The 57366-nt window shown below is 65.0% G+C and carries 48 protein-coding genes and 2 tRNA genes (2 of these 50 only partly in view); 21 read left to right on the top strand and 29 right to left on the bottom strand.

The window, feature by feature from the left end:
* Positions 1-1025, bottom strand: partial view of a galactokinase family protein gene (locus B5F74_RS04115; RefSeq protein ID WP_087200240.1) — the 5' portion only. It extends 160 nt beyond the left edge of the window; 1025 of the gene's 1185 nt are visible here — the first part of the coding sequence; the start codon lies at positions 1023-1025; its stop codon lies off the left edge, out of view.
* Positions 1026-1419: 394 nt separating this feature from the next.
* On the opposite strand from B5F74_RS04115, the gene B5F74_RS04110 reads away from it, so the two are divergent.
* Positions 1420-2205, top strand: a complete 786-nt coding sequence (locus tag B5F74_RS04110) for a DeoR/GlpR family DNA-binding transcription regulator (protein ID WP_087200238.1) — start codon at positions 1420-1422, stop codon at positions 2203-2205.
* A gap of 14 nt (positions 2206-2219) precedes the next feature.
* Here B5F74_RS04110 and B5F74_RS04105 read toward each other — a convergent pair whose 3' ends face one another.
* The 3 genes from B5F74_RS04105 to brnQ form a co-directional block, all read right to left on the bottom strand.
* Positions 2220-2861: a metallophosphoesterase family protein gene (locus B5F74_RS04105; RefSeq protein WP_066828775.1), complete on the bottom strand. Its 642-nt coding sequence runs from the start codon at positions 2859-2861 to the stop codon at positions 2220-2222.
* The gene (locus B5F74_RS04100) at positions 2858-4822 is read right to left on the bottom strand and encodes a BMP family ABC transporter substrate-binding protein (RefSeq protein ID WP_087200236.1); all 1965 of its coding nucleotides are present in this window, start codon (positions 4820-4822) and stop codon (positions 2858-2860) included. Before B5F74_RS04100 ends, B5F74_RS04105 begins: the two co-directional genes overlap by 4 nt.
* Positions 4823-5186: 364 nt before the next feature.
* Positions 5187-6488 carry a branched-chain amino acid transport system II carrier protein gene (gene brnQ, locus B5F74_RS04095; RefSeq protein ID WP_343217545.1) on the bottom strand — a complete coding sequence of 434 codons (1302 nt, stop codon included), beginning with the start codon at positions 6486-6488 and terminating at the stop codon, positions 5187-5189.
* A gap of 391 nt (positions 6489-6879) precedes the next feature.
* Between brnQ and B5F74_RS12185 the strand changes: the two genes are divergently transcribed.
* Both B5F74_RS12185 and B5F74_RS04085 read left to right on the top strand, forming a co-directional pair.
* Positions 6880-7839: an FHA domain-containing protein gene (locus B5F74_RS12185; protein WP_143753773.1), complete on the top strand. Its 960-nt coding sequence runs from the start codon at positions 6880-6882 to the stop codon at positions 7837-7839.
* Positions 7840-7940: 101 nt separating this feature from the next.
* The gene (locus B5F74_RS04085; RefSeq protein ID WP_143753771.1) at positions 7941-10052 is read left to right on the top strand and encodes a DUF6273 domain-containing protein; all 2112 of its coding nucleotides are present in this window, start codon (positions 7941-7943) and stop codon (positions 10050-10052) included.
* A 149-nt stretch (positions 10053-10201) separates the two neighbouring features.
* On the opposite strand, the gene B5F74_RS04080 is transcribed toward B5F74_RS04085, so the two are convergent.
* The 5 genes from B5F74_RS04080 to B5F74_RS12710 form a co-directional block, all read right to left on the bottom strand.
* Entirely contained in the window at positions 10202-11188 is a 987-nt protein-coding gene (locus B5F74_RS04080; RefSeq protein ID WP_066828781.1) for a dipeptide ABC transporter ATP-binding protein, read from the bottom strand.
* Between the two features lie 3 nt (positions 11189-11191).
* Entirely contained in the window at positions 11192-12181 is a 990-nt protein-coding gene (locus tag B5F74_RS04075) for an ABC transporter ATP-binding protein (RefSeq protein WP_066828784.1), read from the bottom strand.
* 12 nt (positions 12182-12193) lie between these two features.
* Entirely contained in the window at positions 12194-13090 is an 897-nt protein-coding gene (locus B5F74_RS04070; protein ID WP_087200231.1) for an ABC transporter permease subunit, read from the bottom strand.
* A gap of 11 nt (positions 13091-13101) precedes the next feature.
* Positions 13102-14022, bottom strand: coding sequence for an ABC transporter permease (locus B5F74_RS04065; RefSeq protein ID WP_066828788.1), 921 nt, complete (start codon positions 14020-14022; stop codon positions 13102-13104).
* Between the two features lie 113 nt (positions 14023-14135).
* The gene (locus B5F74_RS12710; protein ID WP_087200229.1) at positions 14136-15857 is read right to left on the bottom strand and encodes an ABC transporter substrate-binding protein; all 1722 of its coding nucleotides are present in this window, start codon (positions 15855-15857) and stop codon (positions 14136-14138) included.
* A gap of 265 nt (positions 15858-16122) precedes the next feature.
* Between B5F74_RS12710 and B5F74_RS04055 the strand changes: the two genes are divergently transcribed.
* Positions 16123-17457, top strand: a complete 1335-nt coding sequence (locus B5F74_RS04055; protein WP_087200227.1) for an alpha-L-fucosidase — start codon at positions 16123-16125, stop codon at positions 17455-17457.
* 3 nt (positions 17458-17460) lie between these two features.
* Positions 17461-20112, top strand: coding sequence for a transglutaminase domain-containing protein (locus B5F74_RS04050; protein WP_087200226.1), 2652 nt, complete (start codon positions 17461-17463; stop codon positions 20110-20112).
* A gap of 301 nt (positions 20113-20413) precedes the next feature.
* Here B5F74_RS04050 and B5F74_RS04045 read toward each other — a convergent pair whose 3' ends face one another.
* The gene (locus B5F74_RS04045; protein ID WP_087200224.1) at positions 20414-21355 is read right to left on the bottom strand and encodes an ROK family protein; all 942 of its coding nucleotides are present in this window, start codon (positions 21353-21355) and stop codon (positions 20414-20416) included.
* A 388-nt stretch (positions 21356-21743) separates the two neighbouring features.
* On the bottom strand, positions 21744-22508 hold the full coding sequence (locus tag B5F74_RS04040) for an ABC transporter permease (protein WP_239283343.1): 765 nt from the start codon (positions 22506-22508) through the stop codon (positions 21744-21746).
* Positions 22509-22562: 54 nt separating this feature from the next.
* Between B5F74_RS04040 and B5F74_RS04035 the strand changes: the two genes are divergently transcribed.
* The 5 genes from B5F74_RS04035 to B5F74_RS04020 all read left to right on the top strand — a co-directional run bounded on the left by B5F74_RS04035 (position 22563) and on the right by B5F74_RS04020 (position 26307).
* Positions 22563-23495: a LytTR family transcriptional regulator DNA-binding domain-containing protein gene (locus tag B5F74_RS04035; RefSeq protein WP_087200218.1), complete on the top strand. Its 933-nt coding sequence runs from the start codon at positions 22563-22565 to the stop codon at positions 23493-23495.
* 601 nt (positions 23496-24096) lie between these two features.
* The gene (locus B5F74_RS04030) at positions 24097-24552 is read left to right on the top strand and encodes a hypothetical protein (RefSeq protein ID WP_087200216.1); all 456 of its coding nucleotides are present in this window, start codon (positions 24097-24099) and stop codon (positions 24550-24552) included.
* A 1-nt stretch (position 24553) separates the two neighbouring features.
* On the top strand, positions 24554-24706 hold the full coding sequence (locus B5F74_RS12360; protein ID WP_158095689.1) for a hypothetical protein: 153 nt from the start codon (positions 24554-24556) through the stop codon (positions 24704-24706).
* Positions 24690-25544 carry an ABC transporter ATP-binding protein gene (locus B5F74_RS04025; RefSeq protein WP_087200214.1) on the top strand — a complete coding sequence of 285 codons (855 nt, stop codon included), beginning with the start codon at positions 24690-24692 and terminating at the stop codon, positions 25542-25544. Before B5F74_RS12360 ends, B5F74_RS04025 begins: the two co-directional genes overlap by 17 nt.
* A gap of 1 nt (position 25545) precedes the next feature.
* Positions 25546-26307 (top strand): ABC transporter permease, encoded by a 762-nt coding sequence (locus B5F74_RS04020; protein WP_087200213.1) that lies wholly within the window; start codon positions 25546-25548, stop codon positions 26305-26307.
* Positions 26308-26511: 204 nt separating this feature from the next.
* On the opposite strand, the gene B5F74_RS04015 is transcribed toward B5F74_RS04020, so the two are convergent.
* The 3 genes from B5F74_RS04015 to B5F74_RS04005 all read right to left on the bottom strand — a co-directional run bounded on the left by B5F74_RS04015 (position 26512) and on the right by B5F74_RS04005 (position 30793).
* A complete protein-coding gene (locus B5F74_RS04015; protein ID WP_087200211.1) occupies positions 26512-27336 on the bottom strand; it encodes a helix-turn-helix transcriptional regulator in 825 nt (274 codons plus the stop codon).
* Between the two features lie 191 nt (positions 27337-27527).
* Positions 27528-28016, bottom strand: a complete 489-nt coding sequence (locus B5F74_RS04010) for a hypothetical protein (protein WP_087200210.1) — start codon at positions 28014-28016, stop codon at positions 27528-27530.
* Positions 28017-28030: 14 nt separating this feature from the next.
* A complete protein-coding gene (locus B5F74_RS04005) occupies positions 28031-30793 on the bottom strand; it encodes a UvrD-helicase domain-containing protein (RefSeq protein ID WP_087200208.1) in 2763 nt (920 codons plus the stop codon).
* Between the two features lie 175 nt (positions 30794-30968).
* On the opposite strand from B5F74_RS04005, the gene B5F74_RS04000 reads away from it, so the two are divergent.
* The gene (locus tag B5F74_RS04000) at positions 30969-31871 is read left to right on the top strand and encodes a PPK2 family polyphosphate kinase (protein WP_087200206.1); all 903 of its coding nucleotides are present in this window, start codon (positions 30969-30971) and stop codon (positions 31869-31871) included.
* 94 nt (positions 31872-31965) lie between these two features.
* Here the strand turns inward: B5F74_RS04000 and B5F74_RS03995 are convergent, their stop codons facing one another.
* Positions 31966-32919 (bottom strand): undecaprenyl-diphosphate phosphatase, encoded by a 954-nt coding sequence (locus B5F74_RS03995; protein WP_087200204.1) that lies wholly within the window; start codon positions 32917-32919, stop codon positions 31966-31968.
* A 207-nt stretch (positions 32920-33126) separates the two neighbouring features.
* Here B5F74_RS03995 and B5F74_RS03990 point away from each other — a divergent pair, with 207 nt between their 5' ends.
* Complete coding sequence (locus B5F74_RS03990; RefSeq protein ID WP_066828818.1) at positions 33127-33564, top strand: universal stress protein; 438 nt, start codon at positions 33127-33129, stop codon at positions 33562-33564.
* Between the two features lie 91 nt (positions 33565-33655).
* Here B5F74_RS03990 and B5F74_RS03985 read toward each other — a convergent pair whose 3' ends face one another.
* The 4 genes from B5F74_RS03985 to purH form a co-directional block, all read right to left on the bottom strand.
* Positions 33656-34723 (bottom strand): sensor histidine kinase, encoded by a 1068-nt coding sequence (locus B5F74_RS03985; protein WP_087200202.1) that lies wholly within the window; start codon positions 34721-34723, stop codon positions 33656-33658.
* Positions 34724-34731: 8 nt separating this feature from the next.
* A complete protein-coding gene (locus B5F74_RS03980; protein WP_087200200.1) occupies positions 34732-35397 on the bottom strand; it encodes a response regulator transcription factor in 666 nt (221 codons plus the stop codon).
* 100 nt (positions 35398-35497) lie between these two features.
* A complete protein-coding gene (locus B5F74_RS03975; RefSeq protein WP_087200198.1) occupies positions 35498-36193 on the bottom strand; it encodes a hypothetical protein in 696 nt (231 codons plus the stop codon).
* Between the two features lie 82 nt (positions 36194-36275).
* The gene (gene purH, locus B5F74_RS03970; RefSeq protein ID WP_087200196.1) at positions 36276-37892 is read right to left on the bottom strand and encodes a bifunctional phosphoribosylaminoimidazolecarboxamide formyltransferase/IMP cyclohydrolase; all 1617 of its coding nucleotides are present in this window, start codon (positions 37890-37892) and stop codon (positions 36276-36278) included.
* A 250-nt stretch (positions 37893-38142) separates the two neighbouring features.
* Between purH and B5F74_RS03965 the strand changes: the two genes are divergently transcribed.
* Positions 38143-38778 carry a GNAT family N-acetyltransferase gene (locus tag B5F74_RS03965; RefSeq protein ID WP_087200194.1) on the top strand — a complete coding sequence of 212 codons (636 nt, stop codon included), beginning with the start codon at positions 38143-38145 and terminating at the stop codon, positions 38776-38778.
* Between the two features lie 69 nt (positions 38779-38847).
* Here the strand turns inward: B5F74_RS03965 and B5F74_RS03960 are convergent, their stop codons facing one another.
* Positions 38848-40761 (bottom strand): DUF2207 domain-containing protein, encoded by a 1914-nt coding sequence (locus B5F74_RS03960; protein ID WP_239283342.1) that lies wholly within the window; start codon positions 40759-40761, stop codon positions 38848-38850.
* A gap of 165 nt (positions 40762-40926) precedes the next feature.
* Between B5F74_RS03960 and B5F74_RS03955 the strand changes: the two genes are divergently transcribed.
* Positions 40927-41445 (top strand): ferritin, encoded by a 519-nt coding sequence (locus B5F74_RS03955; protein WP_066828831.1) that lies wholly within the window; start codon positions 40927-40929, stop codon positions 41443-41445.
* Between the two features lie 817 nt (positions 41446-42262).
* Complete coding sequence (locus B5F74_RS03950; RefSeq protein WP_143753769.1) at positions 42263-43273, top strand: zinc ribbon domain-containing protein; 1011 nt, start codon at positions 42263-42265, stop codon at positions 43271-43273.
* Positions 43274-43369: 96 nt separating this feature from the next.
* On the opposite strand, the gene B5F74_RS03945 is transcribed toward B5F74_RS03950, so the two are convergent.
* Together B5F74_RS03945 and B5F74_RS03940 are read right to left on the bottom strand one after the other, a co-directional pair.
* On the bottom strand, positions 43370-44185 hold the full coding sequence (locus B5F74_RS03945; RefSeq protein WP_087200190.1) for an S-layer homology domain-containing protein: 816 nt from the start codon (positions 44183-44185) through the stop codon (positions 43370-43372).
* Positions 44186-44213: 28 nt separating this feature from the next.
* A complete protein-coding gene (locus B5F74_RS03940; protein WP_087200188.1) occupies positions 44214-44753 on the bottom strand; it encodes a Crp/Fnr family transcriptional regulator in 540 nt (179 codons plus the stop codon).
* 192 nt (positions 44754-44945) lie between these two features.
* Between B5F74_RS03940 and gluQRS the strand changes: the two genes are divergently transcribed.
* Together gluQRS and B5F74_RS03930 are read left to right on the top strand one after the other, a co-directional pair.
* Entirely contained in the window at positions 44946-45896 is a 951-nt protein-coding gene (gluQRS, locus tag B5F74_RS03935) for a tRNA glutamyl-Q(34) synthetase GluQRS (protein WP_255375104.1), read from the top strand.
* Positions 45897-46018: 122 nt separating this feature from the next.
* Positions 46019-46109 (top strand) — tRNA-Ser (locus B5F74_RS03930).
* A gap of 434 nt (positions 46110-46543) precedes the next feature.
* Here the strand turns inward: B5F74_RS03930 and B5F74_RS03925 are convergent.
* The 3 genes from B5F74_RS03925 to B5F74_RS03915 form a co-directional block, all read right to left on the bottom strand.
* On the bottom strand, positions 46544-48961 hold the full coding sequence (locus tag B5F74_RS03925; RefSeq protein WP_087200184.1) for a hypothetical protein: 2418 nt from the start codon (positions 48959-48961) through the stop codon (positions 46544-46546).
* A 255-nt stretch (positions 48962-49216) separates the two neighbouring features.
* Positions 49217-49293: transfer RNA gene (locus tag B5F74_RS03920), tRNA-Arg, on the bottom strand.
* Between the two features lie 216 nt (positions 49294-49509).
* A complete protein-coding gene (locus B5F74_RS03915) occupies positions 49510-49860 on the bottom strand; it encodes a hypothetical protein (RefSeq protein ID WP_087200182.1) in 351 nt (116 codons plus the stop codon).
* Positions 49861-50007: 147 nt separating this feature from the next.
* Between B5F74_RS03915 and B5F74_RS03910 the strand changes: the two genes are divergently transcribed.
* On the top strand, positions 50008-51018 hold the full coding sequence (locus tag B5F74_RS03910) for a membrane dipeptidase (protein ID WP_087200180.1): 1011 nt from the start codon (positions 50008-50010) through the stop codon (positions 51016-51018).
* 122 nt (positions 51019-51140) lie between these two features.
* Here B5F74_RS03910 and serS read toward each other — a convergent pair whose 3' ends face one another.
* The gene (gene serS / locus B5F74_RS03905; protein WP_087200178.1) at positions 51141-52433 is read right to left on the bottom strand and encodes a serine--tRNA ligase; all 1293 of its coding nucleotides are present in this window, start codon (positions 52431-52433) and stop codon (positions 51141-51143) included.
* 132 nt (positions 52434-52565) lie between these two features.
* Between serS and B5F74_RS12520 the strand changes: the two genes are divergently transcribed.
* The gene (locus tag B5F74_RS12520) at positions 52566-52736 is read left to right on the top strand and encodes a DUF6724 family protein (protein WP_187119094.1); all 171 of its coding nucleotides are present in this window, start codon (positions 52566-52568) and stop codon (positions 52734-52736) included.
* A 100-nt stretch (positions 52737-52836) separates the two neighbouring features.
* On the opposite strand, the gene glyA is transcribed toward B5F74_RS12520, so the two are convergent.
* Positions 52837-54087 carry a serine hydroxymethyltransferase gene (gene glyA / locus B5F74_RS03900; protein WP_087200175.1) on the bottom strand — a complete coding sequence of 417 codons (1251 nt, stop codon included), beginning with the start codon at positions 54085-54087 and terminating at the stop codon, positions 52837-52839.
* Positions 54088-54464: 377 nt separating this feature from the next.
* On the opposite strand from glyA, the gene B5F74_RS03895 reads away from it, so the two are divergent.
* Both B5F74_RS03895 and B5F74_RS03890 read left to right on the top strand, forming a co-directional pair.
* Positions 54465-55406 carry a hypothetical protein gene (locus tag B5F74_RS03895; RefSeq protein ID WP_087200173.1) on the top strand — a complete coding sequence of 314 codons (942 nt, stop codon included), beginning with the start codon at positions 54465-54467 and terminating at the stop codon, positions 55404-55406.
* 273 nt (positions 55407-55679) lie between these two features.
* A complete protein-coding gene (locus B5F74_RS03890; RefSeq protein WP_066828851.1) occupies positions 55680-56219 on the top strand; it encodes a hypothetical protein in 540 nt (179 codons plus the stop codon).
* A 125-nt stretch (positions 56220-56344) separates the two neighbouring features.
* Here B5F74_RS03890 and B5F74_RS03885 read toward each other — a convergent pair whose 3' ends face one another.
* Entirely contained in the window at positions 56345-57205 is an 861-nt protein-coding gene (locus B5F74_RS03885; protein WP_087200171.1) for a PRD domain-containing protein, read from the bottom strand.
* 130 nt (positions 57206-57335) lie between these two features.
* On the bottom strand, positions 57336-57366 hold the final stretch of the coding sequence (locus B5F74_RS03880; protein ID WP_087200170.1) for a PTS transporter subunit IIABC. The gene runs 2120 nt beyond the window's last position; the window shows 31 of its 2151 coding nt (coding positions 2121-2151); its start codon lies off the right edge, out of view; its stop codon occupies positions 57336-57338.

The raw sequence follows: 57366 nt of genomic DNA, 5'->3' as shown, positions 1-57366 counted from the left end.
GCGCCGGCATCGCCCAGCAGGTGCTCGGCAAGCGCGAGCGCGACCATGGCGGGCTGATCGTTGCCGCCGCACGAGACGTTCTGCAGGTACATGCCCGAGCTCGCGCCCGAGCGGCGCGTCAGGTCGAGGAACGTGTCGATGTCGCCTGTGCGCAGCGCTTCGAAGCGCTCGACCACCAGGCGGTTCTCGATGTAGTAGTGCAGCGCGCGCAGCACCGGGCGGTCTCCCAGCTTGGCGCGCAGCTCGGACACGCGCTCGTCGAAGCGCTCCGCGGGAACCTCGCACAGGCGGGTGCAGCCGAACTCGGCGGCAACAGCCTGCATCTCGCCGGGAACGGCGGCGTAGTCTGCCGTGGACACGGAGTGGTCGGTGCCCATGTAGGCCAGGCACAGCGCGTAGCCCTTGTCGGCGAAGTCGAAATCGAGCTTTTCGGACACCGGGTTCGCCGGGTCGGCGAAGTCGATGTGGGCGATGCCCCCGAGCGCCTCGGACAGCTGGTCCATGAGGCCGCAGGGCTTGCCGAAATAGAAGTTCTCGGAACGCTGGGCCGATTGCGCCATGGCGGTCGGCGTCACCGGGGAGCCCGGCCACAGCGTCTCCATGACGCGGCCGACCGCGAGCTCGAGGGCCGCAGAGGACGAAAGCCCCGAGCCGCCGGGAATGTCACTCGTCATGACCAGGTCGAAGCCCTGGACCTCGCGCCCGGTCGCTGCGAGCTCGGCCGCCATGCCGCGCACCAGGCCCGCCGTGCTGACCTTCTCGTCCTCGCGCGGGGCAAGATCGGACAGGTCGAGCTCGAACGGCTCGTAGCCCGCGCTCGCCACGCGCGCCGTCATGGTGCCGTTCAGCGCGGCGACGCCCTCGATGGAGACGTCGAGCGCGCCTGCCACCACATGGCCTCCCTCGTGGTCGGTGTGGTTGCCCGCGATCTCGCTGCGCGCGGGCGCGTGGACGTGCGCCAGCGTGCGGCCCTCCCCGAACTGATCGGAGAAGCGATCGATGAGCTCAGATACGACGGTACTCATGGAACGGCCCCTTTCATCTGTCGGCGCGCGGTCCGTACAGGGGAATCCGCGCTGCTACCTTTCGTCCCTATCGACGGCATAGATCGATAGTGTTCATACCTGTAAGAGTTTGTTCATCTACACCGACTGTACCACAAGGGAGCCCCTGCGCGTCCGCGATGTCGGCCAACGCCGTCCCCACGATGCGGCACGGTGGTATATGGACTCAATTTCGCTTCGTTTACCTGCGAGGTTCGCGCTTCCATCGGAACGGGCGCAAAAAGAGGTCGCATGATGTATACATGCGCGCGCCGTCCGCCCGCTGTCGCTCGCGCTCACGGAGTCTTTGGCACCATTCGCAAAAATCTTGCGCGACTTTGTTCGTTTGTGTTCAAATGAATCAAAGGAGGCATCCATGCTCAAAGCGGAACGACAAGAACAGATCATCGCGCGCCTGGCGGGAGGCGGCACGGAATCCGTATCCGCCATCGCGCAGGCCCTCGACGTATCGGACATGACCGTCCGGCGCGATCTCGAGGAGCTCGCCGAGCGCGGCGTCATCGAGCGCGTCTACGGCGGCGCGCGCATGCCCGCCGCCGTCAGGGAATCGTTCTCCGCGGCGGGCATCCCGCTTCTGCGCGAGTACTCGCACACCGAGAAGCGGCGTCTGCGCAGCGAGGAGAAGCAGCGCATTGCCCAGCGGGCGATCGAGCTGATCGAGCCATCCGACACCGTCTTTCTCGGCGCGGGCACGACCGTAGAGCATATGGCGCGCTTTCTGCCCGATATCCGCCTGCGCGTCATCACGAACAGCCTTTCGGCCTTCAAGCTGCTCGAGCACCGCGAGCACTGCGAGCTGTACCTGGTGGGCGGCCTCTACCGGCAGCAGACCGGATGCTTCGTGGGCGCGATGGCCGAAGACGCCGTCTCCCCGCTCGGCATCGACAAGGCCTTCATCGGAACCAACGGGATATCGGGCGGATCGCTGTTCTGTGCCGACATGGACGAGGGCCGCATCCAGCGCCTCGTGCTGACGAAGGCGCGCGAGCGCTACGCCGTGAGCGATGCCAGCAAGCTGGGGCGCCGCGACTTCTACGCCTTCTTCGGGCTGTCCGACCTGACCGCGCTGATCTGCGACAACGTGCTCTCGGACGCCCAGCGAAGCGAGATCGAGGAGCAGGTCCACCTCATCTGCGCCTAGCTGAATTGCATCGGCTAGGCGATCGACATGACCGGGAAGGGGTCGCGCGCGCGGATCCTGTCATCGGGGAAGTCGAAGATATAGGAGCCGCACGCGTTGATAACCTGCGTGCCGCACGGATGCTCGAGCGCGCGCTCGACGCGGCCGTAGTTCAGATGCACGTGCCCGTGCAGCATGAAGGCGGGGCGCAGCTTGTCGACGTAGTAGCCAAACGACTCGAATCCCCGATGGGGCATGTCCTCCATATCGCCGAGACCGCGGATGGGCGCGTGCGTGACGAGGATGTCGACCCCGCCCGTCGCGCGCGCCATGAGGGCCAGGCGCCCGATCCGCCTGCGCATCTCAGCCTCGGTAAAGCCGAACACCCGCTCGTTGTACCTGAGCGAGCCGCCGACGCCCATGATGCGGATGCCATGGAAATCGCGCAGGTGCCCCTCGATCGAGATGCACCCCTGCGGCGGATGCTCGACATAGCCCATATCGTGGTTGCCCCATACGTACACGAGCGGAACGTTGGCGAGCGTCACCACGTGCTCGAGATAGCGCGCCGGCAGGTCGCCGCACGAGATGATGAGCTCGACGCCCTGCAGGCGCTCCTTGTCGAAATGGTCGGTCAGCCACGCCTCCTCGACATCGGAGATGGCGAGGATCTTCATCGCTTGGCCTCGCGCCGGGCGGCCAAGGTGGGGTTGACCGGGATCACGCCGCCGGCGACCACCTCGTCGAGGCCGCGGTCCGACAGCTCGCGCACCTCGGGAAGGCGCCCGACGATGTTTTGGTTCAGCCATGCCATGCGCGCGATCTGCATGCTCGAAAGGCGCCCCGCGCCGGACGGCTGCACGAGCCCCGTCTGGCTTTTGAGCTCCCCGGCGAACGGATGAGTCTGGCCGCTCAGCATACTCTGCTTGAAGATCTCGACCAGGCTGCGCTGGCGGGCGGGCACGCAATCGCAGACGTGCACGTCCATGACGCCGGACGACAGGCCCCACCAGTAGTTCAGTGCGCGGTCGTGCAACTCGTCGCGCTCGCGCTGCCACGAGTCATCGCGGATGGACTGGACGATGCGCTCGTAGTAGCGCCCCCACTCCCAGACCGGTTCGCCGAGGTGCACCTCGGTGCCGTCGTGCTCGACCAGATACAGGCCCCACGACTCATCCGGGTTGCCCGGGTTGGGCACATCGCGCGCGCAGACGATGCGCACGTCGCTCTCGGCAAGCTCGCGGCGCCAATCGTAGTCTTTGGCCGAATACCACTTGAGATACACCGTCGCGTGCGGGTCGACCGTCTGCACGCCGATAGCGAAGGCGTTGATACCCGCCACCGTTCCATAGACCGGGGAATCCGCCACGTACCCCACGCGATGGTTGTCCGACAGGCTTGCCGCGAGCGCGCCCAGCAGGAACTTGACCTCGTAGGTCTTGGTGCTGAACGTGCGCACGGCGCCATACGACAGGCTGACCGAGCAGTTGAGCACCTTGAGCTGCGGATACATGACCGCCGCGCGCAGGGCCTGCGTGGCCTGCGTGGGCACGTTGGTCACGATGAGGTCGTCTTGCTCCGCCACCGCCCGCTCCACCGCGCGATCGAACGCCTCGTCGGACGCGCAGTCGGTGAACACCGTGGTCTCCACCGTGCCGCCCGACGCGCGCTCGAGCTCGATACGGCCGCGGTCGTGCGCGGCCGCCCATCCGGACGTCTGCGGGCTGCGCTCGTAGATGAACGCGATCCGCAGCGGTTTGGGGAAGAACCTGTTTTTGTAGAGCCCCTTCAAATCCGAGATGATGCCGCCCCGGGACGCAGGCTCCGTCGGCGCCTCGAGATAGGCGATGGCGTCCTGGTTGGTCGTGACGCGCAGCTCGCCCCAGATGCGGCCAAGCCTATCGGCGATCTCGACCGGCGAGCCGCAGACCGCGAGCTCGAACCCGTAGAGCTTGAGGTAGATCAGGTACGCGTCGCCCGAGGTGATACCGAGCGACTCGCCGTGCCGCTTGGAGAACGCCTCAGCGAAGCTGCCGAAGGAGGCGCGCAGGTCTGCCACGCGCTCATCGGGCCACGGGTGGTCGAGATCCTGCCCGGCGAAGATCGCCAGGCGCTCGTAGGAGCCCTCCTCCGAGAAGGTGATGCCATAGATGGGGCACACGCGGTAGAAGCGCAGGAACTCCTGGTAGATGCGGGACTCTTTGGAGTCCGACGGCATGGGCAGCATGCGCGTGACGCTCGCCGTGATCGTCGGCATCTCGAGGAAGCGCATCACCGATACACGCTTGTTGCCCTCCTGCACGTAGAACCGCTGCATGTACTCGTAGACGATGATGGGCTCGCGCAGACCCTCCTCGCGCTGGGAGTCGATCAGCGCGCTCCATTTGGCAGCAAACTCTGAATCCTCTTCGAGCAGAGGCATGAAGCCGCGGGAGAACGAGTTTTGGCGACCCTGGGTGCGCGTTCCCGCGATAAGCGACATATCGATCTCGACGACGCCGACGGGCACCTCGCCTTGGTACCCATGGTCCTTGATGATGTCGCTTAAGGCGGGCGGATAGGGGTACCTGCCCGCCGAGACATCCTGCTGGACCTGCCGCAGCCCCGCTTTGCGCGCCTTGCGGTAATCTTCGATCATGAAGCCCTCGCCCTCTCACCCGCCGTAGCCCTTATTTCGCATCCATTATCCAACGTCAGGCGCTGTCCTGCGGCTAGCTGAGAGAATCAGTCGAACCCTGTATGCATGACATGGCAAAATGAGTCTCTTCCGTGCCGCAGGGGCGTTTATTCATGAACGTAGAAGGGCCAATCCGGCGTTTCCCCAGGATTGGAAAGAATGACCCCTGTACTTATTCATGAACGAACGCTCCCCCCTGCGCTGGCCGGCGCAGAGGGGAGCGGCCTCAGGGGGTTGATTGGGGACGGGTTCGTTCCAACCCATGTCCGATGCCGAAAATGGGCTGAAACGAACCCGTCCCCAATCAACCCATCCCGTGGCGTCGTCAGCGCCGAGACAGCTTTGAGCACAGGACCCCGATCAGCGCCGCCGCAAGCGCCGGCGCGATCCAACCGAGCCCCATGCCGGCAAAGGGCAGCAGGTCGATCGGAAGCCATGTGCCGGCCGCAAACGCATCGCGCAGCGCGCCCGTCACGCTCACGACCGCGGTCACGCCCACCACCCACGGCCACACCAGCGGCACGCGGTCGCACAGCGTGTGCAGCATGCCCATGGCGACCAGCATGATGGCGATGGGATACAGCGCGCCGAGAAGCGGCACCGAGAACGCAAGGATGGCGTCGAGACCGAAGTTCGACACGATGCACGAGAACGCGGCGAACACGAGCGCGCAGACGCGATACGAGACCCGCGGCAGCTCCTCGGAGAAATACGTGCCGCAGCAGCTGATAAGACCGATGCAGACGTTCAGGCACGCAAGCAGGAAGATGGCGGCGACCACCACCGTTCCCACGGCACCGAAATGCAACGTCGCCGAGGCGGTGAGCACCGCCGCGCCGTTGGTGGCGTCGGGGATCTGCTGCGCCATGCCGGCGCCCACATAGGCGAGCCCGCAGTAGATGAGCGCCATGAGCGTGCCCGCGAACACGCCGGCACGGGAGATGGCGCCCATGAGCGAGCGGGGCTCGGTCACCCCCATCTCGCGGATGTTCGTGGCGATCACGATGCCGAACGTCAACGACGCGAGCAGGTCCATGGTCTGGTACCCCACCAGAAAGCCCTGCACAGGAGCGCCGGCGTCATACGGAGCGACCGGGGCCGGAGCCTGGGGCATCGGCGACACCAGCGCAGCGGTCGTCACCGCCACGATCAGCAAGATGAGCGCGGGCCCGGTCACGCGGCCGAGCAGACGGGTCAGGCGGCCGGGGTGCATGGCGAGCAGGTAGGCCGCCACGAAGAACAGCACCGAGAAGGCGAGCTGGGCAGCCTCAACGGGCACCTCTGCGGGCAGCAGGGGGCTCAGCATCTCGAACGCCGTCGAGGACGTGCGCGGGATGGCGAGGCACGGCCCGATCGCCAGATACACCGCCGCCACGAAGATGCGGGCGAAGACCGGATGGACGCGCCCGGCGAGCTCGCGCGCGGTGCCGGCCAGCGCCACCGCGACGATGCCCAGCACCGGCAGGCCGATCGCGGCGACAAGGAATCCGATCATGGCGGGAACGGCCTCGGCACCCGCCTGCAGGGCAAGCAGGGGCGGCAGGATAAGGTTTCCCGCCCCGAAGAACATTGAAAACAGCGTCACGCCGACCAGCACCGACTGACGCATCGACAGGTTTTGGTTCACGATTGCTTCTCCCCCATAGCCGCAGGCATTGTCTTGCGTGCAGTCTATGGTAGCGCGAGCAGAGAGCCGCGCCCCGGGACACGGGAGTAAAACGCCATCGCACAAGGTTTCCATCGGCACGGGTCCCGGGGCCGCCTCGATACCAGTGTGAAGGCTTTTTCGCCCGCGTTGTTGCGCAACATGGCGTTTTTCGCACAATCTGGAACCGGTGCGAGTATTTCAAGGGGGCATGACGCAGATGCGGGCACCCCGCACGGAGCGGATCGATCGTCGGCTCCCCTGGAAAACCCGACCCTCCACCCGCTGCTACCAGTCCGTTTCCGCATTTGCCGCGCTCTGTGCATTCGTGCTATGTTGACTGTATTTCGTTCGAATTCGAGGAGGTCAGGACATGGCGACAGACACTCCAAGCTCAGTCATGTACACCGACCTGCGCCAATTCGGTGGCATCGCGCACCGCGACACCGCGACCGTCCTGTTCGACGGGTCGGTCTCCATCGGCGGAAAAACCCTTTCGGCACGCATCGACGACCGCACGTTCCTGTCGCGCGAGATCGTCCACGCCAAGCCCGGTTCCCTGCATCCCGAGCTCTTCTCCGACTTTCCCGTCGCCGCCAAGAAGATCACCTCGCGCCTGATCGCGGCGCGCGGCGGAGGGCAGGCGGGCTGCTCCGAGGTCATCGCCCACTACCGCGGCGCCGCCGCGACCTGCATGTGCGACGCGCTGACCTCCAACGACATCGATGCCATCCCGTACGGCAACGTCGTGCGCAAGATCATGTCCCTTCATCTTGAGCTCGAAAGCGACCGAGCCCTGCTGCTCGTCATGCTCTTCGTCATCGTCGGGTGCCTGGCGGACCCGCGCGCGGCAATCGACGCCATCGACGCCTTCGCGGCAAGCGAGCTTGCCACCTCGCTCGACACCCTGGTCGGGGACGAGGCCCCACGACCGCAGGCCGCCTCGGCCGCCCATGAGACTCGCCTGGGCCTGGTCCGCCTGGTCAACGGCGCCTTTCGTCCGCCCATCCACGAGCTGTCGTGCGACCCGGCGGGCACCATCATCGGTTGCCTGCCCAACGGGCCGCACTCCATCGCCGACGTCGACGCCGACGTCTCGCGGCAGCACGTGCGCATCTGGCGCGAAGACGGCCGCTGGCTCGTTACCGACCTGAACTCGACCAACGGCACCCGCGTGATCTCCGGTGCCGACAAGTCCGTGCACATCATCGCCAACGCCCAGGCCGAATCGCGCGAGCCCTCCGCAAGCGAGCCGTTCGAGCTGCGCAACAGCGACATCCTCTGCCTGGGCTCCACCACGCGCTTCCTGGTCATGAAGCTCAGCGTCGGCTGATCTTAACGGACCCCCTGTTGTTGCGCAACAGGAGCACGGTCGCATCGCCGTACAATCGATGCGAGACCCTGCACGTCATCTTCTCGGTTAGGCAGCACATCATGGCACCTCATCCCCTACAGCCCCATCAGCTCATCGAGTTCTCCTCGTTCGACACCGCGTTCGCCGTGGCGCCCGACGAGGAGGAGGCTACGCGCAGGCGCTATATGACGCTGCTTGTCGACAGCCAGTATGCGCCTCGCAAGGGCGCGTCGAGCACCGTGTACCGCGTGAACAACACTGAGTGCTCCCCGTTCGCCCTCAAGGTGCTCAAAGCCGACGACCTCGAAGGCGAGGAGCGCGAGCGCCTGCTGCCGGTCCGCGTCCGCAAGTTCGCCGAGGAGTACCGCGCGCAGACCGTCGTGTCGCATCTCAGCGGATTTCCCAAGCTGTACGGCTACGGCGTCATCGAAGACGTGCCCGCGATCTTGATGGAGTGGGTCGAGGGCTTCACGCTGAACGAGGCCACGCCGCAGTTCCCCGCCGACATCTACGGGCGCATCAAGGGCCGCACGGTCGCCGGGATCGGCATGTCCGTCCTGAACGTGCTCATCTCCGCCAAGGCGCTCGACGAGCGCTTTGTCCATCGCGACCTGTCCCCGCGCAACATCATGCTGCGCACGAGCCAGGTGCCCCTGGAGGAGCAGACCGCGAGCAACGCCTTCGATATCTGCCTGGTCGACCTGGGCAGCGCCACCATCGTCACCGGCGACACCTCGCTCACCTTGGTCGAGAACATCTGGCGCAACGGCACGCCCGACTACGCTCCGCCCGAGATGCTGGCGCGCGACGTGCCGGCGCTCGCCGCGCTGCGCTCGTCGGCCTCCATCGACACGTACGCCCTCTGCAGCATCCTGTACGAGCTCTACGCGCAGACCACCCCGTACGGCCGCGGCATGCTGCTCGCCGCCTCCCCCTATCGCGTCAAGGTCGACAACGATCCCATGCCGCTCGTGCCGCGCAGTCCCCGCGACGAGGAGCTGTGCGCGGCCATCATGGCGGGCCTCGCGCGCGAGCAGGACCAGCGCATCTCCGCCGAAGACCTTCTGTCCCGGCTGAGCGCGTGGGCGGGTGCCCCGGCCTCAGAGGACTCCGAGCACCACGCGCCCGCTGCGAACGCGCCCGCCGCATCGGGCAACCCTCTCGAAGCGGGCTCCCACCTCACCATGAACGGCGCGGGCATCGAGGCCTCGCTCGGCCAGCAGGATACGGCGCCCGTCGACGATCGGCTCGCCTCAGACGGCGCCGGCACGTCGGATGCGCCTGCAGCGAGCACCCGCGGCATCTCCCGCCGCAGTTTCGTGATCGGCGCGCTCAGCGGCATCGGCATCACCGCGCTCTCGGGCGCCGCCGTCATCACGCGCGGGTTCGGCCTCCTTGAGCCCAAATCGCTCGACACCTACACCTGGGCCGAGCTGTCCGACATCTCGAAGCAGATCGCCCAGGCAGAAACGCCCTCCGACGCCATCGAGGTGGCACGAAGCTATGGACTGGTCGACCAGGACGGCAGACTCATCTCCACGCAGCGCAAATCGGTCGAATGCGACGGCATGCCCCATGAGGTGCAGATCGTGGGCATCAACCACGATGAGCTGGCCGACGGCTCGGGTTACGCGGGCCTCACGTTCATGTTCTGCGAGATCTTGAGCACGAGGCCCATGAACGACACCGCATACGACGATGGGGGCTGGGAGGCCTCCGACATGCGCGCATACCTCAACACGGGCGTCATGGACAAGCTTCCCGCCGAGCTGCGTGAGCGCATCGTCCCGGTGCGCAAGTACACCAACAACGTCGGCGGCACCGAGGACCCCTCCTGCGTGACGGCAACCGAGGAGTCCCTATGGCTGTTCAGCTACTGCGAGCTCGCAGGCGAGCGGGCCCGTCTCTCTTTCAACGAAGGGTATCGCTTCCTCGCCGACATCCTGAACTCCGAGGGCTCGCAGTACGAATACTTCGAGCAGCAAAACGTCATGCCGCAGTCCAATGCGGACTGCCTGATTCGCCAGCTCGAAGACGAGGCGGACTACTGGTGGCTGCGCAGCGCGAGCCCGGACGTGTCGCTCGCCGACGGTATCGTGACCTTCAACCGCGTGGGCCCGAACGGAGATCCGTTCCATTTCGCCGCCGCCTGCACCGACACCGCGGGCATCCTGCCGGGCTTCTGCATCTAGCGTGCCGATGGGTCGTTTGGGGACGGGTTCGTTCCAACCCATCGGCGGCGGCGTAAGCCGCCGATGGGTTGGAACGAACCCGTCCCCAAACGACCCATCGGCACGCACAAAAAAGCGCCCGCCGAATACGGCGGGCGCCTTGGTCCGATTTACAGCTCGCGGCCCGGATAGTGGCAGTTCACGAAGTGACCCGGTTTGACCTCGATGGTCGGCGGGACCTCGGCGGAGCACTTTTCCGTCGCATGTGGGCAGCGCGTGTGGAACGGGCAGCCGCTCGGGATGTTGGTGGGACTCGGCAGGTCGCCCTCGATGAGCACGTGCTTTTTCTCGATCGTGGGGTCGGGAATGGGCACTGCGGACAGAAGGGCCTGCGTGTAGGGGTGCTGCGGGTTGCTGTAGAGCTCCTCGTTGGGCGCAACCTCCATCATGGTACCCAGATACATGACGCCGATGCGGTCCGAGATCATCTCCACGACGGCGAGGTCGTGGGAGATGAACAGGTAGGTCAGGTTGTACTGCTCCTGCACGTCGCGCAGCAGGTTCAAAACCTGCGCCTGAATGGACACGTCGAGGGCGGAAACCGGCTCGTCGGCCATGATGAGCTTGGGGTTGACCGAGAGCGCGCGGGCGATGCCGATACGCTGACGCTGACCGCCAGAGAACTCATGCGGATAGCGCTCGCCGTGCGTGGGCGGCAGGCCGACGACCTCGAGCAGCTCGTGGACGCGCTTCAGGCGCTCGCCGGGGCTCATCTTAGTGTGCACGAGCAGCGGCTCGGCGATGATGTCCTGAACCCTCATGCGCGGGTTCAGCGAGCCATACGGGTCCTGGAACACCATCTGCATCTTGGAGCGCAGCGGACGCATCTCCTTGGCAGAGATCTTCGCGATGTCCTGCCCGTCGAAGATGATCTCGCCGGAGTCGGGGGTGATCAGGCGGTTGATGAGGCGGCTCGTGGTGGACTTGCCGCAGCCGGACTCGCCGACCAGCGAAAACGTCTCGCCCGGCATGATGTCAAAGCTGACGTTGTTGACCGCGTGGACCCACTTGTTCGCTTTGCCGAAGAAGTTCTTGCCCACGGGGAAGCGCTTGCTCAGGTTCTTGACCGACAGCAAGGGTTCGGTTGCTTGTGCCATCGCTTACGCCTCCTTTCGTGCATTGGTGTGGAACGGGCAAGCTGCGTAGTGGTTCTCAGCGACCTTGACGAGCTTGGGCAGCGCCTCGGAGCACGAAGCCTGCGCGTACTTGCAGCGCGGGGCAAAGCGGCAGCCCGAGGGCATGGCAGCCAGATCGGGCACGGAGCCGGGAATAGACGGCAGACGGTGCACACGGCGGCCGAGCTTGGGCACGGACTCGATAAGGCCCTGCGTGTAGGGATGCTGCGGGTTGGAGAACAGCTCCTTGACCGGGGCCTCCTCCACGATGTTGCCGGCGTACATGACGATGACGCGGCTGCAGGTCTCGGCGACGACACCCAGGTCATGGGTGATCATCAGGATACCCGTGTTGCGCTTGTTGCGGATGTCCTCCATGAGCGCCAAGATCTGCGCCTGAATGGTCACGTCGAGAGCGGTGGTGGGCTCGTCGGCGATGAGCAGCTTGGGCTCGCAGGACATAGCCATAGCGATCATGACGCGCTGGCACATGCCGCCCGACAGCTCGTGCGGATAGTTGCGCAGCGTCATCTCGGGCTCGGGAATACCCACGAGCTTCAGCGCGGAAACGCAGCGCTTATGCAGCTCGTCTTTGGAAAGCTCCTTGTTGTGCAGGGAGATCGCCTCGATGAGCTGGTTCTCGATGCGCATGATGGGGTCGAGCGCGCTCATGGGCTCCTGGAAGATCATCGAGATCTCGTTGCCGCGAATGCTCTGCATCTCGGCCTCGGAAAGCTCGAGGATGTGCTTGCCGCCGAAGACGATGTCACCGGAGATACGCGTCGACAGCTTGTTGTGCAGACGCATGACCGACATCGAGGTGACGGACTTGCCGCAGCCCGACTCGCCTACCAGACCGACGATCTCGCCGGCGTTGACCGAAAACGACACGCCGTTGACGGCGGTGATCCAGTCTTTCTTGCCGCGCTTGAATTCTGTTCTGAGGTCCTTGACCTCAAGCAAGGGTTCAGCCATGAGGACCTCCGACTAGTTGAGCTTGGGATCGAGCGTGTCGCGCAGGCCGTCGCCGAACAGGTTGAAGGCCAACACGGTCAGGAAGATCACCAAACCGGGGAACAGGACGAGGTGCGGGGCAATCGCCAGATAGTTGCGGCCCTGGGACAGAATAGCGCCCCACTCCGCCTGCGTGACGTTCGCGCCGAAGCCGAGGAACGACAGCGAGGAGGCCGAAAGGATGGCGCCACCCACGTTCATGGTGAAGTTGACGATGAGCGCCTGCATGGTGCCCGGGAAGATGTGCACGAACATCGTGCGCGCCGGCGAGCAGCCGATGGACTGGGCGACCTCGACGTAGAGCTCGCCGCGGACCTCGAGCACCGCGCCGCGGATGATGCGCGCAAAGGACGGCACCGTGAAGACGGCCAGGCCGATCATGATGTTCGTGATGCCCGGGCCGATGATGGCCACGATGGCGATGGCGAGCAGGATCGAGGGGAACGCGAACATGACGTCGCAGATGCGCATGATGATCGAGTCGACGATGCCGCCGAAGAAGCCCGCGATCAGGCCGAGGACGACGCCGCCCGCCGTACCGAGAATCGAAGCGGTGAGCGCCGTGCCGAGCGACAGCTGCGTGCCCGCAAGGATACGGCTGAAGACGTCGCGGCCAAACTCGTCGGTGCCCCAGATGTGCGTGGCCGACGGGCCGGCCAGAATCGCGCCGTAGTCGTACGCGTTGGGATCATAGGGAACGATCGACGGGCCGATGACAGCCATGATCAAAATGAACACGATGAACAGGAAGCCGAGCACCGCGGTCTTACGGCGCAGGAACTTCTTAATGAACTGCACGGTAGGATTTTGCGCCTTGGGCAGCTCCTCAGCAGACAGGGTCTGAGCGGTGGTTGCGTTGGTATCAGCCATGGTATCGCCTCCTATTCGTATCTCACGCGCGGGTTGATGACGGCGTACAAGATGTCGGCAAGCAAGTTGATCACCATGTACTCGAACGAGAAGAACAAGATGAGCGCCTGCACGACCTCGTAGTCACGGAAGCCGATGGAGTCAACCAGCAGACGGCCCATGCCCGGGATCGAGAACACGCTCTCGACCACGACGGAACCGGCGATCAGGGCGCCGATCTGCAGCGCGGTCACGGTGATGATGTCGATCGAGGAGTTCTTGAAGGCGTGCACCATGATGACGCGCGGCTCGGGCAGGCCCTTGGCGCGCGCGGTGCGGATGTAGTCCTTGCCGAGGTTCTCGATCATGGACGAACGGGTCACACGCGCGAGGATCGCCATGATGCCCGCGCCCATGGCGATCGAGGGCAGCACGTAGCCGCGCCAGTCCTCGAGGCCGCCCGTGGGGAAGATGCCCAGGTTGACCGAGAAGATCTGCATGAGCTGCAGGCCGAGCCAGAAGTTCGGCAGCGAGATGCCGGCGATGGCGATGAGCATGCCGAGCAGGTCGAGCGCACGGCCGCGGTTGATGGCCGCGATGACACCGATGATGATGCCGATGATGACCGACCAGGTGATCGAGCAGATCGTCAGGTAGATGGTGATGGGCAGACGCGGGGCGAGCAGCTCGGCCACGGACGTGTTGTTCGTGAACGAATGGCCCAGGTCGCCCTGGAAGATGCCGGTGATCCACTGGAGATACTGCGGAACGAGCGGCTGGTCGAGGCCGAGCTCGCGACGGATGTTCTCGATCTCGCCGATCGTCGCCGTGGGGCCGCCGATCTGACGCGCAGGGTCGCCAGGAATGAGGCGGACGAACATGAAGATGATGATGGAAATGACGATCAAGAGCGGAATCATGCTCAGGACGCGTTTAACAGCGTATTTCCCCATGTAGTTCCCTCCCTTTGTGTCGTATCGGGGAGACACGGGGACTGCCAGCCCCTGAAATCAGAGGCTGGCAGCCACCCAACACCCTCGATGTGAAACTCAGGACGTAATCAACACTAGACGTTCAGGGTCGCGTGAATGACGTCGATACCCTGGGCGACGTACTTGATGCCGTTGAGGTACGCCTTGTAGGACAGGAGGGTGTTGTCGCTGGCGAGGAACAGCCACGGGCACTCCTCCCAAGCGATGTCCTGGCACTTGCCGTAGTGCTCGTTCTGCTCCTCCTCGGTCGGGGCGGCGTTGCCGGCCTCGAGCTCGGAGTCGAACTCGTCGTTCTTCCAGAAGGCGGTGTTGTAGCCGGTCGGCGGGACCATGGCGCTGGAGAGCAGCGAGCGCAGGAAGCCGTCGGGGTCGGACTGGGACCAGTTGACGTACCACATCTGCAGCGTGGTGGTGTCCTCGGGCTCGGCGGCGAGCTCGGCGTTGGTAGCGGCCTCGTTGGGCTGGACGTTCACGGTGATGCCGGCCTGCTGCAGCTGCTGCATGACGAAGGTCATGCCCTTGGTCTCCTGGGTGGAGTTGTCGCCGATGATGTTAACTTCGAAGCCGTCGGCGTAGCCGGCCTCCTCGAGCAGGCTCTTGGCCTTGTCGAGATCGTACTCATAGGGCGTCTGGGCCTTGTAGCCGGGCACCATCTCGGGCAGAACCGAGGTGGCGGGGGTAGCGGCGCCGGAGTACATGACCTGGACATACTCGTCCTGGTTCAGCGCGTAGTTCAGGGCCTGACGGACGCGAACGTCGGACAGCGGCTCGTAGTTGGTGTTGAGGGTGACATAGCGCATGGTCGTCGACGGGATCGAGATCATGTTGATGTCGCCGGCGGAGCGCACCGTGGCAACCTGGTCGGTCGGCATCGGGTAGATAGCCGTGGCCTCACCGGTCTGCAGGGCGGCGATACGGGAGCCGGCCTCGGGCACGACGCGGAAGTCGATGCGGTCGATGGACGGAGCCTCGCCCCAGTAATCCTCGTTGCGGATGATGGAGACGTGATCGCCCTGCGCATACTCCTCGAGGATGTAGGGACCGGAACCTGCGGACTGCTTGGAGTAATCCCAGCTGGAGTCGGCAAGCGCAGTCGGGGAGATGAGGTAGAACTGCGTCATGGAGTTCATGAACGGAGCATAGGGCTCGGGCAGGTGGAACTGAACGGTGAGCTCATCCACGGCGGTGCAGGAATCGACGCGGGTGTTCTCGGTGTTCTCGTCGATGGTCTCGATGAACGTACGACGACGACGCCAGTTGTTCTCGGGGTCGATCGCTGCCTCGTAGTTGGCGACGACGGCCTCGGCGTTCAGCGGGGCGCCGTCGGTGAAGGTGATGCCCTCGTTCAGATGGAACGTGTAGGTGCACGCGTCGTCGGAGACCTCGTAGCTCGCGGCGGCGCGGGGAGCGTACTCATAGTTCTCATCCAGGTCATAGAGCGAGTCGTAGATGTAGTAGACGACGTTGCCCGAGTTGCCGTCGGACCAGTCCATGGGGTGCATCTCCTGGAACTCGCCCTCGAAGGCCAGGATGCACTCGTTCTTGGGAGCCTTGCCGTCGGTCTTGGTGGCGCGAACGACGAAGCCCTCCTCGTCGGCCTCGATCGTCTCGACGTTGGATCCGCCGTCGCCGGAAGCCGAGCCGGTGTCAGTGCCGGTCGAGGTGTCGCCACCGCCGCCGCAGCCGGCGAGGCCGAGGCCCGCGACGGTCGCGGCACCGGCAGCCACGGCACCCACGAACCCGCGACGAGTCACACCGGAGTCCGACCACGTCATGTTCTTGTTCTCTTTGTCCATTACAGACTCCTTTCGCACCGAGAACACTCCACGCATTGGCGCATTTGATGTAGTGCAGCCAAAATCCTCCTCGCGGCACAGACAGCAAATGAACAATCGCTATACTGTGCCCGCCCCAACACTATAACGCTTTAACGCGTTAGAGCGGAGGCAAGCTGTAAACGGCCATACCGTTCAGGGACCGGAAACAGACCGTTCACCGCCAGGAAATACCATTATTGCTTATTTCGGACAAAACGGACACATTTTGTGAGGGATGGAGGAAATGTTGGCCTACCAGTTCGACCGGGAGCGCTACAACCGACGCATGAAGTGGTACCTGCACGACCGCTTCGGCATGTTCATCCACTTCGGAATCTACAGCATCCCCGCACGGGGCGAATGGCTGCGCAGCACCGAGGAGATGCCCGAGGAGCTCTACCTGCCCTATTTCGAGGAGTTCAACCCGTATGCGCTCGACGCCCGCGCCTGGGCCCGCGCCGCCAAACGGGCAGGCATGCGCTATGCCGTGCTCACCTCCAAGCACCATGACGGCTTCTGCCTGTTCGACACCAAGACCACCGACTTCAAGTCCACGAACACCCCCTACGGTCGCGACATCGTGGCCGACTTCCTGGACGCGTTTCGCGCCGAGGGCATCCGCGTGGGCCTGTATTACTCGGTGATCGACTGGCACCATCCCGACTTCCCGCAATACGGCGACCGTCAGGCCCCGCTGCGCAACGATCCCGTAGCCGGCTCCAACGAGCACCGCGTGTTCGACCGCTACCTCGACTACATGCACGAGCAGGTGCGCGAGATCTGCACCAACTACGGCAAGCTCGACCTTTTGTGGTTCGACTTCTCCTATGACGACATGCGCGGCGAGAAGTGGCGCGCCACCGAGCTCATGAACATGGTGCGCGAGCTGCAGCCCGACGTCATCACGAACAACCGCCTCGAGGTCTCCGGCGAGGGATTCGGCTCGCTGGCCCAGTGCGACCCCACACCGTATCACGGCGACTTCGTGACGCCCGAGCGCATCATCCCGCCCAACGGCCTGTTCGACGTCGAGGGCAATCCGCTCGCCTGGGAAGCCTGCATCACGATGAACGACAACTGGGGCTACTTCTCCCACGACACCAACTTCAAGCCCGCGCCGATGCTCATCCACAAGCTCGTCGAGTGCGTCTCCAAGGGCGGCAACCTGATCTTGAATGTAGGCCCGGACGCGACCGGCCGCATCCCCGACCAGTCGCTTGCCATCCTCGATGAGATCGGTCGCTGGATGGAGCGCAACTCCGCGAGCATCTACGGCTGCGGCCCCGCCGCCGACGGTCCGCTCGAGGTCGAGCGCCCCGAGTACGGCCGCATCACCCGCAACGGCGACACCTACTACTTCCACCTGTACGAGAACGCGCTCGGCCCCATGCCGCTGCTCGGCGTGCCCAAGGAGCGCATCGCCTCGATACGCCTTCTGCGCGACGGCACCGAGGTCCAGCTCTCGAACAGCTGGACGCACAGCGACTACCCCAACATCGCCTTCGCGGATCTGGGCCCCTCGCCCGTACTCCCCGATCCCGTGGACACCGTGCTCGCCGTCAAGATCAAGGAGGCCTAAAAGATGGCCGTGCTTTCCGATTCGTTTGCCGCCCATGCGGACGAGCGCTTCGACGCCCGCCGCGAGGTGCTCTCCCCCATCGCACAGGCCATCGAGGCGGGCCTCGCCGCCATCGACGATGCGGACGTCCGCACGCTCATCAAGAGCTACTACGGCACCATGCCGCTGACCGACGTGTTCGACGCCGAGTTCGAGCTGTTCGCCTCGTTTGCCCGCCAGGCCTGCGAGCTGCGCCGCACCAGCCCGTGGTGCGCCGACATCCCCGAGGACATCTTCGTCCAGTACGTCGCGAGCCCGCGCGTCAACAACGAGCCGCTCACCGACGCCTGGCCCACCTTCCGCGCCGCGCTCGCCGACCGCTTGCGCGGGCTGGACGCCTACCACGCCATCGTGGAGACCAACTACTGGTGCTGCGAGACGGCCACCTACCAGTCCTCCGACGGACGCACGCTGGGACCCCTCGGCGTGCTCGCCTCGGGTGACGGTCGCTGCGGCGAGGAGTCGACCTACCTCGTGACCGCCCTGCGCGCCAACGGCATCCCCGCGCGCCAGCTCTACACGCCCTGGTGGGCGCACTGCGACGACAACCACGCCTGGGTCGAGGCGTACGCCGACGGTTCGTGGCACTACCTGGGCGCCTGTGAGCCGGAAGAGGAGCTCGACCGCGGCTGGTTCACCGCGGCGTCCGGTCGCGCCATGCTCGTCCACACGCGCCTGTTCGACGACTTCGGCTGCGACTTCGAGCGCGACGCGCACCTGCTCGCCCGCGAGGGCAGCCAAGTGATCGTGAACCTCACCGAGTCCTACGCCCCCTGCGTGCTGCTGTCGGTGCGCGTCCTTAACGCCGCCGGCGCCCCCGTCGAGGGCGCCTCGGTGCGCCTTCGCCTGGTGAACGAAGCCGCATGGCACGACATCGCCCACCTCACCAGCGATGAGGCGGGCATGGCCCGTATCGTGGTCGGCGAGGGCACCGTGCGCGTGGTCGCCACCACGGGCGACGGCATGGCCGAGACCATCATCGACACCGCGGACTGCCATGACCTTGAGCTCACGCTGGGCGAGACCGTGCACGGCGACACCGATTGGGTCGACTTCGACGTGCACGCGCCGGCAGATCATCCCGCGCCCTCCCACCCGCTCACGCCCGAGCAGGTCGAGCGCGGCCGTGCCCGCAAGCGCGAGGCCGACCGCATGCGTACCGAACGCGTCGCCCGCAACGTGGAGCGCGCCCGCGAAATCGCCCGCGCCTGCGGGCACGACGCGGACGGTTGCCTGCCCTACTTCGAGCAGGCCTTCGCCAACGCGCCCGAGGTCGAGCGCTTCCTGACCGTCGACGACGGGGCCGACCGCGCCGCCCTGCTCGCCACGCTCACGTCCAAGGACTTCCGCGACCTGTCGGCCGACATCCTGGAGGACCACATCCAGGGCGGTCGTGCGGTCCGCGAGGATGCCCTCGCCTACCTCGCGCGCGAAGGCGTCGACGACCAGGCAAAGGCGCAGGAGCTCTACGAGCGCTACGTCCTGTGCCCGCGCGCCCACTTCGAGCACCTCTCCGCATACCGCGCCTTCATCCGCAGCCGCTTCGACGCTGAGACGGTCGCAGGCTTCATCGCCGACCCGCTGCGCGTGTGGGACTACATCTGCGAGCACACCGCGTTCACCTCCCGCGAGCACACCAAGCGCTACGTGGGCACCCCGCGCGGCGCGCTCGTGTCCGGCCAGGCGAGCGCCGTCACCCGCCGCTCGCTGTTCGTGGCCATCTGCCGCAGCTTCGGCATCGCCGCCCGCATCAACCCCGTCGATGCGGGCATCGAGTACTTCGCCCACGGCTCGTTCGTGCCCGTCGAGCACGCCGAGGAGGGCTTCGAGGTCCTGTTCGCCAGCGACGCCGACCCGGCGCCCGGCTACTTCCAGACGTGGAGCATCGCCCGCTACCTGCACTTCACCGCGGTGAGCGGCAAGGCGGCCCAGGGCTTCAAGGTGCTCGACCTGTGGGGCAAGGCACCGTTCGAGGACGGTGTCTGCCGCGTGAAGATGCCGCTCGGCGAGTATCGCCTCACCACTGCGGTTCGCCTTCCCAACGGCGACGTGCACGCCGCCGAGCGCGCGTTCGAGGTGACCTCCGACTACGACGGCACCCCCATCGAGCTCAAGCTGCGCGAGCCGGACGTCTCCGAGATGCTGCAGAGCATCAAGCTCGACGCCTTCGCGCTCGCCGATGCCGAAGGCGCCGCGGTCGATTGCGGCCGTATCGCCGCGGCAGGCGATACGGCTGCCAAGCCCGTTATCGTGGCGTTCCTCGAGCCGGGCATGGAGCCCACCGAGCACCTGCTCAACGAGATGCGCGAGCAGGCCGGACGCCTGGACGCCGTGGGCGTGCCCATCGTGCTCGCCGTGCGCGATGCCGAGGAGCTCGCCGACCCCACGCTCGCCCGCACGCTGCCCGTGCTTCCCCGCACGACGGTCGCCTACGACGACTTCTCCGAGCTGCCGGAGCGCCTGGCGCGCCGCATGTTCACCAATCCCGAGAAGCTGCCGCTGATCATCCTCGCCGTCGCCGACGACGCCGGCAACCTGACGGGTCGCTACGCCGCGGCGGGCTACAACGTGGGCACCGTCGATCTGGTGCTCAAGCTCATCTCGCTCATCGACTAGGTGGCGGAGCCCAGGGGCGAACGCCGCAGACGAAGGGGGCGCGGTTCACGATGCGAACCGCGCCCCCTTTTTGCCGACGCACTTATATAGATGCGCCCTTGGGAAGCGCTGGTCGTTCCGCCATTCGGCATCCTCGCGCCTATCTGAAGGGGGAGCACGGTCGACGGACCCACGCACATAAAGGCCCGCCGCTCATTCATGAATGAGCGGCGGGCCGTTTTGACGTTTCCGCAGGATTCAATTGTTTAACACCCCTGTTCATTCATGAATGAACAGGCCGGTGTCAGGCCAGATTCCTCTCTTACGCCTCCATCAGTCCGGCGTAGGCGGCACCGATCAGGCCGGCATCGTTGCCGAGCGACGCGACCTCGATCGGAGTGTCGGCGCACACCGACAGGGTGTAGTGCTTGAAACGCTCCACGAGCTTGCCCAGGAACAGGTCGCCCGCGGCGGACAGGCCGCCGCCGAGCACGATGGCCTCGGGATCGACCGTGCATGCGAGGTTGGCGAGCGCCAGGCCGAGATACTCGACCATGGTGTCGACCGCCGCCGCAGCCGCCTCGTCGCCCGCCTGATAGGCTTCGAACACGCTCTTGGAGTCGGAGGGACCGGCGAGCTCGACGGGCTGGGTCCCGCGCTTCTCGCATTCCATCTTGTAGGTGTTCACGACGCCGGTCGCAGACGCATACTGCTCGAGGCAGCCATGGCGTCCGCAGCCGCACACGCGCTCTTCAGCCGGGTTCACGCAGGTGTGGCCGACCTCGCCGCCCGCACCGTTGGCGCCACCGATGACCTTGCCGTCGACGACGACGCCGGCGCCGATGCCCGTGCCGAGCGTCACAAGCGCCATGCTGCGATGGCCGAACGCCGAACCGCGCCACATCTCGCCGAGCGCCGCCGCATTGGCGTCGTTCACGAACGCGACGGCGGCACCGCCGAACGCATCCTTGAGCGCCGCGCCGAGCCCCTGGAGGTCGATCGAGGCGTTGGCGATCAGCTTGACGTTGCCGTCATCGGGAACCGGGGCCGGAACCGCAAGGCCGATACCCTTGAGGACGACGTCGCCATCCTGGGCGTCAAGCAGGCTCTTGATGCCGTCGATGACCGCCGCATAGCCGGCCTCGTCCACCAGCGGCGGCGTGGGCACGCTCAGCTTGGACAGAATCTTGCCCTCGCGGTTGACCAGGCCCTCCTTGACGGTCGTGCCTCCCACGTCGATACCAACAAATAGCTCCTCGGCCATCCTTGGCCCCCTTTCTCGGATATACCACGTGCAGCACATGATACCGCGCATCCCAGCCGTTTTGTCCCATATCCCGGCAGACGGCAGACAGGTGAATTTTTAGGGACAGTCCCTAAAAATTCATCACGGTACGCTCGATATCTCCTCGAGAATGTCGATGAGCTCGTCGCTTTGAAAGTACTCTCCGCGACGTCGTGAGCCCATCGGGCGCAGCATGCCGTATTCGCACGCCCGCCCGACCAACGTCGACGCCTTACCGGAAGTACCATCCGTTCACTTCCGTTACCTCAAATTAACGGAAGTGAATCGCGTTTCGCTTCCGTTAGCGGCAGCGCATCGGAAGTAGGTTCCCTGCGCCCGCCCCATATGACCTGAGAAAGAAACCCCGCTACACGAGCCGGTTGCGCTCGGCGGCAAGGTCGCGGGCGAAGCGACGGCAGCTCCGTGCCGCAAGCGCGGACATGGCCGCCGTCCACACGACGGCAAGCCCTGCAAGCACCGACACGGGAGCTATCGCGTCCATGCCGCTCGCGGTGCACAGGATCTCGGCCACGGGGCCCAACGGCCAAAACCATGTGATCGCGCGGACGGTGCCGGACATGAACGCGAGGATGGGCGCCAGCGCAACCACCGTGAGCGGCACGGCGAGCAGGCTCGAAGACATCTGCTCCCGCGCGGAAAGGCCGGCGACAAGCCCCGCGAACAGAAGCGGCTGGACCCCGACGGCAGAAAGCCCGAGCAGCAGTGCCGCCCTCGCGGGCGCAAGACCCAGCAGCAGGCATGAGACGGCCTGCGTGGCAAGCGTCACGAGCACCGCCGAAAGCCATTTGGAGACGGCGATCTCGCCCGCCGTCACACCCGCCTCGACAAGGGTGACGTAGGCGCCGCGCTCGCGCTCCTCGGCCATGACGTAGAGCTCGATCACGCATCCGGCGAACGCGGGGGCGATGCAGAGCACAGCGACCTGGGCGAACGCGTCGGCCTCGCCCGGCATGAGCCTGGATGAGGTCGCCACCACGCTGCCGATGAACGCCGTGAACAGCGCGCCCGCGCCGCACGACATGAGCGTCGTCGGGTTGCGGACGGCGTCAAGCAGGTCGCGCGCCACCAGCGCGCGTATGTTTCCAAAAGCCCCGTTTGCCATGTGAGACATGATACCCGATATACTTGACGTCGTTTTCCATCCTGAGAAGCCGAGGAGGAGCCCGTGGCGGATACCGCATCCTACGATACCGTCGAAGATCTGCTCGCCGCCCGTGAGGGCGAGAGCGTCCACCTCGAATGCTGCCGCGAGACCGTGGACCGGGCCGTTCGCTTCGTCCACGAACGCTATGGCCGCCGGCGCTGCGCGTTCTACGTCACCACCGACCGTGGATTCGACCGCGAGACGGTGCGCTCGTACCTCAAGCTCTTCTCGCGCCTCGCGGGAGGCTCCGTGACTCCCCAAGACGCCATGGCGCATTTCGGGCTCGCCTCGGCGGCGCGATCTCAGGTGAAGACCTTGACCGCCGAGCAGCGCGCGCTGCTCAACTTTGCCCGCATGAGCCTTTTTGAGCCCGAGGTCGTCTTCTGCGAGCGACCGCTTGCGGACGTGACGCCCGCCACGCGCGGGCTCGTGACCGCATGGATGGGCCAGGTCGCCGAGGCCGGAGGCGCGCTCATCACCGCCGGCGAGCCCCTGCGCGAGGCGCTCCTCATGCCCGGCACCGCCTTCTTCGAAGAGGACGGGCGCCTCCACGAGGCCAAGACCGCGGTCGGCGACGATGAGACGCAAGACGTAGAGTTCGCCGGCGACGAGGTCCGCGTCTTCAAGGTCCCGGCGAAATCCGATGGGGCGACCCTGCTGTTCGATCCGCGCGAAGTCGATTTCGTGGAGAGCGTGAACCGCGCCAACTTCGCCTCCGTGCGCGGCGAGCTCTACCCGGTGAGCATGACGCTCGACGAGCTGGAGGCGGAGCTCGAGCGATTCGGCTTCTTCCGGTGCCATCGCTCCTACATCGTGAACGTCCAGAAGGTGGCGAAAGTCGAGCGCTTCACGCGCAACAGCTTCAACCTCACGCTCGCCGACGCGCATCAGACGCAGATCCCGCTCGCCAAGGGACGCGCCGAGGCCATGCGCGAACGCTACGGCTGGCGCTAGGGAAACGCTGATTGGTAATTACTTGTGTGGCGGTCGGCTCCATGGCAGGTGCGTAGATGTTCGGCGGCAGGGGCGACCCCAGCCGCGCCCCTCCCTGACGATCGGGCTCCTGGGGCACACGAGGAGGCCGTCGTATCCGCCCGCGCGCGAAACCGCACCCTGATAAAAGGTTTTACCAGGGTGCGCGGACACCTAGTTTTGAATTTGGTATCAAATCTTGGGCAAAAAGGGCCTCGGAAGGGCGGATCGGAAGCCTCTCCCGGGGCCTCCGGGATCAGCCAATCAAAGAACCCGCAGGTCACAGGCTTGTCAGATATGGCCGCTTCCAATCATTACTTCCCGGTTTGATACCATATTCATTTTCAGAATATAACAACCCCCTCTTTCCTGCAGTTTTGCGGTGCGGTTTCCCCACTGCGCGCATACGGGACCCCGGGATCCGCCCGTATCGGCCGGCAAACCGGGGTCTCCTCGGCTGCTCCTCTCGTACCCGCCTATGCTCCTCTCGTCGTTTCCGCAGCTCCTGACGGTCGGAACCCCTTGTCCGCCCCACCGGCGCGGGCGAGTATGGCCTCAGCAGCCAGCAACCGAAAGGAGCGCCATGAAAGAGCAAAAGATCTACGACCGCGTCCGCTCACTCGGCCACGAGCCCATCGAAGGGACCGCGATCATCGTCACCCGTACGCCCGAGAGCATCCTGCAGGGCGTCGTCGAGTTCGCCATGCAGACCGACCGCTTCGAGCTCATGGTCTGCGCCGAGGACGCCGTCCTCCTCTTCAAGCTCAACAACCTCACCAACGACATCCGCACATCTGCGAGCTACCGCTGCATCTCTCGCGAGGACATCCTCTCCGCCAACACAGAGCTCGCCGACGCCGGCATGACGCGGCGCATCCGCATCACCACCGACGAGGGCGACGTGCTCCTCAACGCCCAGCACGAATCCACGAGCGGTCTTCGCACAAGCGGCCTGTGGGGCAGCTGGCACGCGGCGAACCTGCCGCGTGCGTGCGACGAGATCTGCCGCATGGGCTCTGGCGCCAAGGAGGAGATGTAGCATGGATCCCGCGCTCATGGGTGCGATCATCATCGCGTGCTGCTTTGCCGCCGGCGTGTTCGAGACGGGCAGGCGAAAGAAGAACCGTAAGGACGAGGGCGAGCATGCGCCCGATATGCGGAAGGAGAAAACACGCGATGAACGGGACGCATAGCGCCGTGCTCTCCATGGAGGGCGTCTGCCTCTCATTTGGAGCCAAGCGCGTCCTCGACGGACTCACCTTCGACGTTGCCCGCGGCGAGTGCTTCGGCTTCCTCGGCCCGTCGGGCGCCGGCAAGACCACCACGATCAAGCTCCTCACCCGCCAGCTCGCCGCCGACACCGGGCGCATCACCCTGTTCGGCCGTCCCATCGAGAACGCGAGCGGCGCCGACTACAATCGCATCGGCATCCTGTCGGACACGAGCGCCCTCTACGAGCGGCTCACCATCGAGGAGAACCTGCGACTCTACGCTCAGGTCCGCGGGCGCGGCGGATACGGCATACCCGCCCTGCTCGAACGCGTGGGCCTCGACCGCGACCGCAAGACGCTCATCAAGAACTGCTCGAAGGGAATGCGGCAGCGAGCCGCCCTCCTGGCGACGCTCGTCCACAGCCCGGAGCTCGTCTTTCTGGACGAGCCGACAAGCGGGCTCGATCCTGCAGCGCGCGCCGAGGTGCACAAGATGCTCGCCGAGCTGCGTCGCGCCGGAACCACGGTGTTTCTCACCACGCACGACATGGCTGAGGCCGAGTCCTGCTGCGACCGGCTGGCGATCCTGAACGAGGGCCGCATCGTGACGATGGGGACCCCGCAATCGCTTACCATGGAGCATGCGCGCAACCGCCTGGTCGTGACGACGCGCACGCACGGCGTCGTCGAGCTCACCAAGGACGCCGCCAGCGCCGACACCGTGCGCGACCTCCTCGCCGCCGGCGAGGCCCTATCGCTGCATTCCGACGAACCGAACCTCGAAGAGGTCTTCCTCGAGCTCACCGGAAAGGAGTTCTAGCATGAACGCGACGTTGCGCCGAGTGGGCGCGCTGGTCGACAAGGACCTCATGGACCTCATCAAGAACCCCACGATGCTCGTGGTGCTGCTCATGCCCATCGGGTTCATGCTGCTGTTCCGCTTCGTCATAGGGGACACCGCCGCCGACGCGGGGCTCACCGGGGCTGACCTCGCAAGCGTTGGCGGCGAGATCGACAAGTTCCTCCTCGGCTCGGGCCTGTGCATGAGTATCGGCATGGTCGCCTCGATGGTGCTGATCTACGGCATCGCGGAGGAGAAGGAGAAGCACACCCTGCGCACGCTTATGCTCGCCAATGTGGGCGCAGGCGAGGTCGCGGCGTCCAAGGGCGGCGTGGCGCTCCTCGCCGTCGTGGCCGTGAGCGCGGCGTGCTTTTTCCTCGCGGGCGGCGAGCCCGGGCTGCTGCCCGTCTACCTTGCGCTCACCGCGCTGGGGGCCGTCCCCGTGGTGCTCATCTCGCTCGTGCTCGGCCTCGCCTCGCGCGACCAGATGACGGCGGGATTCTACAGCGTGCCGGTGCTGCTGCTGGCGCTCGTGCCCACGTTCGGCATGACGAGCGAAACCATCAAGACCGCCGCATCGTTCACGCCGCTCGGCGGGGTCTACGACCTGCTCGGACTCGCCTACGGCGGGCATCTGCTCAGCACAGACGCGCTCATGCCCCTCGCCGTGACGCTCGCATGGGCGATCGCGGGCGCAGCGGTCTTCGCCGCGCTCTACCGCAGGCTCGCACGGGACAACTAACACATCAGGACTGAGCTGAGCAAGTCGATGGCGGGCCACACTCGATCCTGCCGCCCGCCATCGACCACTTTTTCATGAACGAAGATGGGTTGAATCGACATTTCCGCAGGATTCGCACTCCCGACCCGACACTTTTTCATGAAACAGGACCGCCGGAACGATGCCGACGGCCCTGGCTTGCAGCCATCCGCGAAAAAGGGTCGCCTACCCTGTGCGCCTTCTTGCTATCACCCAGAACACGAGCAACACGACTGCGCCGCCTGCGATGACAAGCCAGTCGCGGGGAAAGTCGAGGCCGCCCGTCACAACTCCGAGGGCGGCAGCACTCATGACCCAAAGCGCCGGCAGGATGGCCGCCGTCCATACCGGACGCGTAAAGCGCCCCAAGACGAAAGACGCCGTAAGCGCGACAGCAACGCCGAGAATGACCACCAGCTTGCGGAACGCCTGCGCATCAAGCAGGACGTCTCCCACCACAAGCACCCCAATACCGACAGCAAGACCCGCGAACACCTGAAGCACGAGCCGCATCCCAAAAGCGGCACCGCTCTCACGTGCCGCCTCGACCGGATCACCCGTCGCGGCGCCAAGGAGCTCGGCGGCGCTTCTCGCGTCCTCGCTGCCATTCTTTCGGCGCGCAACAAGCATCACGACCGAAAACACCAAGACGAGCACGGCGAGCAGCAGGCGCAGCACGGGTTCCAGATAGTCGCGCCCCGCCACCGCCGTCACGACGAGCGCCGTGATCACGACGACCTCAACCGCCGCCAGCGCCACCGCGAAGACCTTCGTCCTCTGCTCGCTTTTCTTCACCATCTCGCGCATCTCGTCCACGTCCCCTCTCACCAGCTCGTCGATCGTGGTGTCGAAGAGGTTCGCGAGGAGCAGCATGCTCTGGACGTCCGGCAGGGTCTTGCCCGTTTCCCAGTGGCTGATCGTGACGCGGCTCACGTACAGTTTGCGCGCAAGCTCGTCTTGCGAGAGCCCGAGCCGTGAACGACGCTCTCGAATCTGGTTGCCGATGTCCATCTGCTTCCCCGTCCCTCGCGGCCTATCCGACAACCACAACGTAGCCGACAAGATTGCAAGACGCAGTAAAAAGTGGTTTACAAGCACTCTGACCAGCTGTTTTACTAAGCCAGCCGATCAGAAGGACCGATTGGCGCATCCCCACCCCACATGGCGTGAAGCAAACATGGCACCGCCAAAAACGTGCCGGGTTAACGTGGGGAGCTGAACCCACACGCGAGCTCGCGCTCGATCGCCTCGCGCAGCGTGTCGTCGTCCACGTCGAGATCGACCTCGAGGCCGCGCACCGAACCCGCCGCGTCGAAGTGCAGCACCGTCGGCACCCAGGTCACGCCGTAGCGCGTCCTGAACGCAGACAGCCCCTCGTCCGTCTTGCTGTCCGTGCTATCGAGGTAGAAGACGTCGATCGCGCGCTTCGCGAACACGGGCGCCATCACCGGGATGAGCCTGCGGCACCAGCGGCAGGTCACCCGGCCGACGTACAGGTAGAAATCCCGGCGCTCGGCGATCATGGCCTCGATCGCCGGCACGTCGACGGCATGAAACCCCCGCACGGCCTCGCGATAGATTTCCGACTCCCGCTCGACGCGCTCCTCGTCCGATGCGGGCGCAGGCACGCTGCAGGTTCCGTCGATCGAGCAGACCGCCGCAATCGGCTGTACGTTCTCATGCTCTGCCACAGCTGACCTCCTGACTAGCTCAGTTTGACGATCGGGGCGAAGCCCTTCATGAGCTTCTTGGTCTTGCCGCTCTTGTCGAACTGCACCTCGATCATATCCCCCTCGGCCGAGATCACGGTTCCCGTGCCGAACGTCTTATGGCTCACGGTATCACCGGGCGCAAACGTCTCCGCCGCGCGCGCGACATCGGGACGGCGCTGCTCGACCGCGGGCGACGCGGACGCCTTCGCACGCGTCGTGCGCGCGACGCCGCTGCCGAACGTGGCGGGCTTGAGGCCTGCGTCCGGGCTGATGCCCGTGTGGCGCGACACGCCCGATCCGCCCGTGGAGCGCGTGCGGGAGCCGAAGACGCGCCCGCCGTACATATCCGAGCCCATGCCCGAGCCGAACGTGCCGCGGCGGTCGCCGCGCTTCTCCCAGCCGGTGCCCTCGAAACCGGACGACCCGATGCCGGAGAACTCGATGTGCTCCTCGGGGATCTCGTTGACGAAACGCGAGCGCGGGTTGGCCTGCGTCGAGCCGTACGTGCGGCGCGTCGCCGCATAGGTCAAGAACAGGCGCTTGCGCGCGCGGGTGATGGCGACGTATGCCAGGCGGCGCTCCTCCTCGAGCTTGCCCGGGTCGTCGGCCGCCGCGAAGCCCGCCACGTGCGGGAAGATGCCCTCCTCCATGCCGGCGACGAACACCGCGGGGAACTCCAGACCCTTCGCCGAGTGCACCGTCATCATCGTGATGGCGCTCGCCTGCCCCGACAGCGCATCCAGGTCGCTGCGCAGCGCGAGCCACTCGAGCAGCGCGGGCAGGGCCGCGCAGGCGAGCGGGCCATAGGTGCGCTCGATCTCGTCGGCGACCAGAGCGGCCGACAACGGCTCGACGGGGGCCGCGGCCATGCTGTTGCCGGCGATCATCGTCGCCAGCGCCTCCTGGGCGCTCGTCAGCGGCGCCGCGAGCGCGTCGAGCGGGTTGGGCCGGTCGGACGCATCGCGCTCGTCGCGAGCGGCGGGGGCAGCAGTTGCCACGGGCACGGCGGAAGCCTCGCCAGATGCGACCGCCCCAGCCGGCAGGTCAGAGATGCCGGCGGCGCGCAGCTCCTCCAGGCTCTCGAGCGTGCCCTCGATATCCTCGTGCGTCTCCTCGAACTCCGCGGCGACGCCCAAGAATTCCTGGATGTTCTCCGCCCGGCTCTCGGCTTCCATGGTCCCCTCGGCGCGGAAGGCCTGCACCAGGCCGGCACGGTCGACGATCGCCTCGACGACGTCCTTGAGCTCGCCGCTCATGCGACGGCCCTCGCGCACGATGCCCACAAACGACGCGAGCCCGTTGCGGACCTTCGCGGAGAACATCCCCGTCTCCGCCGTCGCCAGCTCGCACGCCTGGAAGAACGAGCAGCGGTTCTGCTGGGCCAGCTGGTCGATCTTGGCGATGGACGTCGACCCGATGCCGCGGCGCGGCGTGTTGATCACGCGTTTGACGCTCATCTCGTCGGCGGGATTCACGATCATCTTGAGATACGCCATGACGTCGCGGATCTCGGCGCGGTCGAAGAAGCGCGTGCCGCCCACGATGCGGTAGGGCACGCCGGCGCGCAGGAACATGTCTTCGAGGATGCGGGACTGGGCGTTCGTGCGGTAGAACACCGCGATGTCGTCGTAGCTCGTCCCCGCATCGTGCAGCTTGTCGATCTCCGCGGCGATCCAGCGGCCCTCGTCGCGCTCGTCGCTCGCCTGGTACGCCTGAATCTTCTCTCCGTCGCCCGCGTCGGTGAACAGGCGCTTGTCCTTGCGCTGCGAGTTGTGGCGCACCACGGCGTTCGCCGCGGCGAGGATATGGCCGGTCGAGCGGTAGTTCTGCTCGAGCTTGACCACCTTGGCGTCGGGGAAGTCCTTCTCGAAATCGAGGATGTTCGAGATGTCGGCGCCGCGCCAGGAATAGATCGACTGGTCGTCGTCGCCCACGACCATGAGGTTGTGGTACTTGGCGGCGAGCAGGTTCGCGATCTCGTACTGCACGTGGTTGGTGTCCTGGTACTCGTCCACGCTGATGTAGCGGAAGCGGTCCTGGTACTTCTCGAGCACCTCGGGACGCGTGCGCAGCAGCTCCAGCGCGCGCACGAGCAGATCGTCGAAGTCCATGGCGTTCGCGGCGCGCAGGCGGCGCTCGAGCTCCGCGTAGACGCGAGCGGCCTTCTCGGTCCTGGGGTCGTCGGCGCGGCTCGCCATCTCATCCGGACCGATCATGGCGTTTTTGGCCGTGGAGATCTTGGAACGGATCATGTTGATGGGGTACTGCTTCTGGTCGATCTCCATCGCGGCCATGATGTCGCGCACCAAGCGGCGCGAGTCATCGTCGTCGTAGATGGTGAACTGGCCGGTGTAGCCGAGCAGGTCCGCGTCCTCGCGCAGCATGCGCACGCACATGGCGTGGAACGTGCACACCCACATGCCGCGCGTGCCGTCCGGAAGCAGGGCCTGCAGGCGCTCGCGCATCTCGGCCGCGGCCTTGTTGGTGAAGGTGATGGCGAGAATCTGCCACGGGCGAACACCCAGGTCGGCGATCATGTGCGCGATGCGGAACGTCAGCACGCGCGTCTTGCCCGAGCCCGCGCCCGCAAGGACGAGCAAGGGGCCCTCGGTCGTGAGAACCGCTTCTTTCTGCGCGGGATTCAAGCCGTCGATGTCGACGACGGGACGAGCCGGCGCAGACGGCGCGGGCGCATCGTAGACATCGAGCGGGACCTGCTCGTATGCGGGCTCCTCGGCCGCACGGGCGGCCTGCATGTTTCTCTCCCACGGTAGTTGTTGCGGCAACGGCATGCACGTACTCCAGACGATCGGCGGCCCGCTGCGGCGGGCCTGAGTTTGAGCCAAACCAGTATACCCGCACGCGTGGACAGCCCTCTTGCTCGGCCGGCACTTTTTGGGGAACAAGAACGAATGACGGACGGAGGAATCTATGAAGGTCGAAAAAGCCCTGAGCAACCTGACCATCACGAGCGGCAAGGGCTTCAAGCTCGAACGCGTGCCCTGCTCGTTCAAGGTCGACAAGCAAGAGCGCCCCGCCTGCGAGCAGCTGCTCGCCGAGAACAAGGCCCGCATCGAGGAGCTGCAGGGGGCGCTGTACGCCGATGCGCGCGAGGGCGTCATCATCATCCTGCAGGCCATGGATGCCGCCGGCAAGGATTCGATGATCCGCCACGTCCTGGGAGGCATCAACCCCATCGGCATCGACGTCCGCAACTTCAAGCAGCCGTCGAACCTCGCCCTCACCCACGGCTTTCTCTGGCGCTCCTTCTCCGCCCTCCCTGCTCGCGGCAAGATCGCCGTGTTCAACCGCTCGTATTACGAGGAGTGCCTCGTGGTGCGCGTGCGCGGCATCTGGCGCACGTACCGCATGCCCGCGCGCTGCCTCGATATGGACGAGGACCAATATTTCTCGGAGCGGTTCGAGGACATCCGCTGCTTCGAGCGCTACCTGACGCGCATGGGCCACCGCGTCGTCAAGCTGTTCCTCAACGTCAGCGCCGCCAAGCAGCGCGAGCGGTTCCTCGAGCGCATCGACGACATGTCCAAGAACTGGAAGTTCTCGGAAAGCGACCTGTCCGAGCGCCTGCTGTGGAGCGACTACCAGCGCGCGTACGAGGAGATGATCGCCGGCACCGCCACCAAGCGGGCACCCTGGTACGTCATCCCTGCGGACCAGAAGTGGGTCGCCCGCGCGTTGGTGTCCCAGATCATCCTCGACACACTCGAAGACATCGATCCGCACTACCCCGCGCTCACCAAAGAGCAACGAGGGCGCCTCGCCGCATGTCGAGACGCCCTCGTGACCGGTCCCGCCGCCGACGTGGACCGGTAGGGATAGCACCGAAAAACAATGACAAACTCGTATTCATGCCTTCCCGGCCGCGACTGGGGCCGCCGTGCGCCCCGTGAGGAGCGCCGACCGACCGCTACAGACCCAAGGCGGGAGCGATCGCGAAGAAGTACGCGAGCACCAGCACGCCGAGCACGATGCGATACACGCCGAAGCCCTTGAAGTCGTGACGGCGCACGAAGCCCATGAGCCAGCGGATGGCGATGAGCGACACCACGAACGCGGTGAGGCAGCCCACACCCATGATGGCCAGCTCGTTCGTACCGAACGTGCCGCCGTCCACCACGAGGTACTTCACGAGCTTGAGCGCGCTCGCGCCGAACATGACGGGCACGGCGAGGAAGAAGGTGAACTTGGACGCGACGGTGCGCGTGCAGCCGAGCAGCAAGCCGCCGATGATGGTCGAACCGGAGCGCGACGTGCCGGGGATCAGCGACAGCACCTGGAAGCACCCGATGCCGAGCGCCGTCTTCCACGACAGGTCCTCAAGCGTGGTGATGGATCCGAAGTCCGTATCGCCCTCGTCCTCGGCAGGCGCCGCCGGGGTGGAAAAATGCGCGCCCGCGGGCCTGCCGACCACGAGCTCGCCGCTCTCGATCATGCGGCGGCGCTTAGCCGCGCGCCAGTTCTCGATCACGATGAACGCGATGCCGTAGACGATGAGGGCCGCTGCGACCACGGTCGAGTTGTAGAGATGCGCCTCCATGAAGTCGTCGAGCGGGATGCCGATTGCCGCGGCGGGGATGCAGCCGAGCACGATCTTGCCCCACAGCCTCCAGGTATCCTTGCGGCCCTGCTTGCCCTTCGAGGGCGAAAACGGATTGAGGTCGTGGAAGAACAGCACGCAGACGGCGAGGATCGCGCCCAGCTGGATGACCACCTGGAACATGTTCCAGAACTCTTCGGTGACGTTGAGCTTCACGAACTCGTCGACGAGGATCAAATGGCCCGTGGAGGAGATGGGCAGCCATTCGGTGATGCCCTCCACGACGCCGAGAAAAGCTGATTTCACAAGCTCGATGATATCCACAAGCACGCCTTTCACACGCTGAACAGGTCTTTCCGCCGCCGGAGCGGGGCGTTGACCTCTCATTATCGCCCGCCGTCCGTACCTGCGCAAAAAAAGCTGCGCGTTCACAGAATTATTTACCAACATGGAGAAGGTGCGGGTATAACGAGAGCAAGGCACGAAGGCCGAGTGGCGCGCCGTGCGCGCCATACGTTTAAGGAGGTACTCATGAACGAGGGCTATTCCAAGGTATTCGTTTCGCTCGACGGCACCGAGCAGCAGGATTTCGTGCTGGCGCGCGCCATCAAGGTCGCAGCCAACAACGGCGCGAAACTCTACATCGGCCATGTCATCGACTCGACCGCGCTCGAATCGGCCGGATCGTACCCGGTCGATCTGGTGAACGGACTCGAGGAGGCCTTCCGCAACTCCATCGCCGAACAGGTCCAGGAAGCCGAGGAGAACCCCGATATCGCCGGCGTGGAGATCATCATCAAGGCAGGACGCATCCGCGAGACGCTAAAGGACGAGATGCTCGATGTGATTCAGCCCGACTTGGTGATGTGCGGCGCCCGCGGCCTCTCGTCGATCAAGTACGCCCTGCTCGGCTCCATCTCGACCTTCCTGCTCCGCAGCACGGAATGCGACATCCTGGTCGTGAAGTAGCTTTCGAGCAACAACAACGCGCAGAAACGGCACCTTCGGGTGCCGTTTCCATGATGGTGCCTATTGGGACGGGGTCATGCGCCCCACCCTGCTAATGCTCGAAATAGTGCATCTTGTTGGCCGGGAAGACGAGCGTGATCGCAAAGCCCTCCCCTTCCGTCGAATCCGCCCGCACGGAGATGCCCATCTTGTCGCACAGGCGGGAGACCAGGTACAGCCCGATGCCGGTCGAGCGCTTGCCGCCCCTGCCGTTCTCGCCGGTAAAGCCGCGGTCGAACACGCGCGGCAGGTCGGCCTCCGGCACGCCGCAGCCGTTGTCGCGCACGGTGAGCTCGATGCGCTCGTCCGCCTGCCCGCTTTGCAGCACGCGCCCGGAGAACTCGATGACGGCGCCCTCGGGACGCGCGTATTTCACGCTGTTTTGGATCAGCTGCCCTAGGATGAACTCCATCCACTTCTCGTCGGTGAAGACCTCGATATCGAGGTCCTTGCGCATCGGCGCCACGCGCGCTGCGATCATCGCCCGGGCGTTCGCCTTGATCGCGGCGGTCACGAGGGCCTTTAAGGAGTAGCTGCGGATGAGGTAGTCGCGGTCGAGCGTCTCGGAGCGCGCAAAGAACAGCGCCTGCTCGATATAGCCCTCCACGCGGTCGAGCTCCTCCTCGAGGGCGTCGGCCTTGCGCAGCACCGCTTCGGCGTCGTCGTCGGCGGGCACCGCGTCGACAAGGTTCTCGAGCGTGAGGTGGGCGGCGGCCAAGGGCGACTTCGCCTCGTGCACCCAGGTCTCAACGTACTCGCGATAGTCGGTCGTCTGGCGCCGGTACTCCGCCACGTCGTCGTTGGCCGCCTTTGAGATCGCGCGCAGCGCATCGTAGACGATCTCGCCCTCGATGAAATCCGGACGATGGATCATCTCGGTGATCCAAAGCGGGTGCTCGACATCGGCGGCGCCCGCACTCAGATCGCGGTAGAACGAACGGCGCTGCAGATACGACGTGACGCTCTCCAAGATGCCCGCGAACACGATCAGGGCCGCCACGAGCAGGGCGATCGCCAGGCCGGTCCCCGCCACCACCAGCATGAAGCAGCAAAGCATCGCCGTCGCCGCCACGATGAACACGTTGAGGTAGGACGACTTGAGATACGACCAGTACGACATGCGGCCCCCTACACCGAGTAGCCGCGTCCGCGATGCGTGGCGAGGTACCCCGTGACGCCGATCTTCTCGAGCGTGTTGCGCAGGCGGTTGATATTGACCGTGAGCGTGTTGTCGTCCACGAAGGCGTCGGAATCCCACAGGTCGCGCATGATGGCCTCGCGCGACACGATCGTGCCGGCGTGCTTGATGAGCAGCGACAGGATGCGCATCTCGTTTTTAGTGAGCTCCACCTGCTTTCCGTTCGCGCTGGCGACGGAGCGCGCCAGGTCGAGCTCGACGCCGTTGTGGGAGATGACGTTGCGCTCGGGTGCCGCGGACACGCGCCGCAGCAAGGCCTGGATGCGGGCGACGAGGACGCGCGAGCTGTAGGGCTTGGACACGAAGTCGTCGGCGCCCATCGTCATGCTCATGACCTCGTCGATCTCGGTCACGCGCGAGGTCAGGACGATGATGGGGACCTCGGAACGCTCGCGCAGCTCGCGGCAGACAAACTGCCCGTCGGTGCCCGGCAGGGTCAAATCGAGCAGCACGAGGTCGGGAGCCGCGGCGACGATGTCGTCCACGACATGGTCGAACGTCTCGCACGCCGCCGTCCGGTACCCGTTGCGCGCGAGCACCTGCGCCAGCTCGTGCCGAATCGGCTCGTCATCCTCGACGATATAGATCAACGCCATGCGGCCCCTCCTGTCGTGTTGTCGCCTGCCTCCATTATGCCGCGCGCGACGCTTTTTGGGACGAGGCCGACCGCCGGGGAATGAATTGGCCAGCGCGTCCCTAAGCGAAGAGCTTGGCCACGCCGTCTGTCAGGAGCTTGACGAAGGCGGCGTCGGCGTCCGAGGTGGACGCATCGCTTGCGGGCACCACTCCGTGCTCGTCGGAGACGAGCAGGACGGTACCGGCCGGCAGAGACCCCTCGGCATGCACGACGTTATGCCCGCAGGTTTCCGCCAGCTGCTCGACGAGCGTCATGGCGCCGCAGAGGGGCTCATCGGGCGCCGCGTCGACGATGAGCGAGCCGTCCGCCACCGCGCAGAGCACCTCGGGCGCCACGCCGGTCTCATCGCGCTCGGCGCGCGCGAGGGACGCCCGCGATGCCAGCGCGGCAGCGGACGTATCCTCCAGCGGCTCGTAGGCGCCGACCGTCATCGCGGCGTTGCCGTTCACGTCGACGACCATCATGAGCACGCCGCACGGATCGTCGTACTCGCCTTCCGCCAGCGACCATTCCACGTGCTGTTTGGCCCATGAGAGCATGTTGCGGGCGAGCGGCGCGCCGTTGACAGTGCGCCGCGACAGCGCGCGGATATGGCGGTTGAGCAGCGGCACGCGGCGATGGGCCATGCGCCAGCGGCACACAAGCGCCGGCTGATCGAGCGAGAACGTCTGCTCGCGCTCCTGCTGCTCGCAGAACTCCTCGTATTCCCGCTGCTCTTGCGGTGTGGAGAATATCTCGCTATCGAACTCGCTCATCGAACTCTCTTTCTCGTAGAGAACACAAAAACGGGGTGCGACCGCAGCCGCACCCCGTTAGGACAGCTCGCGCCGGCCGCAGTTAGTGGCGGAAGTGGCGGGCGCCGGTGAACACCATCGCGATCCCGTGCTCGTTGCACGCCTCGATGGACTCATCATCGCGCTTGGAGCCGCCGGGCTGGATGATGCAGGTCACGCCATGGGCCGCGAGCACGTCGACGTTGTCGCGGAACGGGAAGAAGGCGTCGGACGCGCAGGCGAAGCCGCCCTTCTCCCAGCCCATGCGCTCGCACGCGTCCTCGGCGCGCTCGCAGGCGAGCAGCGCGGAGTCCACGCGGTTCGGCTGGCCGGGGCCCATGCCGATACCGGCGTTGTTCTTGGAGATGAGGATGGCGTTGGACTTCACGCCCTTGCAGACGCGCCACGCGAACATGAGCTCGGCCATCTCGGCGTCGGTCGGCTTGCGATCGGTCGGGCAGGTGAAGGTCGCCGGGTCTTCGGCCACGGTGTCCACGCACTGCACGAGCACGCCGCCGTCGACGGAGCGAAGCTCGAGGGCGGCATGGCCCGCGGCGCCACCGGTCGCGAGCACGCGCAGGTTCGGACGCTTGGCCATGCGCTCAAGCGCCTCGGGCGTGTAGCTCGGGGCGATGATGACCTCGACGAACTGCTTGTTCTCGTCGGCGAAGTGCTCGACGAGCTCGAAGGGGACCTCGCGGTTGCACGCGATGATGCCGCCGAAGGCGCTCTTGGGGTCGCAGGCGAAGGCCATATCGTAGGCGGTCGTGATGTCGTCTGCCGTGGCGGAGCCGCACGGATTCTGATGCTTCAGGATCACGCAGGCGGGACCGTCGAACTCGCGCACGAGGTTCCAGGCGGCGTCGGCGTCCAGGTAGTTGTTGTACGACAGCGGCTTGCCCTGGATCTGCTCGGCCCCCACCAGCGGGTTCGCCGAGGAGCCCTTCTGCGCGAAGCCGTCGGCAAAGCGGTAGATCGCGGCGGTCTGCTGCGGGTTCTCGCCATAGCGCAGGTCGTCGACCTTCTCCAGGCGCAGGTCGAAGGACGCGGGCGGCTCCGCCTGCTCGGACGCTTGGGGTGCCTGGGCGGCGAGCCACGTGGAGATCGCGGTGTCGTAGGCGGCCGTGGTCTGGTAGACCTTCAGCTGCAGGCGACGGCGGGTCTCGAGCGTCGTGGCGCCATCGTGGGCGGCCATCTCGGTCAGGATGCCGGCGTAGTCGGACGGGTCGGACACAACGGTCACCGAGTCGGCGTTCTTCGCGGCGGAGCGCAGCATCGAAGGACCGCCGATGTCGATGTGCTCGATGGCGTCGGCGAAGGTGACGTCGGGGTTGGCCACGGTCTTCTCGAACTCGTACAGGTTCACGACGACCATGTCGATCATACCGATGCCGTGCTCAGCGGCCTCCGCCATGTGCTTGGGGTCGTCGCGGCGGGCCAGAAGGCCGCCGTGCACCTTGGGATGCAGGGTCTTCACGCGGCCGTCCATCATCTCGGGGAACCCGGTGTACTCCTCGATAGGGATGACGGTGACGCCGCCCTCTTCCAGTGCGCGAGCCGTGCCGCCCGTCGAGATGATCTCCACCCCGTAGACGGTCTGCAGCTCGCGAGCGAACTCGACGACCCACGTCTTGTCGGTCACCGAGATCAAGGCGCGCTTGATCTTCACGTCTGTTGCCATGCAACCCCTCCTTCTTGTTGGCGCCCGCGGCGGTCGTACCTTCAACGGGCGAACTACCTTTCTAATGTAGCGCAACGCCTGCAGGCCGACCGGAACGCGCGGGACATTTTGGAGAAAATGCCAAGATGCCGTGGCGCTCATGAGGAAAAGCGCCCCAGAACGGAGGTGAACACGAAGACGTCATATCTCGGAGGGCATCTGGTGATAGAACCGACATGTAACGATACGCATCGACCGCACGGGAGCCGGCATGGTGTCAAAGGTCTCGTACCGCCCTTTCGATGAAACCGATTTCGACGAGCTCGCAGCCATCATGCAGCTCCATTGGCATGCGAGAAGCGCCAACGACGCCTACAACTACCTCGAGGCGTGCGACGATCTGGCCTACTGCCTCTCCACCTCGACGTTTTCCCAGGTCGCACGTATCGACGATACGCCATGCGGCATCGTGCTGGCACGCGCCGGCACCGTCGACGGCAGCTGGGAGAGGCGCTGGCTCAACGCCTCGGGCGATTTCATGGAACAGATGTGCGCGATCGACCCGGACGCCCAGCGGCGCTATCGCGACTTCATCGAGGCGTCCGTGCGCGTCAACGAGGACATGATCGGCCGCGCGGGCATCAACACCGATAGCGAGATCACGCTGCTCGCCGTGGCTTCGACGGCGCAGCATCTGGGCATCGGCTCCGTGCTGCTCGATGCCGCCTCCTCCTACGTGGCATCATGCGGGTTCACGGAGACGTACCTGTGCACCGACACGGACTGCACCTGGAAGTTCTACGAGCAGCGCGGGCTCAAGCGCATCGCGACGCACCGCGCGACACGCGAGGAGCGCCACCTGCTCCCGCGCGAGATGTACCTCTATAGCCTGGACCTCTCGAGCTGAGCAGCGACGCGCCGGGCGTCCCATAGCGGATAGGGGCGCCCGGCGCAAAAGCAGGCGATCGGCGCTTTCCTAAAACGTGCCGCCTCCGCCACCGCCGACACCGCCGCCTCCGCCGACGGAGAAGCCGCCTCCCGTGCCCGCCCCCGAGCTGTCGAGGCTCGTCGCGACCTCTGCCATGGATGCCGTCTGGACCTCGTTCATCTCGTGCGTCGGCGCATGCAGGCGGCCGTGGGGATAGCACCACCAGTAGATCGGGTAATAGTAGCCGCCGTATGCGTCCTCGCGCAGGTCGCGCGGAACGGCATCGGCGAGCTGGCGCAGCACCTCGTCGGACACGCCCAGGGCGACCGCCATGACCAGCAACTTGTTCCACAGCACCAGATCGCCCGGAACCGCCTCGTTCAGGCGCGTGAAGTCCTCGAGCCACCGCTTGAGGGCCTCGCAGCGCTCGCGCAGCTCAACGCCCTCCTGCGAATACACGCGATACGTCATGGCGACGACGACGGCCACCACGAGCAGGGCCATCGAGATGATGAAGGCCGGAAGGTTCGCGAGGTCGGTCGCGAAGAAGAAGACGAGCGACGCGATGAACAGCGCGGCGGCGATGCCCACGGCGACCGCCTTGAACGAACCGCCGTCGGTGCGAACGAGCATCCTCGTCTCCAGGGCCGCCCGGATCTCCGCCTTCATGTTCTCGACGCGATCGTTGTAGCCCTCAGCGTCATCGGCCGCGGCATCTTTCATCTGGTCGAAGCGCATCTCCGTGACCCCGTCCGCAGCATCGCCGAAATACAGGTCGAGCGCCGCGCGGTCGATGGGAGCGGTCGCGGCATCGCGATCGACCAGGTGCAGCCGGTACTCGTCGCGCTGCTTCGTGCCGAACAGCCCGTCCTCCTCGATCGTCTGCACGTCGAGGGAGATGACGCGGTCGTCGGTCAGCTTCATGAGCGTCGCCACGAACGCGCGGTTCGGCACGTCCCCGTCGTCCATGAACGTCGCGATGACCGCGGGGTGATCGGCAGACGGCACATCGCGGAAATAGGTCTCCTGGAACACCGGCTTGGGGCTGCGCCCGCGCGTGTACTTGAGGTAGCCGATAATCGCGAGAAACAGCGCGGGCAGGCCGACCTGTGCGACGTTTCCCGCAGCGAGAACGGTGCGCGCCTGCTCGCGGCGCGCGTTCGCCTCCTCGGCCCATGCCTGTTCCTCGTCGAGGATCTTGTCGAGGCGGATCTCGGCAGAAGCCTGCAGGGTCGGCACCCACGATAATGGGAATGCGGCGCGAACCTCGGCGAACTCTCCCTCATGAACGCGCGGCACCGCGCAGCGAACGGCATGCGCGGCCTCGTCGATGGCGACCGTGCCGTCGAGCGGGCCGTGCGCCCACGCGTGCAGGCTCGATCCGTCCGATACCGAAGATGCCGAGGCGCCGGCGAAATCAACGGTCAGCTCGACGTCGCAGGAGTCCTCCTCCCAATCCGGGCCGACGAACTGCCAGTACAGCTCCGCGGTGTCGACCCAGGCCATCACGGCGCCCGTCATACGATAGGAGACCGTGACCTGCGCGGTGTCGCCGTCTTCCTGGGGCGTGAAGACCTTGAGCTCCAGCCCGTCCTCGGACGTCGACACGGTATACACGCCGCTCTCGCCTGCCTCGGCGCTCTGCGCGGGAGCAAACGGGATCGTGGCGCCGTCTTCGGCAACGGAGACGTCGGAGATCTGGACGGAAGATTTAACGCCCTGCTCGTTTTGGGAGGTGGGGATCGTCCAATACACGCCGTTGATGTCATCGTCGAACTCGAACGTGCGCGTCTCGGTCACCGCAAGCGTGCCGTCGGGCTGGACCGTCGCGTGGATGCCGACGGCGGGCATCTCGAAGGAATCGGCATAGGCCGCAGCGGGGACCAACATGCACAGGACGCACGCCACCGCCGCGAGCACATGACGGGCGCGCAGGCCAACGTGGCCGGAAACGATGCTCATAAGCAGGCCTTTCAAGTAAGGAACGCTCTCGTTTGAGCATATTGTACCTAGAGTGCGCAGCGCCGCGAAGGGCGTTCATGTCCGTGTGAGAGGGTATACTTTGTTCGACGGCGCGAACATGACGATTTGCGCCCCGACTGCGACGTTGATAAGGAGACGATGCACATGGCAATCAATGAGAAGGTCGCCGAGGTTCTCGAGGACCAGATCAACAAGGAGCTCTATTCCTCCTACCTGTACCTCACCTTTGCCGATTACTACGAGGATCGCGGCCTCAAGGGCTTTGCCAACTGGTACGAGATCCAGGCCAAGGAAGAGATGGATCACGCCATGGCGCTGCGTCGTTACCTGCTCGACAACGACTTCAAGCCCACGATGAAGGCCATCGCCCAGCCCGACAAGACCTTCGACAACGACCTCGCCCCGCTCGAGGCCGGTCTTGAGCACGAGGAGTACGTGACGAGCCTCATCCACCACTGCTACGAGGTCGCCCACGAGGCCCACGACATCCGCGCCATGCAGATGCTCGACTGGTTCGTGAAGGAGCAGGGCGAGGAAGAGGCCAACGCCCGCGACATGATCACGAACATGAAACTGTTCGGCTGCGACCCCAAGGGTCTGTACGACCTCGACCGCGAGTACCAGACCCGCGTCTACACCCAGATGACCGCGCTGCCGCTGTAAACCACGGCAATCTGGCGGTTCTCGGACCGAATGCCCCTGCAACGGATGCCGCTGCAGGGGCTTTTTCGGCTCTGCGCGGCCTGGGGCGACCGGGGCGCGGCTCAACCCCGCACCCACGCCACCGCGCAGCGAGCGCGATGTGAACCCGGCACCGCCCGGTGGGGAAACCTCACCGCAAAAGCGCAGGAAAACGGGGGTTATTATATTTTCAGAATGAATTTGGTATCAACTCAGCAAGTATGGATGGGAAACGGCCATATCTGACAAGCCTTTGACCTGCGGTTTCTTCGTTCGGCCGGTTCCAGAGGCCCCGGGAAGGGCCTCGGATTCGCCCTGAAGCGGCCCTTTTAGCCCGTGAGTTGATACCAAATTCAAAATGAGACATCCGCGTACGTTGGTAAAAGGTTTTAGCAAGGTGCGGTTTTGCACCCGGGCGGATACAACGTCCTCCCCGCGCGTTCCGGACCGCCCTCACGGCAGATTCGCAGCGACAGAATCGTCCGACACCTCATTGATCCCGCTCATTCATGAATGAAAGGAGGCATTATAAGCGTTTGCCCAGGATTCCATTGTTTGACACCTCAACTATTTCATGAATGAACGGATCGGTGTTGTCGTTGCGCGAAAATGTCACCCCTCCGCCTCGCCGCCTCGTCCCATCCCCCAAGCAGTCCCGAAGCCTCAAGACAGAACGGACTCCGAAACAAAGCGTTCAAACCAGGAAGGCAAGCAGAGTTAATAAGCCGCTGCAGCTCAGCGGTCTTCCTGCACGGCTGTTACAATGCTCGCAGAAAAGAATTCACGGGTAAGGAGCAGCATGTTTTGCCAGCATTGCGGAGCACGTGTTCCAGACGACGCCAAATTCTGCACCAAGTGCGGCACGCCGCTTCGAAGCGCCGCACCGCAACCGGTCCCACAGCCGGTCGTCATCGCCTCTGAAAAAGTGCCGGTCAACCCCGTCAACTCCTACTCCGACCAGACGCACGCGACACCGAAATCAAAGGCGCCCATGGCCGCTCTGGTGACGATAGCCGCCGCCGTGTTCATCATCGGCATCGCGGGACTGGTGACAGGGGGCTTCGGTCTGTTCGATAGCACCCAGGTAACGACGGTGGAGGAGCAGCCCGCCGACACCGCATCCGAGGCGGAAACCCCCGTCGAGCCCGAGGCACCCGTGACCCCCAGCTCCATCACGATCGACCTGAACCGCACGTCCGACTACCAGGAACTCAACGTCTTCATCACGAGTTTCTGCGAGCTCGCCTCGGGATTCAACGTACAGGATCACTTCAACCGCGACGAGGAGCTCAGCGTGCCGCAGCAACAGGATTTGATTCTGTTCATGCAGCGCCACATGTCCTACAACGCCAATCCGTATCTCGAGGACGTGGACGCGAGCGACCCCATGGCGGAGCTCGGGTACACCAAACGCGTCGACATCAACTACTTCAACAGCCTCATGAGCCGCTACGTGGGCCTCACCTTTACCGACCAGCAGCTCACCACCGGCGGCAGCGAGGTGCGCGACGGCTGGTACTACTACATTGACAACGAGGGGACGAGCTACCCCATCCAAAACGTAGCGGTCGTAACATCGGTGACCGACCAGGGGAACAACCGCTACGAGGTCGCCTTCGATGTGTACAAGCCGACAACGTCGCGCATCCCGGCAGAGATCTCTCAAGACACGCTGGGCCTGCCGCTGACTGACATGCTGGACGCGCTCGGCGCCAGCTCAGACGTTGTCTACAGCGGCACCGCCATCGTCGACGCACGCTACGATGACGACGGCAACCTGGCGTTCACGCTCTACCAGATGGGAGCGTAACGTCTGGCCCCGCCGTTGAGAACGGTTGCAGATGACAGATGCCCGGGGCGGAAATCATTTCCGCCCCGGGCATCGATGATTAGGTGACAGTTGTCTTTACGCGGTCGCAAGCACTCCTGCGTCCACAGCGTTCTTCATCATCGCGGCCATCTCGGCGCGGGTGATGTCGCGCGCACCCTGGAGACTGCGGGTGCCGTCGGGGTTCTCGACGCCGTTGACGACGCCGGCCTCGACGGCCCAGGCGACAGCGCTCCTGGCCCAGCCCGAGACCAAGTCGGCGTCGGAGAACCCGTCGAGCACCGAGGCGTCGACGCCCTCCAGGTCGGCGCCCATGGCCTTGGCGACCACGGAGCAGAACTGCTCGCGGGTGAGCGCGTCGCCCACGCCGAAGGCGCCCGCGCCCTCGTAGCCGGTCATGATGCCGTTCTCCACGGCCCAGTTCACGGCGTCGGTGTACCAGTCCTCCGACACGTCGGAGAGGCCGGAGCCGGGGGCGCCGGGCTCGCCGCCCAGGTAGTTGTAGAGGACGGCCGCCGCCTGCTCGCGGGTGAGGACGTCGTCGGGGCCGAAGGTGCCGTCGTCGTAGCCGTGGAAGACGCCGGCCCCGATCGCCCAGTCGACGGAGTCGTGGTACCACTCGTCCTGGTCGATGTCGGGGAACGCGTGCGTGCCGCACAGCTCGCCGCCGTCGCAGCCGAAGACGACCTCGACCTTCGCGCCGCCCTCGGGCATCTCGAACGTGACGTTGCCGTCCTCGTCGGTCGTCGTCTCGACGCGGTTGCCCTCGGAGTCGGTCACGACGACGTTGCGGACCTCCTGGCCGAGCTCGGGCTCGCACACCACGGTCGCCGTCTCGCCGGCGGGGACCAGCTCGACCTCGACCGAGCCGCCCCCCCTTCGTAGAGGCGTCAAACAATCAATACTGCAGCCCAGTCCGCCGTCAGTCCTCCTCGGCGCGCAATGCCGAGCGCAGCCTCGAGAGGGTCACCGGGGTCATGCCCAAAAACGTTGCGATGTGACGTCCGGGAACGATGTCGACCACACCGGGGAACTCCTTCAGGAACCACAGGTAGCGGTCCTTGGCCTTGCATTGGCTGACCACGCGCTTGATCGCCCAGTGATAATCCCACGAGCGCAGCAGCAGGAGATTGTAGAGCCTGTTAAGGCCGAGACTCGTTTCAAGCAGATCGATGATGCACTTCATGTCGATCATGAGGACGTCGATGGCGCTCACCGCTTCGAGAAACACGGGCGAGGGGGTCTGGAGACCCGCCGCGGGGGTAAGCACCTCGCCGGGGCGCCACGCGATGCAGTCCGTGGCGTCCTTGCCCGCAGCATCGATGTAGTACCCACGCGCCACGCCAGATATCAGAAGCGTCACCGCCGTCGGAACCTCGCCGACCGAAACGAGCTGATCGCCCTTCCCAAAATGTTGAATGCGCGAAGCAGCGGCGAGGGCAGTGACATCCTCGTCACTCAAAAGGCCGGATCCAATCGCCCGAATAGCCTTCTCTATGCTCTCCCGACCAGTTGTCGACTCGCTCACGCTCTTACCTCCCAACCCGATGTGGGTATCATTGTGCCGTATCGCACTTCCCGACGCATTAGCAGACGACAATACGACCCAGCGAAAGTACACGCAATGGAACTTGTACCATCTAACAACACGTTAATGTATCACACGCCTGTCGGACGCTTCGCCCCCTCCCCTTCGGGCCGCATGCATCTGGGTAATATCTTCTCGACGCTGGTAGCCTGGCTTTCCGTGCGTTCCCAAAACGGTCGTATGGTCCTGCGCATCGAAGACCTCGATCCTCGATGCTGCGACCCCAAACGCGCGCAGCAGATTATAGACGACCTCCGATGGCTCGGGCTCGATTGGGACGAAGGCCCCATCTACCAGCATGATCGCCTCGACCTGTACCGGGAAGCGACCGCCGAGCTTCACACGGACGGCCTCACCTACCCCTGCTTCTGCACGCGCGCGGAGCTCCATGCCGCCAGCGCACCGCACGCAAGCGACGGCACGCCCGTGTATGCAGGTACGTGCCGCAACCTGACCGCACAGCAGATCGAAGAGCGGCAGCGGGTCCGCCCGGCGGCGCTGCGCCTGCGTGTACCCGATGCGGACGACCCCGCGGGAACCATCTCGTTTGTCGATCGCGTCTACGGCACCCAAACGGAAACGCTCGCCCATGACTGCGGCGACTTTCTCATCCAGCGCAGCGATGGCGTGTACGCCTACCAGCTGGTCGTCGTGGTAGACGATGCGGAGATAGGCGTTACCGAGGTCGTGCGCGGCCGCGATCTGCTCTCGTCCGTGCCGCGCCAGATGTACCTGCAACGGCTGCTCGGCTTCGCGCAGCCTGCCTACGCCCATGTGCCCATGCTGATCGCCCCCGACGGGCGCAGGCTCTCCAAGCGCGAGCACGACTGCGATATGGGCGAGCTCAAGCGCGCATTCGATACGCCGGAGCGCCTGCTGGGGCGGCTCGCCGGCGCAGCGGGCATCGCCCCTGACTCAGCCCCGCGCTCGGCCGAGCAGCTTATCGATATCTTCTCATGGGACGCCATCGCCGCCCATCATGCCGACATCGTCATCGACGGCTCGCTCTTCGAGTAATCGCAGAAGCGCGCCGGGGCTTGGACAGTCGGGAAGGCGGGCATGTTGTGCAGGCTCGACGCGTGTGCAAATTCTTCTTGCATAGGTACGCATCTGTGCGCTAATATTAGCGTCACTGTTCCGGAGAGCTGACCGAGAGGCCGAAGGTGCTCGCCTGCTAAGCGAGTATTCCCCACAAGGGAATCTGGGGTTCGAATCCCCAGCTCTCCGCCAGTCGAAGCTACAAGCCCGTTACCCTTGCGGTGGCGGGCTTTTTGCTGTCGAGGGCGCTGGGGATTCGAACCCGGGAGGGCCCCATGGTGAGCAAAGCGCGAAAGCGCCTTTGCCAGCATGGGTCGCAAGGAGGCCCGCAGGGCCTCCGCAGCGGAGGGCCGCAGCGAAGCGGTGGCCCGGATCCCCAGCTCTTCCAGCCAGAGCCGCGGGCTCGCCGCCGCGAGGACGACGGACGTTTTCGCCTAAACGCGCACAGAAGCCTTCATCCCCGACGTGTCCCCAAAGAGGCTCGGCAATTCATGAAAAACCTAACCCGGCTTCGACATTTCCCCAGGAAAGAACTGATTGCCATCCTACTTTTTCATGAATCTGCAAGGCCAACGGAAGTGCGGCAGGAATCCTGGAGCGCCGAAGCAAGCATCCAGCGCGTGACGCTACTCAAAGAGCAACGACCTGCTGATCACACCGAGCTCATCTTTGCCGTACATCCGCCACATCGCGTAGACGCAACGCGCGGCGAGGTACAGGAAGCCGGCATCCATCAGCTGGACCGCCGCATCCGCCACCTGGCTGTACAGTTCGTCGGTCGGCGGAATCGGCACGCCCGCCGCCTTGGCGATCGTCACCGCCTCCGCGAACCCGAGGGGCTCAGCCAGCCCCATCCGGTTCATGAGCTCGCGCGCCTCCTCTTGCGCCACCGCGGCAATCTGCTCCCCCGCAGGCACCAGTCGATAGCACGCGAGCGCCGTCAGCTTGTCGCCCTCGTTCCAATAGGCAAAGGCCAGCCGATAGAACAGATACGCTATGGCATCGCGGTCGTACGCAGCCCGCAGCCCGTGCTTAGCGACATCGATGACCTCATCGAACATCTTCTGGCGCGCCAGCGCGCTGATGAGCGTGAAATGCGCCTGCATCGACGTCGTCGCCATGTCCAGCAGCCGCCGGGCCTCGAGAATCGCCTGCTCGACCGCCCCGCAATTGAGGTACATCGAACAGAGCTCGTACTGCGCGAAGAAGAGCGCGTCGGGTGCACGCAGCACGCGAACCGATGGATCGTCGATGAACAGGGGCAAAAGGATGCGCCCCAGATGGTTCTCGCAGAACTGCGTTCGAACCGGCCGGTCCTCTTCCAGCTCCGCGACGGCGCACGCCGTCTGCATCTCATCGATAAAGGCTCCGAGCTTTGCCTCCGCCTGCGCCGGATCGAGAGGGCCCTCCCCTTGGAGCTGCGCGAAGCGCATGACGAACTCATCGTCCTTGTCCTCAACGACCTCGAGCTCTCGCGCGAAATCCGCGTGCAGAAGACCGCGAAGCGCCTCGGGCAGTTCGCGCGCATCATCACGGGGCGCGGCGATCCGCTCCGGCGCGGCGATGCGGCGAAAGCGCTCAGAGGTCTCCGAGGCGCGAAGCGCGCACGCAGCACCTCCCGTCGCCAGCGGAACGCCCACCAGCTCGAGAGCCTTGGGCAGCAGATCGACCATAAAGGCGGTCCTATTGAATGCATACGACCTATAGGTCTGCCCAATAGGATCGTGCTCCTCCACCAAGCAGTTCGAGATCGTGGGGCTCGCCGCAAAGGCCGCAGCGGCAAGCACCATCACGATGCGGCATCCATACTCAGCGGCCGCACGCTCCCTCGCCCCATCATCGACATCGGTCCACGAGGAGGACTCCTCGTCGTACAGCGAGCTCGGCATCGACGTCGCGGAGATCTTGGTGAACTGCAGGGCGATGCGGTGAGACTCCTCGCAGTAGTCAAAGCGGTACTCCAGGCGAACCAGCAGGTTGAGCCCCTCGCAGAGCTCCGCCACATGCATCCTGACGTCCCATTCGCCGCCAGGCTGGCACGCGACCGTGCCGGGCGCATTCCAGGAGCAGCGCGGCGCGTGGTCGCCCTCCCGGATCAGCCGCCCGACATGGGAGGTCACCTCTTCGAACCCCATGCGGTCGAGCAGCGAGCACGCTTCCTCGGAAGGCGACGTGCTGGCAGGTGACAGCCCCACGCCGATTCTCTTGAGCACCGCCAGCACGCGGTTGAGCCGAGACTCGACCCCGTAGAGGAACACCACGTCTTCGGGTGACATCGCCTCGTGGTTGAGGTTGATGTAGAACCCGTCCATGTTCTCGATATGGGCGAGGCTCACCTCGCCCACCGTCACCAGCGTGCGCAGACGAGCCAGGTCGATTTCCGAGAACAGGCTGTGGGAGAACTTCTCGATTCCCGAGGGATGCTCGTTGCGCTCGATACGGAACAGGAGCGCTGAGATCGCGTCGGTGAGAAGCGCCTCGCGAAAGCCCTTGAAGATCTCGACCGGCGCCGCCAGCTGCTCAGTTCGCGGAACCGTTGCCTCACCCGCATCATCCGTTGCAGACACGTGGACCGCCGGTGCATGGAAGACGCAATGGCGCAAAAACATCGTTGCCATGAACTCGCGATAGACCAGGCTGTGCTCGGTATTCCACGTCGCCTCTTCCGCAACCTCGCGCATGGTGCCCGCCGTGGACCCCCGAAACGCGCTCGTATGGACCAGACGCCCGTTGTCGGACTTGACGTAGACGTCGCCGACACGGTTTCCCCGCTCGCGCACCAATATAAGGCACGCGTCTTCGTCGGCGGGGACATCGTCGGAGGGCGCAAGCGCCCGGTACACGCGCCCGTCGCCGCTCACCAGGCCCATGATCTTGGCGCGGGAGCGCTCGATGAATTGAACGATGTAGCACACAAAGCCCTGAGGGATAGGGCATGCATCCCACACGATGCCGAACACCGTGCCCGACGGCTGCTCGGGAAGCACGGGAAGGCGCTTGCGACGCGCCAAGAACGAAAGCCTGATCGTTGTCCCCGTCTCCATAGCCACAGCCTCTTCCACGCTTCTCGCACACGCCCGTTTAACGCCTTGTATCCCATTGTGAGCGCATTTTTACACGCTGCATCGACCTTTTCGGCGACAGGCGAGGCATGAGGGCCCCGCAAGCGCAAGATGTCCCGTCTGGCGAAAGATCTCGATGGGAGTCACGCGACTCTTTATACCCGCAGCTCCGAACTCGGGTTTCGCAAGGCATACATAACAAAAAAGGTGCTCCGAAGAGCACCTTTCAATCTCAACTGGTGCGGCGTACAGGATTCGAACCTGTGACGTTCTGATTCGTAGTCAGACCCTCTATCCAGCTGAGGTAACGCCGCAACGCGAGGTATATAATGCTCTCAGAGGGCCCATGAGTCAAGCGCGAATCCCACTTTTCTGAAAATATTTTTTGCCATGCTCAACTACCTGCGAAAACAAGATACATCTCGTCTGTGGCGTTCTTCACAATTGCATCAAACTCTAGGGAAGCACCGATCAATCGCTTCCGCGCACCGCGATCCCGAGACGCACGAAAGCGCGAATCCGGCACCTCCCTATCGGACGATCCTCGACTCGCTTACGGTATAGGGCACTCCGCGCTCCTTCAAGCACTCCCGCAGCCGCATCGCCCCGTCGTAGCCGGCAAACCGAATCTGAAGCGCAGCGGGAAGCTGCTCCGCGGCGTCAAGCTCCAGCAGCGCTGCGAGCGCCCGAACCCCTTCGGCATCGATGCTCATCTCCACATCATGGGGCGTCTCCTCAAAGCACCACCGCGTAAGCGGTCCGGCACTCGTCTGCCGCACGCGCAGCGACCCCGCATGATCGATGATGCCCTCGATATGCAGCCGCTCCTCATCCGGACCGCTTTCATAGAGCAGAACCCTCGTCTCGTGCCGTTCGTCCATCGCTCCTCCTCTATCGAACATGTGTACGCTCTTACTGTACCATAGAATAAGAACATGTGTTCGTGTTTTTGAAAGATTGCAATCTTTCTCAGCGCAGAGGTGCTAGGATGCTTTGGGCACCCGTACCCTGGACGATTGGAAGCTTTCATGGCATTTCCCGTGTTAGATATGCACTGCGACACCGCCGACCGCATCGCCTGGCCCTCACTCGACCCGCTGTTTTACCAGCGTGCGGGCCATGCGCAGTTCAATCCCGATGACCCTGCCGCCGCCGAGGACACCGCGCTCGACGATAACGGCTGCCACCTCTCACTCAACAAGATGGGGGATATCCCGTGGGCGCAGTGCTTCGCCTGCTTTATCTACGACGAGTTCTCCCCCGAGGAGTCGATCGCGTTCTACCGTCACGTCATGGGCCATCTCGACGATGAGATCCGTGCGCACGCCGACCGCATCGCGCAGGCGCGCACCGCGGCGGACATCCGCCCGCGCCTGGAATCGGGCGGGCACGTGGCCGTGCGCACCATCGAGAACGCGCGCCTGTTCGCCGCCGATCCGGACCTCGTCGGCGCGCTTGCAGACGAGGGCGTGCTCATGGCCTCTTTGAGCTGGAATGCGCGCGGTCCGCTTGCAAGCGGCAACGACGCGCCCGAGGCGGGCGTCACCGAGCTGGGAGCCGAGATCATCCGCCATATGGAAGACGCACGCATGGTTCTCGACGTGTCGCACCTCAACGACACCTGCTTTGCAGACGTGCTGCGCCTGACGACGCGCCCCTTCGTCGCCAGCCATTCGAACAGCCGCGCCGTCTGCGGGCATCCGCGCAACCTCACCGACGCCCAGTTCGCCGAGATCCGCGACCGCGGCGGCGTGGTGGGCCTCAACTACTGCCCCGACTTCCTGCGCGACGACGCCTCGTCCGTCGAGCCCACGTTCGACGACCTGTGCCGTCACGTTGAGCACTGGCTCGACCTGGGCGGAGAGAACTCGGTCGCCCTCGGCAGCGACTTCGACGGGACGGACCTGCCGTCCTGCATCTCGTCTGCCGCCAAGACGCCCGAGCTTCAAGCGGTCTTTGCCGAGCGCTTCGGCGAGGAGATCACGCGCAAGCTGTGCTACGAGAACGCCCTGTCGTTCTTCGAGCGCTGGGGACGGTAACAAAAGCCCGATAACCCCGCGGCGCCCCCGCCATCGGGAGCGCTGCAGCCCTCTTCCACAAAAAACGGCGACGAACCCCATCGGTTCGTCGCCGTTTTGCTTGCGTATGGTACTCGCCTCACCTACGCGCGCGGCTCGATGCGCTCGCGGCCTCCCATGTAGGGGCGCAGGACCTCAGGAATCGTGATGGATCCGTCGGGGTTCTGGTAGTTCTCCATGATGGCGGCCATGGTGCGGCCCGTGGGCAGACCGGAACCGTTCAGCGTGTGCACGAAGCGCGTGCCCTTGAAGTGCTCGGGATCGCGGTACTTGATGTTGGCGCGGCGAGCCTGGAAGTCACCGCAGTTCGAGCAGGAGGAGATCTCCTTGTAGCTGTTGTAGCTCGGCAGCCACACCTCGATGTCGTAGGTCTGGCGCGCAGAGAAGCCCAGGTCACCGGTGCACAGGCTAATCACGCGATAGGGCAGCTCGAGCAACTGCAGGATGTGCTCGGCCTCGGCGACCATGGACTCAAGCTCGTCGTCCGACGTCTCGGGCGTGGCGAACTTGACCATCTCGACCTTGGTGAACTGGTGCTGGCGGATGATGCCGCGCGTATCGCGGCCGGCGGAACCGGCCTCCTCGCGGAAGCACGGGGTGCCCGCGGTATACCACAGCGGCAGGTCGGCGGCGTCGAGCACCTCGCCGGCGTGCAGGTTGGTGAGCACGACCTCGGCGGTGGGGATCAGGAACTGGTCGTCGCCCACATGGTAGGCGTCGTCCTCGAACTTGGGCAGCTGGCCCGTGCCGTACATGATCTCGCGGTTGACGACCACCGGCGGGATGAACTCGCGGAAGCCGGCAGCCAGGTGCGTGTTCAAGAAGAAGCTCTCGAGAGCGCGGTCGAGCGTGGCGCCGTCGCCGGCCAGCACCGTGAAGCGACCGCCGGAAAGCTTGGCGCCGCGCTCAAAGTCGAGGATGCCGAGATCCGTGCCCAGATCCCAGTGCGGCTTGGCCTCGAAGCCCTCGGCAGCGAAGTCGCGCGGCGTGCCCCAACGACGGCGCTCGGGGTTCTCGGTCTCGTCCTTGCCCACCGGGGTCGCCTCATACGGCAGGTTGGGCAGGTGCGCCATGAAATCGGTGAGCTGCGCCTCGAGCTCGGAGCGGCGGGCGGCAAGGCCCTCGATCTTCTCGTTGACCTCGCGCACGGCCTCCTTGGCCGCCTCGGCCTCGTCGCGCTTGCCCTCGCGCATGAGCACGCCGATCTTCTTGGACTCAGCGTTGCGCGTGGCCTGCAGCTCCTCCACCTCGGTGATCACCGAGCGGCGCTCGTCGTCGAGCTCGAAAAACTTCTCACGGTCCCACGAGGTCTGGCGATGCGCCATGGCGGTATCGATCGCGTCAGGGTTCTCGCGGACATATTTGATGTCAAGCATGATGCCTCCAGTTGGAACGCGCCCGCCCGAATACTGCACCGATGTGCAATTCAGGTTGGCGTCATGACTGTGCACAGGCAAGTATATACTTGTGTGAGTTTTTTCCGAAGTAAGAAGGCGAGAAGGCATCAGATGGACGCGTTTTTTTCCTTTTTGTTCGGCACGCGCGAAGGCGTAGCCGTGCTGTTCGTGGCAGGTATCCTCATTTTCGGCATCGTGGCCTTCGTGCTCGAGAAGCGCACGCATAAGCTCTATGTCGACCGCGGGCCCAAAGAAGACGGCGACGACGACTTCTGGGGATAGGAAACCGCCCGAACGAAAACGATGGGTAACGAGGCAGCGCCCCCGCGCCGGCAGCACCGGCACGAGGGCGCTGCCTCGTCGTTTTCAACCCGCTACCGGCCTACAGCCCGGGGTACAGCGCATGCGCGGCGAGCAGCTCGTCCACGCGGGCGCGGACGGCGCGCACGACCTCGTCGTCTTGCGCATGGAACACCGTGCGCGCAATCAGAGCGCCGATCTCGTGGAACTCCGCCTCGGTGAAACCGCGCGTCGTGGCTGCCGCGGACCCCACGCGGATACCGCTGGTCACGAACGGAGAGCGCGGCTCCCCGGGAATCGCGTTCTTGTTGACCGTCAGCCCCGCCCGTTCCAGCACGCGCTCCGCGTCTTTTCCCGTCACGTCCGCCGGCGTCAGGTCCACCAGGCACAGATGGTTGTCAGTGCCGCCGGACACCAGGCGCAGCCCGCCCTCGGTGAGCCCCTCTCCCATGGCGGCGCAGTTGGCGACCACGCGGTCGATGTAGTCGGCGAACTCCGGGCGCAGCGCCTCCCCGAACGCCACGGCCTTGCCCGCGACCACGTGCATGAGCGGTCCGCCCTGGGTGCCGGGGAACACCGCCTTGTCGATGGCGCGCGCAAGCTCCTCGTCGTTCGTGAGGATGAACCCTCCGCGCGGCCCGCGCAGCGTCTTGTGGCTCGTCGAGGTCACGACATCCGCGTACGGCACCGGCGACGGATGCGCGCCGGTCGCGACGAGGCCGGCGATGTGCGCCATGTCGATCATGAGGCGAGCGCCGACGCTCTTCGCGATCGCGGCCATGCGCTCGAAGTCGATCGTGCGCGGATAGGCGCTCGCCCCGCCGACGATCAGCGCAGGGCGCTCGGCATGCGCTAGGCGCTCGAGCTCGTCGTAATCGATCGTCTCCGTCTCGAGGTTGAGCCCGTAGGGGACAAACCGATACAGGCTGCCCGAGAAGTTGACCGGGCTTCCATGGGTGAGGTGGCCGCCCTGATCGAGGCTCATGCCGAGCACGGTGTCGCCCGGCTTGATGAGCGCCGTGTACGCCGCTATGTTGGCGTTCGCGCCCGAATGCGGCTGGACGTTGGCGAAGCGGCAGCCGAACAGCTCGCATGCCCGTGAGCGCGCGAGGTCCTCCACGCGATCGACCTGCTCGCAGCCGCCGTAATACCGGCGCCCCGGATAACCCTCCGCGTACTTGTTGGTCAGCACGCTGCCCACCGCTTCCATGACGGCAGGGCTGCAGAAGTTCTCCGATGCGATGAGCTCGATGGAGGTGCGCTGCCGTCCGAGCTCGGCGTCCATCAGGGCCGCGAGTTCGGGATCGGTTGCCTTCAGATGCTCGAGTGCCATGCGTACCTCCTTGTGCCATCGCGTCAGGAGACGCGGGATGCAGAGCAATGTTTTCACCCTACGCCGAGGGGCGTCCATGCGCCAGAGCCAATCGATGGGCGCACCCGAACACTCCGTGCGCGGGACGGCGTTCTCGAAAACCTCTGTTAGACCACCGTGGATACGGGGCGCTTCCGTTCCGGCTCGCAGGGGCCGCAGGTGCCGCCGGATGGGTTAAAACGAACCCGTCCCCAAGCAGCTCACCGCGATGGGTTGGAACGAACCCGTCCCCAAGCAATCCACCCGCCATTCGCACTGACCAAGCGCTTACCATGCTCGCGCGCGCAGCCGGTATATACTTGCATCAGCATCGAACCCGACGGGAAAGCGAGGCGTCCATGAGCCGTCATGATTCCCATATCGACCCGTTCAACGCCGGCGAGCCCGAACTCCCGTGGGAGGCACCCGATGAGGTGCCCGCAGACCAGCTCGACACGGGTCCGCAGAGCGTGGACGGATATCAGAGCCCCGTTAAGCAGCCCGATGCCTACGATGCGCCCGATAAATCCGAATCATCCGCAAAAACCCGAACCAGACCTGCCAAGAGGCGTCCACAGAAGCCGTGGACCAACCAGAGCCCGCGTCCCGAGGAGCCCCGATCCCCTCGCAAGAAGCGCGGATGCGGATGCGGCACCGTCATCCTCATCTTCCTCATCATCGACCTCGTCTTTTTCGGCATCGGCTCCATCCCCATGTGCACCAGCGGGGCCCTGTCGGAGCTGATGGGCGATGATGCGCCGGTGGCATGGGATTCCGAGTTCCTGTCCACCGATGCCGCAGATCCCGATGACCCCACCGATGACGAAGTCGCCGTCGAAGAGCAGGCACGCGCCCTGCTCGAGACCATCGCCGCCCCGGACAGCCGCGCCCGCACGCTCATCATGGAGGACTTCGCCCAGATGTTCCAGCAAACCCTGGGCTACACTCCCTATGACTTCGGCATCGATCCCGGCAGCTATGCCGACTGGGCTCTCACCGACTTCAGCTATACGATCACGGACGTCTACGCTTTCGATGACAGCGGCGATGAAGCGGACGGCTCGGTGTTCTTTGACGCCACGACGCGCGACGCACGCGGCTTTACCGACGAGTTCTATATGCGCGTATTCGACTACCTGCAAGAACAGGGCCTGACCGACAGCACGGTTGTCATGCCCAACGACCAGCAGCGCGCCGAGGTCCAACGGTTATTCAACGAAACGCTCGCCAGCCACGAGCAGGGGCGCACCGAGACAGAGGTCGCCATGCTCGAGTTCACGCGCGAAGGCGATACATGGTAGGTGACCGACGAGAGCTACACGGATACCGCAAGATACCTGTTCTACCTGTATTCGTAACGCTTAACGACGCGCTGCGCGAGGAAATCCGCATATCAGGAACGTGTAAGGGTTGCGCCATCTCCGGGCTGCAGGCCTGGATTCCATATACCGTGAAAGCATCAGATCCGTCGCGATGAAGCCGCCCGTCGATGCTATGGCGCAGCTCGTCATCGACCCAACGACGACGGCATCCTTGAGCATCGAGCGGGCACTCGTGCCAAAAAGGAGGATTGTATGCGCGCGCTTGTTGTGTACTGCTCTCAAACAGGTTCGGCACAGACCTACGCCGATTGGCTCGCCGAGGACCTTGGCTGCCCGTGCGTGCAGCTCGACCGGCTTGACCGTGACGGAGCCGATGCCGACCTGATCGTGCTGTGCACCTGGTTCCACGCCGCCTCGATGAAGGGCTCCAAGCAGTTCAAGGCGTATATGGCCGCCCATCCCGAAAAGCGCTACGGCGTGGTGGGCGTGGGTGCCACGCCCATGCCGTGCGACGAATGGCCCGAAAGCGAGATCGAGGAGGCGTTCCGCCGCTCCTTCCCCGCCGCGGAATATCCCGATCTCCCTTGGTGCTACTGCCAGGGGAATTTTCACTTTGAAAAGCTCGGCGCACTCGACAAGATCGCCATGCGCATCTACTTCCGCATGCTCGAAAGCCAGATCAAGCAGGGCGAGACGCGGCAGGTCACCGCGCTGCAGAGCATGCGCGAGGGTTTCGACGGGTGCGATCGGCGCTATCTGAAGCCGTTCGTCGAACGCCTGAAGAAGCTCTAACCGATGCAAATGGGGGACGTACCTTCCGCGTGCAAAAGTGCAAGCGGAAGGTACGTCCCCCATTTGCATAAGTGCAAGCCGAAGGTACGTCCCCCCATTTGCATCCGTAGGGATGAGGGCGAGCGTCACCTGCGCGAGGCGGCCCGCGACTCCTCGCCGGCGACGCGGGCGATGTGCATGGCGAGATAGCCCACCTCGAGCTCGCTCACCGGCGTGCCCATGAGCCGCTCCATCTCGGCGCACACGGCCTCTGCGGCCCGATAGCTGCTGGGCGCGCTCAGCTTGATGGTCTCGTTCACGTCGATGCTCAGCCGCTCCCCGCGGATGATGCGCGTGACCATGTACTTCACATGCGTCATGAGGCGGTTGTAGTCGTAAGACGACACGTCGATGGCGCTGCCGGTGAGCCGTTCCACCGCGCCGATGCACGCGCGCGTGAGCTGTGCGACCTGTATAGCCTGCTCCACATGGCCGTCATCGAGCGACGAGTGCACGTGCAGGGCGATAAGCCCCACCTCGTCGTCACCCAGCTCCACGCCCATCCGGTCTGCCAGCTCTGCCACGCCTCGCCGCGCCACCTCGAACTCGCGCGGGAACAGCGCGCGGATATCCTCGGTGAGCGGGTTGCTGAGCCCTCCGCCCTCGCGCACGCGCGCCACGGCGAAGGCAAGGTGGTCGGCAAGCGGCAGCAGCATCTTGGGATCCGCCTTGCCGAAGGTGTCGCGCACGTCCTCGTAGATCCCCTCGGCCACGTCGAGCACGACCGGGTCTATCCGAGCGAGCAGGTCGTGCGCGTCACCGCGACCGCCGGCAGCCTGCGACAGCAGGTAGCGCTGCGGCTCCACAGCCCCTCCGAAATCCTCCACGCGCTCGCCCGGCTTGCGCCCGAAGCCGACGCCGCGTCCGACCACCAGGTACTCGCGCGCATCGTCCATGTTGAACGCGAGCAATGCGTTGTGGTTGAGCGGTTTGGTGATGCGGTACATACGGCCGTCTCCTTAGGCGAAGCGCTGGTCAATTCGTTGTCGCGCGCGATGCGCCGACCCCGCCGTCATCCTCAGGCGGCGGCATCCCGGCCGCGCAGCGCACCGGGATGCCGAAGAGCCACGCCCCCTGTTACGCCTCGTAGATATCGACGGCGAGCAGG

Source organism: Collinsella sp. An271 (assembly GCF_002159695.1).
GTDB lineage: Bacteria > Actinomycetota > Coriobacteriia > Coriobacteriales > Coriobacteriaceae > Collinsella > Collinsella ihumii.
Note: the sequence above shows the minus strand (reverse complement) of the source record. Positions and strands in the feature narration are given on the sequence as shown.

What these genes read in the sequence shown, in the direction of transcription:
- B5F74_RS04110 (WP_087200238.1), top strand. Translation starts at nt 1,420, where the DNA reads ATGCTCAAAGCGGAACGACAAGAACAGATCATCGCGCGCCTGGCGGGA.
- B5F74_RS04105 (WP_066828775.1), bottom strand. Translation starts at nt 2,861, where the DNA reads ATGAAGATCCTCGCCATCTCCGATGTCGAGGAGGCGTGGCTGACCGAC.
- B5F74_RS04100 (WP_087200236.1), bottom strand. Translation starts at nt 4,822, where the DNA reads ATGATCGAAGATTACCGCAAGGCGCGCAAAGCGGGGCTGCGGCAGGTC.
- B5F74_RS12185 (WP_143753773.1), top strand. Translation starts at nt 6,880, where the DNA reads ATGGCGACAGACACTCCAAGCTCAGTCATGTACACCGACCTGCGCCAA.
- B5F74_RS04085 (WP_143753771.1), top strand. Translation starts at nt 7,941, where the DNA reads ATGGCACCTCATCCCCTACAGCCCCATCAGCTCATCGAGTTCTCCTCG.
- B5F74_RS04080 (WP_066828781.1), bottom strand. Translation starts at nt 11,188, where the DNA reads ATGGCACAAGCAACCGAACCCTTGCTGTCGGTCAAGAACCTGAGCAAG.
- B5F74_RS04075 (WP_066828784.1), bottom strand. Translation starts at nt 12,181, where the DNA reads ATGGCTGAACCCTTGCTTGAGGTCAAGGACCTCAGAACAGAATTCAAG.
- B5F74_RS04070 (WP_087200231.1), bottom strand. Translation starts at nt 13,090, where the DNA reads ATGGCTGATACCAACGCAACCACCGCTCAGACCCTGTCTGCTGAGGAG.
- B5F74_RS04065 (WP_066828788.1), bottom strand. Translation starts at nt 14,022, where the DNA reads ATGGGGAAATACGCTGTTAAACGCGTCCTGAGCATGATTCCGCTCTTG.
- B5F74_RS12710 (WP_087200229.1), bottom strand. Translation starts at nt 15,857, where the DNA reads ATGGACAAAGAGAACAAGAACATGACGTGGTCGGACTCCGGTGTGACT.
- B5F74_RS04055 (WP_087200227.1), top strand. Translation starts at nt 16,123, where the DNA reads ATGTTGGCCTACCAGTTCGACCGGGAGCGCTACAACCGACGCATGAAG.
- B5F74_RS04050 (WP_087200226.1), top strand. Translation starts at nt 17,461, where the DNA reads ATGGCCGTGCTTTCCGATTCGTTTGCCGCCCATGCGGACGAGCGCTTC.
- B5F74_RS04045 (WP_087200224.1), bottom strand. Translation starts at nt 21,355, where the DNA reads ATGGCCGAGGAGCTATTTGTTGGTATCGACGTGGGAGGCACGACCGTC.
- B5F74_RS04040 (WP_239283343.1), bottom strand. Translation starts at nt 22,508, where the DNA reads ATGTCTCACATGGCAAACGGGGCTTTTGGAAACATACGCGCGCTGGTG.
- B5F74_RS04030 (WP_087200216.1), top strand. Translation starts at nt 24,097, where the DNA reads ATGAAAGAGCAAAAGATCTACGACCGCGTCCGCTCACTCGGCCACGAG.
- B5F74_RS12360 (WP_158095689.1), top strand. Translation starts at nt 24,554, where the DNA reads ATGGATCCCGCGCTCATGGGTGCGATCATCATCGCGTGCTGCTTTGCC.
- B5F74_RS04025 (WP_087200214.1), top strand. Translation starts at nt 24,690, where the DNA reads ATGAACGGGACGCATAGCGCCGTGCTCTCCATGGAGGGCGTCTGCCTC.
- B5F74_RS04020 (WP_087200213.1), top strand. Translation starts at nt 25,546, where the DNA reads ATGAACGCGACGTTGCGCCGAGTGGGCGCGCTGGTCGACAAGGACCTC.
- B5F74_RS04015 (WP_087200211.1), bottom strand. Translation starts at nt 27,336, where the DNA reads ATGGACATCGGCAACCAGATTCGAGAGCGTCGTTCACGGCTCGGGCTC.
- B5F74_RS04005 (WP_087200208.1), bottom strand. Translation starts at nt 30,793, where the DNA reads ATGCAGGCCGCCCGTGCGGCCGAGGAGCCCGCATACGAGCAGGTCCCG.
- B5F74_RS04000 (WP_087200206.1), top strand. Translation starts at nt 30,969, where the DNA reads ATGAAGGTCGAAAAAGCCCTGAGCAACCTGACCATCACGAGCGGCAAG.
- B5F74_RS03990 (WP_066828818.1), top strand. Translation starts at nt 33,127, where the DNA reads ATGAACGAGGGCTATTCCAAGGTATTCGTTTCGCTCGACGGCACCGAG.
- B5F74_RS03985 (WP_087200202.1), bottom strand. Translation starts at nt 34,723, where the DNA reads ATGTCGTACTGGTCGTATCTCAAGTCGTCCTACCTCAACGTGTTCATC.
- B5F74_RS03980 (WP_087200200.1), bottom strand. Translation starts at nt 35,397, where the DNA reads ATGGCGTTGATCTATATCGTCGAGGATGACGAGCCGATTCGGCACGAG.
- B5F74_RS03975 (WP_087200198.1), bottom strand. Translation starts at nt 36,193, where the DNA reads ATGAGCGAGTTCGATAGCGAGATATTCTCCACACCGCAAGAGCAGCGG.
- purH (WP_087200196.1), bottom strand. Translation starts at nt 37,892, where the DNA reads ATGGCAACAGACGTGAAGATCAAGCGCGCCTTGATCTCGGTGACCGAC.
- B5F74_RS03965 (WP_087200194.1), top strand. Translation starts at nt 38,143, where the DNA reads ATGGTGTCAAAGGTCTCGTACCGCCCTTTCGATGAAACCGATTTCGAC.
- B5F74_RS03960 (WP_239283342.1), bottom strand. Translation starts at nt 40,761, where the DNA reads ATGAGCATCGTTTCCGGCCACGTTGGCCTGCGCGCCCGTCATGTGCTC.
- B5F74_RS03955 (WP_066828831.1), top strand. Translation starts at nt 40,927, where the DNA reads ATGGCAATCAATGAGAAGGTCGCCGAGGTTCTCGAGGACCAGATCAAC.
- B5F74_RS03950 (WP_143753769.1), top strand. Translation starts at nt 42,263, where the DNA reads ATGTTTTGCCAGCATTGCGGAGCACGTGTTCCAGACGACGCCAAATTC.
- gluQRS (WP_255375104.1), top strand. Translation starts at nt 44,946, where the DNA reads ATGTATCACACGCCTGTCGGACGCTTCGCCCCCTCCCCTTCGGGCCGC.
- B5F74_RS03925 (WP_087200184.1), bottom strand. Translation starts at nt 48,961, where the DNA reads ATGGAGACGGGGACAACGATCAGGCTTTCGTTCTTGGCGCGTCGCAAG.
- B5F74_RS03915 (WP_087200182.1), bottom strand. Translation starts at nt 49,860, where the DNA reads ATGGACGAACGGCACGAGACGAGGGTTCTGCTCTATGAAAGCGGTCCG.
- B5F74_RS03910 (WP_087200180.1), top strand. Translation starts at nt 50,008, where the DNA reads ATGGCATTTCCCGTGTTAGATATGCACTGCGACACCGCCGACCGCATC.
- serS (WP_087200178.1), bottom strand. Translation starts at nt 52,433, where the DNA reads ATGCTTGACATCAAATATGTCCGCGAGAACCCTGACGCGATCGATACC.
- B5F74_RS12520 (WP_187119094.1), top strand. Translation starts at nt 52,566, where the DNA reads ATGGACGCGTTTTTTTCCTTTTTGTTCGGCACGCGCGAAGGCGTAGCC.
- glyA (WP_087200175.1), bottom strand. Translation starts at nt 54,087, where the DNA reads ATGGCACTCGAGCATCTGAAGGCAACCGATCCCGAACTCGCGGCCCTG.
- B5F74_RS03895 (WP_087200173.1), top strand. Translation starts at nt 54,465, where the DNA reads ATGAGCCGTCATGATTCCCATATCGACCCGTTCAACGCCGGCGAGCCC.
- B5F74_RS03890 (WP_066828851.1), top strand. Translation starts at nt 55,680, where the DNA reads ATGCGCGCGCTTGTTGTGTACTGCTCTCAAACAGGTTCGGCACAGACC.
- B5F74_RS03885 (WP_087200171.1), bottom strand. Translation starts at nt 57,205, where the DNA reads ATGTACCGCATCACCAAACCGCTCAACCACAACGCATTGCTCGCGTTC.